This is a genomic window from Saccharopolyspora sp. NPDC002578 (assembly GCF_053592695.1).
In genome coordinates this window covers 57,672-114,680 of the sequence record NZ_JBSFWJ010000012.1, presented here as the reverse complement: position 1 = coordinate 114,680, position 57,009 = coordinate 57,672, and the positions used below count along the sequence as shown (strand labels likewise).

General features: G+C 68.0%; 52 protein-coding genes and 1 pseudogene (1 of these 53 cut by a window edge). 10 read left to right on the top strand and 43 right to left on the bottom strand.

Features of this window, described 5'->3' with window-relative positions:
* Window positions 1–112: 112 nt before the first annotated feature.
* The 5 genes and pseudogenes from ACWD38_RS08990 (at window position 113) to ACWD38_RS08970 (ending at window position 2,168) form a co-directional block, all read left to right on the top strand.
* The gene (locus ACWD38_RS08990; RefSeq protein WP_450123772.1) at window positions 113–907 is read left to right on the top strand and encodes an enoyl-CoA hydratase-related protein; all 795 of its coding nucleotides are present in this window, start codon (window positions 113–115) and stop codon (window positions 905–907) included.
* A gap of 28 nt (window positions 908–935) precedes the next feature.
* A complete protein-coding gene (locus ACWD38_RS08985; protein ID WP_450123771.1) occupies window positions 936–1,334 on the top strand; it encodes an acyl-CoA dehydrogenase family protein in 399 nt (132 codons plus the stop codon).
* Window positions 1,321–1,419: pseudogene (locus ACWD38_RS08980) on the top strand (hypothetical protein); the annotation flags it as partial. The gene ACWD38_RS08985 and the pseudogene ACWD38_RS08980, both read left to right, overlap by 14 nt.
* Before the next feature lie 46 nt (window positions 1,420–1,465).
* Window positions 1,466–1,822 carry an acyl-CoA dehydrogenase family protein gene (locus ACWD38_RS08975; protein WP_450123770.1) on the top strand — a complete coding sequence of 119 codons (357 nt, stop codon included), beginning with the start codon at window positions 1,466–1,468 and terminating at the stop codon, window positions 1,820–1,822.
* Window positions 1,823–1,850: 28 nt separating this feature from the next.
* Window positions 1,851–2,168 (top strand): acyl-CoA dehydrogenase family protein, encoded by a 318-nt coding sequence (locus ACWD38_RS08970; RefSeq protein ID WP_450123775.1) that lies wholly within the window; start codon window positions 1,851–1,853, stop codon window positions 2,166–2,168.
* Window positions 2,169–2,215: 47 nt separating this feature from the next.
* Here the strand turns inward: ACWD38_RS08970 and ACWD38_RS08965 are convergent, their stop codons facing one another.
* From ACWD38_RS08965 to ACWD38_RS08950, 4 genes are all read right to left on the bottom strand, one after another.
* Window positions 2,216–3,436 (bottom strand): acetyl-CoA hydrolase/transferase family protein, encoded by a 1,221-nt coding sequence (locus ACWD38_RS08965; RefSeq protein ID WP_450123769.1) that lies wholly within the window; start codon window positions 3,434–3,436, stop codon window positions 2,216–2,218.
* A gap of 252 nt (window positions 3,437–3,688) precedes the next feature.
* Complete coding sequence (locus ACWD38_RS08960) at window positions 3,689–4,747, bottom strand: acyl-CoA dehydrogenase family protein (RefSeq protein WP_450123768.1); 1,059 nt, start codon at window positions 4,745–4,747, stop codon at window positions 3,689–3,691.
* Window positions 4,748–4,931: 184 nt separating this feature from the next.
* Window positions 4,932–6,848, bottom strand: coding sequence for an AMP-binding protein (locus ACWD38_RS08955; protein ID WP_450123767.1), 1,917 nt, complete (start codon window positions 6,846–6,848; stop codon window positions 4,932–4,934).
* 1 nt (window position 6,849) lies between these two features.
* On the bottom strand, window positions 6,850–8,025 hold the full coding sequence (locus tag ACWD38_RS08950) for an acyl-CoA dehydrogenase family protein (protein WP_450123766.1): 1,176 nt from the start codon (window positions 8,023–8,025) through the stop codon (window positions 6,850–6,852).
* A 71-nt stretch (window positions 8,026–8,096) separates the two neighbouring features.
* Here ACWD38_RS08950 and ACWD38_RS08945 point away from each other — a divergent pair, with 71 nt between their 5' ends.
* Window positions 8,097–8,522 (top strand): FAS1-like dehydratase domain-containing protein, encoded by a 426-nt coding sequence (locus tag ACWD38_RS08945; RefSeq protein WP_450123765.1) that lies wholly within the window; start codon window positions 8,097–8,099, stop codon window positions 8,520–8,522.
* Window positions 8,519–8,917: a MaoC/PaaZ C-terminal domain-containing protein gene (locus ACWD38_RS08940; protein ID WP_450123764.1), complete on the top strand. Its 399-nt coding sequence runs from the start codon at window positions 8,519–8,521 to the stop codon at window positions 8,915–8,917. The genes ACWD38_RS08945 and ACWD38_RS08940 overlap by 4 nt, the downstream gene beginning before the upstream one ends.
* Before the next feature lie 17 nt (window positions 8,918–8,934).
* Here ACWD38_RS08940 and ACWD38_RS08935 read toward each other — a convergent pair whose 3' ends face one another.
* Window positions 8,935–10,068, bottom strand: coding sequence for a LuxR C-terminal-related transcriptional regulator (locus tag ACWD38_RS08935; protein WP_450123763.1), 1,134 nt, complete (start codon window positions 10,066–10,068; stop codon window positions 8,935–8,937).
* Window positions 10,069–10,159: 91 nt separating this feature from the next.
* Here ACWD38_RS08935 and ACWD38_RS08930 point away from each other — a divergent pair, with 91 nt between their 5' ends.
* Window positions 10,160–10,711: a TetR/AcrR family transcriptional regulator gene (locus tag ACWD38_RS08930; RefSeq protein WP_450123762.1), complete on the top strand. Its 552-nt coding sequence runs from the start codon at window positions 10,160–10,162 to the stop codon at window positions 10,709–10,711.
* Window positions 10,712–10,790: 79 nt separating this feature from the next.
* Here ACWD38_RS08930 and ACWD38_RS08925 read toward each other — a convergent pair whose 3' ends face one another.
* The 17 genes from ACWD38_RS08925 to ACWD38_RS08845 form a co-directional block, all read right to left on the bottom strand.
* Window positions 10,791–11,813, bottom strand: coding sequence for an LLM class flavin-dependent oxidoreductase (locus tag ACWD38_RS08925; RefSeq protein ID WP_450123761.1), 1,023 nt, complete (start codon window positions 11,811–11,813; stop codon window positions 10,791–10,793).
* Window positions 11,814–11,879: 66 nt separating this feature from the next.
* A complete protein-coding gene (locus ACWD38_RS08920; RefSeq protein WP_450123760.1) occupies window positions 11,880–12,944 on the bottom strand; it encodes a phosphotransferase family protein in 1,065 nt (354 codons plus the stop codon).
* A 7-nt stretch (window positions 12,945–12,951) separates the two neighbouring features.
* Entirely contained in the window at window positions 12,952–13,767 is an 816-nt protein-coding gene (locus tag ACWD38_RS08915) for an enoyl-CoA hydratase/isomerase family protein (protein ID WP_450123759.1), read from the bottom strand.
* 28 nt (window positions 13,768–13,795) lie between these two features.
* Window positions 13,796–14,605, bottom strand: coding sequence for an enoyl-CoA hydratase/isomerase family protein (locus tag ACWD38_RS08910; RefSeq protein WP_450123758.1), 810 nt, complete (start codon window positions 14,603–14,605; stop codon window positions 13,796–13,798).
* Between the two features lie 94 nt (window positions 14,606–14,699).
* Window positions 14,700–15,482: an enoyl-CoA hydratase/isomerase family protein gene (locus ACWD38_RS08905; protein ID WP_450123757.1), complete on the bottom strand. Its 783-nt coding sequence runs from the start codon at window positions 15,480–15,482 to the stop codon at window positions 14,700–14,702.
* A gap of 307 nt (window positions 15,483–15,789) precedes the next feature.
* Window positions 15,790–16,953 (bottom strand): acetyl-CoA C-acyltransferase, encoded by a 1,164-nt coding sequence (locus tag ACWD38_RS08900; RefSeq protein WP_450123756.1) that lies wholly within the window; start codon window positions 16,951–16,953, stop codon window positions 15,790–15,792.
* Window positions 16,954–16,988: 35 nt separating this feature from the next.
* Window positions 16,989–18,029 (bottom strand): LLM class flavin-dependent oxidoreductase, encoded by a 1,041-nt coding sequence (locus ACWD38_RS08895; RefSeq protein WP_450123755.1) that lies wholly within the window; start codon window positions 18,027–18,029, stop codon window positions 16,989–16,991.
* 124 nt (window positions 18,030–18,153) lie between these two features.
* On the bottom strand, window positions 18,154–18,939 hold the full coding sequence (locus ACWD38_RS08890) for an enoyl-CoA hydratase/isomerase family protein (protein WP_450123754.1): 786 nt from the start codon (window positions 18,937–18,939) through the stop codon (window positions 18,154–18,156).
* Window positions 18,940–19,013: 74 nt separating this feature from the next.
* On the bottom strand, window positions 19,014–19,901 hold the full coding sequence (menB, locus tag ACWD38_RS08885) for a 1,4-dihydroxy-2-naphthoyl-CoA synthase (RefSeq protein ID WP_450123753.1): 888 nt from the start codon (window positions 19,899–19,901) through the stop codon (window positions 19,014–19,016).
* Window positions 19,901–20,659 carry an SDR family NAD(P)-dependent oxidoreductase gene (locus ACWD38_RS08880; protein WP_450123752.1) on the bottom strand — a complete coding sequence of 253 codons (759 nt, stop codon included), beginning with the start codon at window positions 20,657–20,659 and terminating at the stop codon, window positions 19,901–19,903. Before ACWD38_RS08880 ends, menB begins: the two co-directional genes overlap by 1 nt.
* Window positions 20,660–21,049: 390 nt before the next feature.
* Window positions 21,050–22,183: an epoxide hydrolase family protein gene (locus ACWD38_RS08875; RefSeq protein WP_450123751.1), complete on the bottom strand. Its 1,134-nt coding sequence runs from the start codon at window positions 22,181–22,183 to the stop codon at window positions 21,050–21,052.
* Window positions 22,184–22,218: 35 nt separating this feature from the next.
* A complete protein-coding gene (locus ACWD38_RS08870) occupies window positions 22,219–22,731 on the bottom strand; it encodes a hypothetical protein (protein ID WP_450123750.1) in 513 nt (170 codons plus the stop codon).
* Between the two features lie 2 nt (window positions 22,732–22,733).
* Window positions 22,734–23,891 (bottom strand): phosphotransferase family protein, encoded by a 1,158-nt coding sequence (locus tag ACWD38_RS08865; protein ID WP_450123749.1) that lies wholly within the window; start codon window positions 23,889–23,891, stop codon window positions 22,734–22,736.
* 31 nt (window positions 23,892–23,922) lie between these two features.
* Complete coding sequence (locus ACWD38_RS08860; RefSeq protein ID WP_450123748.1) at window positions 23,923–24,735, bottom strand: SDR family NAD(P)-dependent oxidoreductase; 813 nt, start codon at window positions 24,733–24,735, stop codon at window positions 23,923–23,925.
* 86 nt (window positions 24,736–24,821) lie between these two features.
* Window positions 24,822–25,751, bottom strand: a complete 930-nt coding sequence (locus ACWD38_RS08855; RefSeq protein WP_450123747.1) for an acyl-CoA dehydratase activase — start codon at window positions 25,749–25,751, stop codon at window positions 24,822–24,824.
* A gap of 124 nt (window positions 25,752–25,875) precedes the next feature.
* Window positions 25,876–27,213: a 2-hydroxyacyl-CoA dehydratase subunit D gene (locus ACWD38_RS08850; RefSeq protein ID WP_243794907.1), complete on the bottom strand. Its 1,338-nt coding sequence runs from the start codon at window positions 27,211–27,213 to the stop codon at window positions 25,876–25,878.
* Between the two features lie 59 nt (window positions 27,214–27,272).
* Complete coding sequence (locus tag ACWD38_RS08845; RefSeq protein WP_450123746.1) at window positions 27,273–28,436, bottom strand: 2-hydroxyacyl-CoA dehydratase subunit D; 1,164 nt, start codon at window positions 28,434–28,436, stop codon at window positions 27,273–27,275.
* A gap of 351 nt (window positions 28,437–28,787) precedes the next feature.
* Between ACWD38_RS08845 and ACWD38_RS08840 the strand changes: the two genes are divergently transcribed.
* Complete coding sequence (locus ACWD38_RS08840; protein ID WP_243794905.1) at window positions 28,788–29,819, top strand: NAD(P)H-dependent flavin oxidoreductase; 1,032 nt, start codon at window positions 28,788–28,790, stop codon at window positions 29,817–29,819.
* A gap of 135 nt (window positions 29,820–29,954) precedes the next feature.
* Here the strand turns inward: ACWD38_RS08840 and fdxA are convergent, their stop codons facing one another.
* From fdxA to ACWD38_RS08735, 21 genes are all read right to left on the bottom strand, one after another.
* Window positions 29,955–30,281, bottom strand: coding sequence for a ferredoxin (gene fdxA / locus ACWD38_RS08835; protein WP_243794904.1), 327 nt, complete (start codon window positions 30,279–30,281; stop codon window positions 29,955–29,957).
* A gap of 107 nt (window positions 30,282–30,388) precedes the next feature.
* Window positions 30,389–31,543 carry a lytic transglycosylase domain-containing protein gene (locus ACWD38_RS08830; RefSeq protein WP_243794902.1) on the bottom strand — a complete coding sequence of 385 codons (1,155 nt, stop codon included), beginning with the start codon at window positions 31,541–31,543 and terminating at the stop codon, window positions 30,389–30,391.
* Between the two features lie 160 nt (window positions 31,544–31,703).
* Complete coding sequence (locus tag ACWD38_RS08825; protein ID WP_450123745.1) at window positions 31,704–32,786, bottom strand: 2-oxoacid:ferredoxin oxidoreductase subunit beta; 1,083 nt, start codon at window positions 32,784–32,786, stop codon at window positions 31,704–31,706.
* Window positions 32,783–34,639 carry a 2-oxoacid:acceptor oxidoreductase subunit alpha gene (locus ACWD38_RS08820; protein WP_450123744.1) on the bottom strand — a complete coding sequence of 619 codons (1,857 nt, stop codon included), beginning with the start codon at window positions 34,637–34,639 and terminating at the stop codon, window positions 32,783–32,785. Before ACWD38_RS08820 ends, ACWD38_RS08825 begins: the two co-directional genes overlap by 4 nt.
* Window positions 34,640–35,134: 495 nt before the next feature.
* Window positions 35,135–37,405: an ATP-binding protein gene (locus tag ACWD38_RS08815; protein ID WP_450123743.1), complete on the bottom strand. Its 2,271-nt coding sequence runs from the start codon at window positions 37,403–37,405 to the stop codon at window positions 35,135–35,137.
* 140 nt (window positions 37,406–37,545) lie between these two features.
* Entirely contained in the window at window positions 37,546–38,751 is a 1,206-nt protein-coding gene (locus ACWD38_RS08810; RefSeq protein WP_450123742.1) for an NAD(P)-dependent alcohol dehydrogenase, read from the bottom strand.
* A 521-nt stretch (window positions 38,752–39,272) separates the two neighbouring features.
* Complete coding sequence (locus ACWD38_RS08805) at window positions 39,273–39,800, bottom strand: hypothetical protein (RefSeq protein WP_243794894.1); 528 nt, start codon at window positions 39,798–39,800, stop codon at window positions 39,273–39,275.
* Between the two features lie 137 nt (window positions 39,801–39,937).
* The gene (locus ACWD38_RS08800) at window positions 39,938–41,029 is read right to left on the bottom strand and encodes a peptidyl-prolyl cis-trans isomerase (protein WP_450123741.1); all 1,092 of its coding nucleotides are present in this window, start codon (window positions 41,027–41,029) and stop codon (window positions 39,938–39,940) included.
* Complete coding sequence (locus ACWD38_RS08795; protein WP_450123740.1) at window positions 41,026–43,602, bottom strand: RND transporter; 2,577 nt, start codon at window positions 43,600–43,602, stop codon at window positions 41,026–41,028. The genes ACWD38_RS08800 and ACWD38_RS08795 overlap by 4 nt, the downstream gene beginning before the upstream one ends.
* 153 nt (window positions 43,603–43,755) lie before the next feature.
* Window positions 43,756–45,054 (bottom strand): MlaD family protein, encoded by a 1,299-nt coding sequence (locus ACWD38_RS08790; protein WP_450123739.1) that lies wholly within the window; start codon window positions 45,052–45,054, stop codon window positions 43,756–43,758.
* Window positions 45,054–46,205, bottom strand: a complete 1,152-nt coding sequence (locus ACWD38_RS08785) for an MlaD family protein (RefSeq protein WP_450123738.1) — start codon at window positions 46,203–46,205, stop codon at window positions 45,054–45,056. Before ACWD38_RS08785 ends, ACWD38_RS08790 begins: the two co-directional genes overlap by 1 nt.
* A gap of 111 nt (window positions 46,206–46,316) precedes the next feature.
* On the bottom strand, window positions 46,317–47,735 hold the full coding sequence (locus ACWD38_RS08780) for an MlaD family protein (RefSeq protein ID WP_450123737.1): 1,419 nt from the start codon (window positions 47,733–47,735) through the stop codon (window positions 46,317–46,319).
* Window positions 47,735–49,018, bottom strand: a complete 1,284-nt coding sequence (locus tag ACWD38_RS08775; RefSeq protein WP_450123736.1) for an MlaD family protein — start codon at window positions 49,016–49,018, stop codon at window positions 47,735–47,737. Before ACWD38_RS08775 ends, ACWD38_RS08780 begins: the two co-directional genes overlap by 1 nt.
* The gene (locus ACWD38_RS08770) at window positions 49,018–50,424 is read right to left on the bottom strand and encodes an MlaD family protein (RefSeq protein WP_450123735.1); all 1,407 of its coding nucleotides are present in this window, start codon (window positions 50,422–50,424) and stop codon (window positions 49,018–49,020) included. The genes ACWD38_RS08775 and ACWD38_RS08770 overlap by 1 nt, the downstream gene beginning before the upstream one ends.
* Window positions 50,421–51,623 (bottom strand): MlaD family protein, encoded by a 1,203-nt coding sequence (locus tag ACWD38_RS08765; protein WP_450123734.1) that lies wholly within the window; start codon window positions 51,621–51,623, stop codon window positions 50,421–50,423. Before ACWD38_RS08765 ends, ACWD38_RS08770 begins: the two co-directional genes overlap by 4 nt.
* Before the next feature lie 34 nt (window positions 51,624–51,657).
* Window positions 51,658–52,446: an ABC transporter ATP-binding protein gene (locus tag ACWD38_RS08760; protein ID WP_243795681.1), complete on the bottom strand. Its 789-nt coding sequence runs from the start codon at window positions 52,444–52,446 to the stop codon at window positions 51,658–51,660.
* Window positions 52,447–52,499: 53 nt separating this feature from the next.
* Window positions 52,500–53,360 (bottom strand): ABC transporter permease, encoded by an 861-nt coding sequence (locus ACWD38_RS08755; RefSeq protein WP_243794882.1) that lies wholly within the window; start codon window positions 53,358–53,360, stop codon window positions 52,500–52,502.
* Between the two features lie 10 nt (window positions 53,361–53,370).
* Window positions 53,371–54,216: an MlaE family ABC transporter permease gene (locus tag ACWD38_RS08750; RefSeq protein WP_450123733.1), complete on the bottom strand. Its 846-nt coding sequence runs from the start codon at window positions 54,214–54,216 to the stop codon at window positions 53,371–53,373.
* A 116-nt stretch (window positions 54,217–54,332) separates the two neighbouring features.
* Complete coding sequence (locus ACWD38_RS08745) at window positions 54,333–54,761, bottom strand: SCP2 sterol-binding domain-containing protein (protein ID WP_450123732.1); 429 nt, start codon at window positions 54,759–54,761, stop codon at window positions 54,333–54,335.
* Window positions 54,762–54,823: 62 nt separating this feature from the next.
* Window positions 54,824–55,018 carry a ferredoxin gene (locus tag ACWD38_RS08740; RefSeq protein ID WP_450123731.1) on the bottom strand — a complete coding sequence of 65 codons (195 nt, stop codon included), beginning with the start codon at window positions 55,016–55,018 and terminating at the stop codon, window positions 54,824–54,826.
* Complete coding sequence (locus ACWD38_RS08735) at window positions 55,018–56,154, bottom strand: cytochrome P450 (RefSeq protein WP_243794879.1); 1,137 nt, start codon at window positions 56,152–56,154, stop codon at window positions 55,018–55,020. The genes ACWD38_RS08740 and ACWD38_RS08735 overlap by 1 nt, the downstream gene beginning before the upstream one ends.
* Before the next feature lie 837 nt (window positions 56,155–56,991).
* On the opposite strand from ACWD38_RS08735, the gene ACWD38_RS08730 reads away from it, so the two are divergent.
* Window positions 56,992–57,009, top strand: partial view of a PaaX family transcriptional regulator gene (locus ACWD38_RS08730; RefSeq protein ID WP_450123730.1) — the 5' end (the start) only. The gene runs 864 nt beyond the window's last position; 18 of the gene's 882 nt are visible here — the first part of the coding sequence; its start codon is at window positions 56,992–56,994; its stop codon lies off the right edge, out of view.

Below are 57,009 nucleotides of genomic sequence, written 5' to 3'. Positions count from 1 at the left end.
ATGTCGTCACCTTGATAACGCACGTTATCGCGACCTACGGTCGGCGTACCGCAGCGCCCCGCACACGGGCCTTGCGCCCACCACCCTTCGAACGTGAAAGGTCGTCGCAACGATGCACGAGTTCACCGACGTGACGTACGAGATCGACAACGGGCTGGCCTGGATCACCATCAACCGTCCCGAACGGTACAACTCGTTCCGCGCGCAGACCGTCGACGAGCTGGTCAAGGCGTTCAAGCAGGCCTGGGCGAGCTCGGAGGTCGGAGCCATTTGCCTGACGGGCGCCGGAGAGAAGGCGTTCTGCGCGGGCGGCGACCAGAAGCAGCGCGCCGAGACCGGCGATTACGGCCCATCCGACTCCGGCCTGTTCGAGGTCGACGCGCTGCACCGGGTCATCCGCGACGTGCCCAAGCCGGTGATCGCCGCCGTGAACGGTTTCGCCATCGGCGGCGGGCACGTGCTGCACGTGCTGTGCGACCTCACGATCGCCGCGGACACCGCGGTGTTCGGCCAGAACGGGCCGCGCGTCGGGTCGTTCGACGCCGGCTTCGGCAGCGCCTACCTCGCGCGCGTGCTCGGTGAGAAGCGGGCTCGCGAAGTGTGGTTCCTGTGCCGCCGCTACAGCGCGGCGCAGGCCGAGAACTGGGGCCTGGTGAACAAGGTCGTGGCGCCCGCCGACCTGCACTCCGAAGTGCGCGCCTGGGCGGACGAGATCCTCGCGCTTTCGCCGACCACGCTCAAGGTCCTCAAGCAGTCCTTCAACACCGACACCGAGCACTTTGCCAGCGTCGGATCGCTGGCGTACTCCTACCTCAAAACGTTCGGGGAGTCCGACGAGGCCAAGGAAGGCGTCAACGCCTTCAACGAGAAGCGCAAGCCGGACTTCTCCCCTTACCGCGGGGCCTGATCAGGAACGACCGTTCACGTAGGCAGGAATGCGGCGCACCGATGAGCGGCGGCGGTTCGCCGAAGCGATCCGCGAGTTCTGCGCCGACGAATGCCACACCCCCCAGCAGCGGGATGCGCTCACCGACAGCGGCAAGCTGGCCGATCTCGGGTGGCTCGGCGTGTCCATTCCGGAGCAGTACGGCGGGGCCGATGCCGGAATGGTCGAGAAGTGCCTCGCCATGGAGGGGACCTCGCGCGGGTTGGCGCCGATCACCGCCTACTCCACCGGTCTCACCGCGGCGCAGACCTACCTCCGGTACGGCACCGAGCAGCAGGAGGAGGAGATCCTGGGCGGTCTGTGCCGCGGTCGTCTGGAGGCGATCGCGCTCTCCGCGCCCGGGGCCGGTTCCGATCTCGGCGCGGCTCAACGCGGTGTTCGACGGTGACGGCTACGTCATAAACGGGCAGAAGACCCGGACATCGGCCGCGCACGTGGCCGACCATCTGCTTGTGCTGGCGCGCACCTCGGTCGAGAGCCGGAAGCACGATGGGCTGACTCTGCTGATCGTGCGCACCGATGCCCCGGGGATTGGAGATCCGGGACATCAAGACGATGGAGGCCCGCACGGGCAACGACCTGTTCTCCACCGAGGTGCGGGTGCCCGCGACGACCCTCGTCGGAGAGGTCGGCAGGGCGTGGGATCACCTTATGCGCGGTCTCAGCGTGGAACGCTTGATCATCGCCGCCATGTCGCTGGGCGCGGCACAACGCTCTCTCGACGACGTGCTGGACTACGTCCGGCAGCGGGAGCAGTTCGGCCGCCCGATCAGAGGTTTCCAGGCGGTCCGCCACCGCTTGGTCGACCTGGCCACGGACATCGCCTGCTGCCGGGCGTTCGTTGTACGAGGTGGCCGAGCGCATCGGCGCCGGTGAAGAAGACCAGCCGGCCCGCGAGGGATCCATGGCGAAGCTCAAGTGCACCGAGGTGAGCAAGCGGACCGCGCTGGAGGCCATGCAGCTGATGGGCGGGTCCGGCTGCGCCCGGGAATTCGGCATGGAGGGGCAGGTTCGCGCGAGGCGCTCGCTCCGCCGATCTGCGGTGGCACCAATGAGATCCAGCGCGAGATCATCAGCAAGAGCCTCGGGCTCTGACTCGCTCCGGCCGAACGCCGAGGGCGCCGCCACCTCCACGGCTCTCCAGATCCGCGGGTGGCAGCGCCCTCGAAGTCGTTCACCGTTTCGGTGTCCGGTGCCCGAAATCCGCTCGCCGAACACGTGAGTCCGTCAAGACGAGGAAACGCCGGTCGCCGCTGGTGCGCTCCGACGTCACTGGATGGCCGCCCTGGACAGCGCGTCCCGGTGCTCGGGTCCGGCGATGGCGGTCAGCCTGCGTGTCCGCTCCGGCAGGTCGCACCCCCGCAGGTGTGCCGCGCCGTGCTCGGTGACCACGATGTCCACATCGGAGCGTCCCGTGGTGACCGGCCCGGTAGGAGTGGGAACGATCGTGGAGTTCTCCCCGGAAGTCGCCCTGAGCGTGATGATCGACCGCGCTCCGGTGAGCGCCGCCGCTCTGGAGAAGTCGACCTGCCCGCCGATCGCGCCGATGTAGTCCCCGCGCCGCCGCTCGGAGCCCACCTGGCCGGTGAGGTCGACCTCGATGGCGGAGTTGATCGACACGAGGGACCGCAGCCGGGACAGCGTCGCAGGCGAGTGCGTGTAGCTGGCCGGGCGGAACTCGACGGGCAGGTCTCCCAGCCGCTCGTAGAGCTCGGAGCTGCCGAGCGCGGCGCCGGTGACGATCAGCCCGGGGTCGATCTCCTTCTGCGCCCCGGTGAGCACGCCCTTCTCCACCAGGCTCAGCACGCCGTCGGAGATCATCCCGGTGTGGAAGCCGAGGTCCTGATGTCCGGCGAGGCGGTCGAGCACGGCGGCGGGCAGCGAGCCGACGCCCATCTGCAGGGTGTCGCCGTCCTCGATCAACTCGGCGACGTTCCGCGCGATCGCCTGTTCGACGTCGTCGGCCGGGCGAGCGGGTGCTTCGCCGACCGGGCGGTCGGTCTCGACCACGGCGGCGAACCGGCTCAGCGGCAGGCGCGCGGCCCCTGTCGTGACCGGCATCCTGCGGTTGATCTCGGCGATCAGCACCGGGGTGTGCGCGATCGCGTCCGCGATGTAGTCCACCCCGATTCCCAGCGAGCAAGTGCCCGCGGCGTCGGGCGGGGACACCTGGACGAATCCCACGTCAGCCGGCAACGCTCCCTCCGCGAACAACCGCGGCAGGGCGGAGTAGTGGCAGGGAACCACGTCGAGGCGCCCGGCCCTGCTGAGCCGGCGCAATTGGCCGAGGGCTCCGTAGGAGGACAGCGACACGCTGCTCGGAAGCTCGCGAACCAGCCGTTGGTCCCAGCTCAGCCCGCAGAACGCGCGCACGGGCCCGAGATCGTCGGCCTGATCGAGCAACGCGTGCACCAGCGGCGTCGGCTCCGCACCGGCCTGGCTCCACCAGACGCCGGTCCCTGGCCGGACGTGCGATGACAGGTCGATCACGGGAGCCCACCTGCCTCCTGCGGCCACGTCGTTCCTACGTTCCTGCATTCGGTCGGTTCCGAACCCAAAGCGAAAACTCCCGCCATCAAAGCGAAATCAGAACGAACCGCATCGACCCGGGCGAGCCAGTGTCCTTGCGGAATGGTCCTGATCTGTGTCTTGTCGGCGGCGGAACCGCCGAGCAACGATCACCGGGCCACCGGCAGATATTTCGCCACCCGCCCCGCTGCGCAAATCACCCTGCGAGGACTCCTAGGCGGCCGGCAGCAGTGGGAGGGCCGTGGCCAAGCGCTCGTTCCACGTCTTCGACGAGCCGAACAAGCGCGAGTTGAGCTTCGCACGCTTGTAGAACAGGTGGAGGTCGTGCTCCCACGTGTAGCCGATCGCACCGTGCGTGGTCAGCGCGCTGTCGGCCACGCCCTCGGCCGCCGGACACGTCTGGGATTTGGCTGCGGCGGCGTGCAGTGCGGCGTCTTCATGCCCCTGTTCCACTGACGCTGCCGCGTAGTAGACGAGCGAACGCGCGGATTCTACGGAGACCAGCATGCTGGCCGCGGCGTGCTTGACGGCCTGGAACGACCCGATCGGTACGCCGAACTGCTGCCGTTGCTTGCTGTAGTCCACCGCCATCGTCAGCATGCGCTCCGCGGCCCCGAGGCTGTCCGCCGCCACCAGGACGGCCGCACGCGATGCGGCCTCGGCGAGGATGCCGTCGGCGACCTCGATCGCGGCGTGCCGCGACAGGTCCGGAACGACGACGTCGGCGACCGAACGGCTGCGATCGAGCAGTTCGCGGTGCACGAGCTCCACGTCCGTCGCGTCCACCACGACCAGTGCGAGCCGCCCGTCCTCGCGGATCGGCACGACGAACCGCCGTGCCCTGTCCGCACCGAGCACGTTCGTCACGGTGCCTCCGCTGCGCGACACCGCACCACCGGCGTCCGGCGGGCGGTCCGCGTTCACCGCGAGCACGGCGAACTCACCCTCAACGAGGGATTTTGCCGCCAGGTCGGGCGCTCCGGCGAGCAGCGGCGCCGCCACCACTGCGGCTGACCAGGCCGCCGAGGGCGCCGCGCAACCGCCCAGCTGCTCGGCAGCGAGCGCCAGTTCGACCAGGCCGCCGCCTTGGCCGCCGCATTTCTCCGGTGAGCCGATGGCGAACCAGCCTTCCTCAGCGAACCGCCGCTCGAACGCAGAGGGGTCGCCGGAGTCCAGCCAGCCGCGCACGGCCTCCGCCGGGGCGAACCGTTCGAGCCACCCCTGGAAGGAGGACCTGAACAGCTCCTGGTCCTCGGTCAATGTCCACCGCATTCCCGCTCCTCCCGGAGTTCCACGGCGCTTCCCGCGGCTTCGCTACGACCATGTCCACCCAAATAGTACTTTAGGTCAGACCATTGGTCCATAAGTTGCCTCGAGGTACCAACGCATCTCGGCCTCTTGGACACAGGTGAGACGCCCAGGACGGGACTGCCGCCCCCGCCCCTCGCCGGTGACGTCAGTCCTCGATCGCCTTCCGGATCTCGTCGATCGCCTCGACGTTCTCGGCGCCGGAGAGGTCGCCGGGATCCTGGTCCAGCACCACGGCACGAATCGCGCGGCGGAGGATCTTCGCCGATCGGGTCTTGGGCAGCTGTCCGACCCGGTGCACCGCGCTGGGCGCGAACGGCTTTCCCAGCTCCTCGGCGACCATTTCCCGCAGTCGGCTCGAGACGTCCTCCTCGGACCCGGCGGCGGGCACCCAGAACGCCCGGACGGACTCGCCCTTCTTCGGATCGGGCACGCCGACCGCCGCGGCCTCCGACACCGCAGGGTGCGCGGTCAGCACCGCCTCCACCTCGGCAGGCGCGAGCCGCTTGCCCGCGATGTTCATGACGTCGTCGGAGCGTCCGCGGATGAACCACTGGCCGTCGTCAACCAGGGCGAAGTCGCCGTGCCGCCACATCCCCGGGAACGTCGACCAGTACTCCTCCAGGTAACGCGCGTCGTCCTTCCAGACTCCGCGCGTCATCGCCGGCCACGGCTGGCGGCAGACCAGCTCGCCCACCTGCCCGCGCACCGACCGGCCTGCGTCGTCGACCACGTCGACGTCCATCCCCAGCGACGGCCCGCCGAGCGAACAGCTCCGGATCGGCTCGACCGGGTAGGGCGACAGGAACGAACCACCGACCTCGGTGCCACCGGAGAAGTTGATGACCGGGACCCTCCCGCCGAAGACGGTCCCGGCCAGCCAGTCGTAGGAATCCGGGTCCCACGGCTCACCCGTGGATCCCAGAACGTGCACCGACGACAGGTCGAACCGCTCGTGCGCGGGCTCCGCGCCGGTGCGCAACGAACGGATCAGCGTCGGAGACACTCCGAGCATGCTCACCCGGTGCCGCTCGGCCAGCTGCCACAGTCGGTCGTTGCCCGGCACGTCAGGGGAACCTTCGTAGAGCAGCAGCGTCGCGCCGTTGGCATGCGTGCCGAAGATGGACAGCGGGCCCATGATCCAGCCCATGTCGGTCACCCAGCAGAACACCCCGCCCGGCCCGACGTCGAAGGCGTACGCCACCTCGCTGGCCGTTTTTACGAGGAACCCGGCATGGGTGTGCACAGCCCCCTTCGGGCGTCCGGTGGTACCGGAGGTGTAGGCCAGCAACAACGTCTCTGTCGGCCGCATAGCGGCCGCCGGGCCGACCTCTCCTGCGGAAAGTTCCGACCACCGCACATCGCGTTCGGTACTCGTTCCGGGTTCCGGATCGACATTGCCGACCAGCACGACGTGCCGCACCGTCGGACATGACTCCAGCGCGGAGTCGAGCAGCGGCTTCATCGCCACCTCACGCCCGCGCCGGATCGTGCCGTCGGCGACGATGACCACCTTCGCGTCGGCGTCCTGCAACCGAGCGGCGATCGCCGCCGGAGCGAAGCCGGAGAACAGCGGCACCAGGACCGCGCCCAGCCGAGCCACCGCGTAGCAGGCGATGACCGCTTCCGGGATCATGGGCAGGTAGAGGCCGACGGAGTCGCCGCGCCCCACGCCGAGCCCGCGCAGTCCGGCGGCTAGGCGGTCGACTTGCTCCGCCAGCTCCCCGAAGGTCAGCGTCCGGGTACTGCCGTCCTCGGCTTCGTGCACCACGGCCGCACGGTCCGGCGCCTCGCTCGCCCACCGGCCCAGGCAGGCATCCACGATGTTCAGCTCCCCGCCGGTGAACCAGTCGGGATGTTCGATCCCGGCGGTGATGTCCACGACCTCCGAATAGGCCCGGCGGAACGGCAGACCCAGGTCCCGCACCACCGCGTCCCAGTACCAACCGATGTCGGCCACCGACCGCGCGCGCAGCTCGTCGATGGAACCGATCCCGTGCGCTCGCGCGAACCGCGTGACGTTGGCGTTCTCGACGTAGTCGTCGCTGGGCTTCCAGGTGTACACGTCAGCTCCTCGGCATGCCGAGCATCCGCTCGGCGATGATGTTGCGCTGGATGAAGGTCGACCCGCCTGCGATCGCGGTTCCCCGGGCCTGGTTGGCAAGCCGCAACCAGCGGGACTCGGCGACCTGCTCGTCGTCCAGGCCGAACTGGCCGCCGAGCGAATCCAGGGAGAGCCGAAAATCGGCCAAGTCCTCCACGAGCGGGCAGAAGAACAGCTTGCCGATCGAAGCCACCGGACCGGGCGGGCCGCCCTCCGCTGCCTGCGTGATCACCCGTTGGCCGATGAGGTAGTGCGTCAGCGCTCGGCCGTAGAGGTCGGCCACCTGCTCGCGGACTCGCGGATCCGTCCCCAGTGGACGGTCGTCTTCGCCGGTCCGCTCGGCGATGTCGGCGATGATGTCGTCCACCGCGCGCTTCGTGTTGACACGACCGGTCGCGATCGCGACGCGCTCGTAGGACAGCGTGCTCATCGCCACGCGCCACCCTCCGTCGACGTCTCCGACGACCAGTTCGTCCGGCACGAAGACGTCGTCCAGGAACACCTCGTTGAACTCCGCCTCACCGAGCATGTGCTCCAACGGGCGCACTGTGACGCCCTCGCTGCTCATCGGAAGCAGGAAGTACGTGATTCCCTTGTGCCGCGGTCCACCGCCGGTGCGCGCCAGCAGGATCGCGTGCGTGGCGAGCTGGGCGCGACTGGTCCAGATCTTCTGCCCCTCGACGCGCCAGCCACCGTCGACTTTGGTGGCCTTGGTGCGCAGCGAAGCCAGATCCGACCCGGCGTCCGGTTCCGAGAACAGCTGGCACCAGATCTCCGCACCGGTGAGGATCGGGCGCAGGAAGCGCTCCTTCTGCGCATCGGTGCCGAAATCGATGATGGTCGGGCCGGCGAAGTCCTCACCGATGATGTTGAGACGTTCGGGCGCCCCTGCTCGGTCAGCTTCTTCGTTGAAGATCGCCCGCAGTTTCTCGTCGACACCACGGCCGCCGTACTCCGTCGGCCAGTACACGCCCGCGTATCCGGCGTCGAAGAGCATCCGCTGCCACTGGCGCCAGAACGGCGCTTTGCCTTCGAGGTCCGGCGGTTCCGGCCAGGGCAGCTGCGGCAGCGCGTCACCCAGCCACTTGCTGATCTCGCCCCGGAACCGGGCCTCCGCCGGAGAGTCTGCGAGCTCCATGAACGAACCCTTCATCTCGTGAATGGTCGAATGGTATTATAGGACAGACCAAAATAGGAAGGTGTTCGACGATGACGGCAGAGTCGCTGGACGAGGTCGCCTTCGACGTCGAGCGGGGGAAGATCCGCGAGTTCACCCGATCCACCGGCGCGACGGATCCGGTGCACACCGACCGCGATGCCGCGCGTCGAGCCGGGTTCGACGACGTGCCCGCTACGGCCACACACGTCGTGGTCGCCGGTCACCACCGGGACCAGCGCGCCTTCGTCGCCGAGCTCGGACTGGCCTTCGAACGCGTCGTGGTGGGCTCGGTGAAGTGGATCTACCACCGGCCGCTGCTGGCCGGGGACACCCTGCGCGGCGTGCGCCGAGTCGCCGAGGACGTCCACAAGAAGGGCATGCGCTTCGTGACGCTGGAGACCGAATACCTCGACGCCGGCGGGAAACCGGTGGTCGTGCTCCGCGAAACATTGATCGAGCGAGGAGATCCGCAGTGAGAGCACCCGTCGTGGTACGACCCGGCACGTCTCTCCCCGCACGGGAGGTCGGCCCGGTGACCCAGACCGACGTCGTGCGCTTCGCCGGGGCGGGCGGGGATTTCAACCCGCTGCACCACGATCCCGAGTTCGCCCGCGCCGCCGGATTCCCCGGCGTGCTGGCGATGGGACAGATGCACGCGGGCATGCTGGCTGCGTGGCTGACCGACTGGGCCGGGGTGGAGCACCTGCGCGAGTACGAAGTGCGGTTCGCCGCTCCCGTCTTCCTCGGCGACACGCTGCTGTTCTCCGGTGAAGTGCGCTCGGTGGACAACGAGATCGCCGAGTTGCAGCTCACCGCCACCCGCGGCGAGGACGCGGTGCTGCGCGCCCGCGCCGCGGTCGTCACCGGCTGACCCGGCGCCTATCCCCACTACATAGTCAGGCGCAGGTACTGCGAGATCGCCTCGGCGCGGTTCTCCGCACCCAGCTTGCGCAGGATCCGCTTGACGTGCGACTTGACCGTGCCGGTGGCGATCACCAGTTCCTCGGCGATCCGATTGTTCGTCGCGCCGGTGGCCATCAGTGCCAGCACTTCGAGCTCGCGGCCGGTCAGCGAGGGTTCCAGCGGAGGGCGTTCGGATCGACTGCCGCCGCCCCGTCGCCCGGCGTCGTTGCCACCGAGTTCGATCTCCGCCGACGCGAGCCCGTCGAGCACCTCCTCCACCGCCTGCAACGCCGAGCGCACCTGGTCACGCTGTTCCCGCAGCCTCGCCATCAGCACCGCGCGCTCGAAGATCCGACCGAAGCCGACCGCGAAGAACCACAGCACGTCGCGGTCGAGCTGAGTGACGGGCTCGGCCATGCGATCGGCGTGCAAGAAACCGATGACCCGGCCGGTCGGCATCACGGGCGCGGCGACATAGGAGTTCATCGCGGACGCGTCGAGCAGCGGGCGATACACCCGTGGATCTCCGGTGGGATCGGTGACGATCGCGGGCCCGCGCCGCCGGACCATCTCGCCCTCCAACGGCATGTCCGCCAGCGGGACCTCCGGGGTCACCCGCAGCCAGTCGCGGAACGTACGTTCCGCCTCCCGGTTGTCGATCGCGTGGGACTTGTGCGGCCGCCACGTCACGCCTTCGACACGGGAGAGCAGCACGCGGTCGAGCCCGCAGCCGCGCACCACCGCCTCGCACACCTGCCCCAGCAGCTGTTCCGGCTCCCCCACGTCGCGGAGCGGGCCGAGCTCCGACTCGACGGCGTCGAGCCGCCGGCTTCGTTCCCGCGCGAGGAGATCCCGGAGTTCGAACCGCAACGCGTGCACCTCGGCCAAGGTGGTCCCAACTCGAGATTCCGGCTGCCCGTCGGACATTTCCTCCGCGAGCTCCCCCACCACGACCACCAGCGCGGATTCCAAGCCCGCCGGGTCGTGGACGACTCCCCTGCGGCGCCCCGTCAGACCCTCGACCCCCTGTAGCAGCCGACGGCCGCGGTCGAGCAGTTCGGCCCGCTTGCGAGCATCTCCGCCACCACCGGTCTCCCCGTGCCGAAACTCCGCGCGCACGATCCCGTGCCCTCCGTCGGCGTCCGCTCCGATGCGGACGATGCCACTTCAGGATAACGATCGTTCACAGGATTGTGGTAGGTTCAGCCGGGTGGACAGGGACCGGAAGATCCTTGATACGGCGGCCGCGGTCTTCTTCGAGAAGGGGTTCCACGGTGCCAGCGTCGACGAGCTGGGAACGCGTGCCGGCCTGAGCGGTCCGGCGCTGTACCGGCACTTCTCCGGCAAGGACGAGATCCTGGCGACGCTGTTCAACGAGGCCCTCGACGAGCTGCTGAGCGCGACCGCACCGGTGCACGACGACCCGGAGCTGGACCTTGATCGGTTGATCCGGCACCACGTCTGCTTCGCCGTCGACCACCGGCACCTCGTCAACGTCTACCAGCGGGAGGACCGCTCCCTGGTCGACCCGTGGCAGCGACACTTCGCGCGCAGGCGGCGCCAGTACGTAGGGCGCTGGGAAACGACCATCGGGCGGTGCTTCCCGAACGCATCGCAGGCGAAGGTCGCCACCGGCACGCACGCTTGCCTCAGCGTGATCTTCTCGATCACCTACTGGCCGAAGGCCACGGCGCGGCAGCCCGATCTCGCGGACGTGGTGACCGGGTTCGTACGCGAAGGCTTGGCCACGCTCAATTCCTGACCGCACGTCGTGGAACTCGTGCGGCGCGACGGTCGACTCTGCCCGGTCGGCTGGGCCGCTTCACGCAACCGGTGGTGGCTCACCGCGGACGGTCGGCGAACGTTTCGATGATCGCCTCGGTGTTCTCCGCGACGCGCTCGGGCGCCAACGTGAAGCTGGGCGAGTACAGCGCCGCGTGGTCGTAGCGCTTCTCGATCGCGGGCAGGGTATCGCGCACTTCGTCGGCCGTGCCGCACACTGCCATCTCCGCGAGCATCCGATCCGAAACCGCGGCGATCATCGCTTCGTGGTCACGGTTGCGGAAGGCCTGCTGGATCGCGCTCGCCTCGGCGCCGAACCCGGATGCCGCCATCACCGGGCCGTACGACTTCGGTGCCACGTAGAACGCGATCTGAGCCGCCGCCTCGCGCCGCGCCTGCCGCACGTCGTCAGAGATCGAGCAGATGATCACACCCTTGAGCGCGACGTCCCGCGTCGAGCGGCCGGTCTTCTCCGCGCCGCGGACGATCGCCGGTCGGACGACGTCCGCCAAGTAGCGATCGGTCATGGTCGGGTGGCAGATCAGGCCGTCGGACACCCGTCCGGCGACCTCGACCATGCGGGAGTTCACGCCAGCGGTGTAGATGGGGATGTCCGCCCGCAACGGTGCGTCGATGGCGGCCGTGGGAGTGATGTCGACGGTGTAGAAGCGCCCCTCGTGCCGCACCGGCTCCTCGTGCAGCCGCCACAGCCTCCGGATCAGCGGGACGAGTTCTTCCATGCGGGTGGCAGGACCGTCGGGATCCGTGACCCCTTGCCAAGCCTGCATCATCTTGCGGGTTCCGGTGCCGAGTCCGAGCGTGAACCGGCCGCCGCTCATCTCGTCGAGGAACTTCGCGTCGTTGGCCAGCACCAGCGGAGACCGGCCGACCGCGTAGGCGATCGCCGAGCCGACACCGATCCGATCGGTGCTCGCGGCCATGGCCGCGACCGAGACCACCGCCGAGCGGTTCAGGAACTCCCCCGACCAGGCGGCGTCGAACCCGGCCGCTTCCGCGCGCGCGGCGACCGCCTGCGTGTTCCGCACGCCACCGGCCAGCACCGTGATCCCTCGCGTCGTCATCTTCGCCGCCTTTCGTCAACCGATTCCGGCGCCGTGCGTTCCGCCGTCTTGCCGGGCGGGCGCGGCTCAGCGCGTCTCCGCGATCTCTTCCTTGGTGGAGAAACGCGGGGGTTCGAGTCCCGCGGTGTCGTGCGCGGCTTCGAGGAAAGACCGCACCAGACCCGAATCGGCGTAGTACTGGTCCCCGACCCCCCGCACCGCCCGGCGGCGGCCGTACTCGTACAGCACCGCGAGCTTCCAGAGCGCCAGCGCGGTGTACCAGTCCAAACCGGACAGATCGCGGCCGGTGCGCCGCGCGTAGCGGTCTGCGAGTTCCTGTCGCGACGGGTAACCGTCCTCGCACATCGCCGTGCCGAACTCCGAGGTCGGCGTCAGAGGAACGCCGGGCTCCGGCACCGAAGCGAGGAAGTAGCCCACGTCGAAGAGCGGATCTCCGATGGTGGCCAGCTCCCAGTCCAGCACCGCGGCCACGCGGCCGGGTCCATCCGGTGCCAGCACGACGTTTCCGATGCGGAAGTCGTTGTGCACGATCGCATGATCTGACTCGGGCGGAGCGTGCCGGTCGAGCCAGGAGTAGATCACTTCGAAAAGCGGCGGCGGGCAGCCTCCCTCGTCGGCGACGAGGCGTCCCATGCGGTGAAGGTGGCGCTGGTTGAATCCTTCGGGTTTGCCGAGATCGCCGAGCCCCACCGCGCGCCGATCCACGGCGTGCAGATCGGCGAGCGTGTCGACCAGTGACTCGCCGACCTGCCTTCTCAGCTGCGGGGTGTCCAGCGGGTTCGGGGTCTCGGTGGTCACGACCGGCCCCTCTACAAGACTCATCACGTAGAAGGGCACATCGAGGACTTCACCTGCCTCCGCGGTGGCGAGCACGCCCGGCACCGGGACGCCGGTGGCGTCGAGCGCTCCGATGAGCCGTGCCTCACGCAGCATGTCGTGCGCGCCCGGCGGGACCGGCGGTGGCGGGGGCCGCCGGAGAACCACTTCGCGTGTGCCGTCCTGGACGAGGTAGGTCAGGTTCGAGTGCCCGTCACCGATGCGCTCGGCGCTCACCGGGCCGTCGCACAGCCCGCGAACTCGCAGGAATCGGGACAGTGCGTCGAGGGTTTCCGGAGTCCATCCCCAACTCATCCGACTCTCACCTCGCCGTGAACCGCGGTGCGCGCTCGGCCTTGAACGCCGCCAACGCCTCGGGCATGTCCTCGGTGCGGGTCAGCAATGCCTGTCCGCGGTTCTCCAGTTCGAGCGCCGCGGCATACGAGGTGATCTCCTGGTTTCGCTGGATGGCCCGCTTGGACATGCGGACGCCCGCAGGGGAGTTGGAAGCGATCATCCGGGCGGTCTCCATCGCCTCGCCGAACAGCTCCTCGCCGGCCACCACCCGGTTGACGAGGCCGATTCGGCCGGCCTCCTCAGCCTTGACGAGCCGCCCCGTGAAACCGATCTCGGCGGCCATGGCAGGCCCGACGAGGCGACTGAGGTTGTAGGAGGTGCCCAACTCCCCCATCGACAGCCCGACCTTCACGAAGGCCGCGCTGAACTTCGCGGTCGGCGCCGCGAGCCGGATGTCCGCGGCGAGCGCGAGCGCCAGGCCTCCCCCGGTCGCCGGCCCGTGCACTGCCGCGATCACGGGGAACGGCAGGTGCCGGATCGCCTGGATGCCGCCGGTGGCGGTCTCCTGGAACTTGAGGAATTCCCGGACTCCCATCCGGGTGATGACTTCGATCTCGTCGAGGTCGAACCCGGCGCAGAACGCGCGCTCGCCGGCGCCGGTGACGATCAGCGCGCGCACTCCGCTGTCGCGCAGCGCGTGCGCAGCCCTGCGGTAGTCCGTGAACATCTGCACGGTCTGCGAGTTCATCCGATCCGGACGGTTCACGCGAAGCACGGCGACGTCCTCACTCAGGAGCTCCAAGGTCAGCGTGTCGAGCTCCGGCACGTCCAAGGCGGCCATGATCACTCCTCCCTTCAAGACGTTTAGGTCAGCGGCCGGTGAAGACGGGCGCCCGCTTCTCCTTGAAGGCGGCCAGCGCTTCGGGCATGTCGCTACCTCGAGTCAGCAGCGCTTGACCGCGGTTCTCCAGCTCCAGCGCGGCGGCGTACGAAGAGACCTCCATGTTCGCCTGGAGGGCACGCTTCGACAGCTGCACGCCACCAGGGGAGTTGGCCACGATCGATTCGGCGAGCGTCACCGCGTCGTCCAGCACGTCGCCCTCGCTGACGCGGTTGATCAGATCGATCCGGGCGGCCTCCTCGGCGCGCACGATCCGGCCGGTGAAGCAGATCTCGCTCGCCGCGGCAGGTCCGATCAACCGGGTCAGCAGCCACGACGTGCCGAGGTCTCCGGCGGAGAGCCCGATTCGCACGAACGCCGCGTTGAACTTCGCGGTCGCCGAACCGAGCCGGATGTCGGCGGCGAGCGCGAGCGCTAGCCCGCCACCGGCGGCGGCGCCTTCGACGGCGGCGATCACCGGGGAGCGCATCGATCGGATGGCCAGCAGCGCGCGGACGGCGCGCTCCTGCTGGTCGAGCATGGCCATCGCTCCGAGCCCGGGGAGTTCGTCGGCGTCGGCGAGGTCGTAACCGGCGCAGAAGGTCGTTCCCGCCCCGGTCATGATCACGACTCGGCAATCGTCCTCGTCGTCGAGGCTGAGGGCGAGGTGTTCCATCTCGACGAACATGGTGTCGGTCATCGCGTTCGAGCGGTTCGGCCGGTTCAGCATGACCACGACTACGCCGGGAGACGGTTCGGCGAGCAGCAACGTCTCGTAAGCGGTGTTCAAGCATTTCATCGATTACCTCCAGGGACCGGGACCACATCGGTCCGCGATCGGCGGGATGTCCTGTCCCGGCAACGGCGGCGGATGTCGCGTCGTGGAGCCGCAGTCATCGCCGCGCCCAGACCGGCTCGCGCTTCTCGCGGAAGGCGCGCACTCCCTCCGCCAGGTCCTCGGTGGTGAAGGCGAGCGCGAGCTGCCCCTGGAGGTGGTCCAACGCCGCGCCGAGGGACAGGTCCCGGGTGCTGTTGACCGCGTCCTTGCCGAGCTTCATCAGCAGCGGGGATTTCGCCGCGATCCTGCGTGCCCAGTCGCGCACCGCCCCGTCGAACTCAGCGTCCGGCACGACTTTGTTGACGATGCCGAGTTCCCGGGCTTCCACTGCGCTGATCTTCTCGCCGAGCATCATCAGCTCGTTGGCCTTCATCCGGCCGACGTTGCGGTAGATCAGGGCTGAGATCATGAACGGGAAGGCCCCGACGTTGATCTCCGGGCAGCCGAATCGCACCGATTCTTTGGCCAGCACCAGATCGCACGCGAGCGCGAGCCCCAGAGCGCCGGCCAGCACGTCGCCGCCCGCCGCGCAAAGAACAGGCTTGCCGAGGCCGCCGATCAGTTCGAACAGGCGCGGGAACCGGTCGAGACCGGCGTACTTGGTCACCGCGGGGCGGTCATCGGCGAAGGCTTTTAGGTTGCCGCCGGCGGAGAACACGCGGTCGTGCGAGGAGGCGAGCACAACGACGCGGACGTCGTCGTCGGCCTTCGCCGCGTGCAACGCGTCCAGGAGCTCGTCCAGGAGCTCATCGCTGAGCGCGTTGCGCGTGTCCGGATCGTCCAGCGTCACCACGGCCACGCCGTGTTCGTCGGTCTCGTACCGGACCAGCTCGCCCATCATTGGACATCGCCTCCCTTAAGGTCTGACCTTTGGACCATACGACTGCGAAGGCGGTATCACAATCCCCCCGGATGCCAAGATCGAATCGGCACGCGGCGGCCGGGCCACGTTGTCCTGCCGCCGGCGGAACCGCTGAGCAACGACCACCAAAGCAGAGCGATCAGAAGCACGTTCTCGCCGGTTCCCTCGCGAGAACAGCGATTTCGCCGAGTGGAGCCATTTCGGAAATCGCTCCCGCGGGGAGGAAACCGCTGGGGTTCCGCTCCCTGACCCACCAAGCAAGACGAGTTCAAAGGCAGGGGCCTCAGCCCGGTATCCGCAGCAGCAGCGCGTCGCCCTGGCCGCCACCACCGCACAGCGCCGCAGCACCGATGCCGCCACCCCGCCTGCGCAATTCGTGCGCGAGCGAGAGGATCAGCCGGGCGCCGCTCATCCCGACCGGGTGCCCCAGCGCGATGGCACCGCCGTTGACGTTGACCCGCCCGGGATCGAGGCTCAACTCCCGAGTGGAGGCGATCGGAACCCCGGCGAACGCCTCGTTGATCTCCACCAGGTCGAGATCGGCCACCGAAACCGCGCCGTCCCGGCGCACCGCGTCCCGGATCGCGCCGGCGGGCTGCAACAGCAGTGAGGGATCCGGGCCGGCCACCGTGCCATAAGTGCCGAGTTCGGCCAGCCATTCGATCCCGTGCTCCACGGCGCGGCGCTTGCTCATCACCACGACCGCGCAGGCGCCGTCCGACAGCTGCGAGGACGACCCTGCCGTGATCGTCCCGTCGGCGGAGAACGCCGGACGCAGCCGCGCGAGCTTCTCGGCGGTCGTGCCGGGCCGGATTCCTTCGTCGTGCTCCACCGCGTCGCCGCGGGTGGCGACCGGGACGGCCTCGGCTGCCAGGTGCCCGATCGCAGCGGCGCGCGCGGCGCGGGCGTGCGACTCCGCGGCGTATTCGTCCTGCTCGGCGCGGGAGATGCCCTCCTGGTAGCGCTCGGTCGCGGCACCCATCGGAATCCCGTCGAAGGCGCAGGTCAGCGCGTCGTTCTCCAATGCGTCGGCGAGCTGCGCGTCGCCGAACTTCCGCCCCGCACGAAGTCTGGCCAGGTGCGGCGCATTCGACATCGACTCCATGCCGCCGGCCACCACCACCTCGCACTGACCCACGGCGATCAGCTGAGCGGCCTGTGCCACGGTCGCGAGTCCCGACAAGCAGAGCTTGTTCACGGTCGTCGCGGGAGCCGACATCGGTAGCCCCGCCGCGACGGCCGCGATGCGCGCCGGATTGGCGCCGTTTCCCGCCTGCACCACGTTTCCCAGCACGACTGAGTCCACTTCGGATGGTTCCACGCCCGCCCGGGACAGCGCCTCCCCGATCGCGACGGCACCGAGGTCGGTGGCCGTGCACGCACTCAGCCCACCGAGGAACCGCCCGATCGGCGTCCGGGCACCGGCGACCAGCACCGCGTCCTGCATGTCTCGCTCCTTCTCCCGCGGAATGGGTCGCTGAACTACGCGGCGCGGTGGCCGAGCGCTCCGCGCATCCCCTCGATGATCAGTCGGGTCGACTCCTCCGCGGACTCCGGGCTCAGCCCCCACGGCGGCACGACGAGGTTGACGTGGTCGAACCCGGCGGTGTGCCGTGCGACTTTCTCGGAGATCCGGTCCGGCGTGCAGGCCACCCCGATCGCGTCGATCGCCTCGTCCGGCACGGCCGCCACCAGCGCCTCGTCGTCGCCGCTGCGCGCGGCCTCCCTGATCTCCTGCTGCTGCGCGGACCAACCGTGCAACTCGAAGAACCGGTCGTACACGCGGGAAGGCGCATACTGCCCGATCGCGTAAGCCAGGCGCCGCCGCGCCACCTGCTCGTCTGCATCGACCGAGCACATCACGATGCCCATCAACGTGATCTCATCCGTCGACCGCTGCGCGTGCGCGGCTCCCTTCTCCAACGCCGGGCGGACGAACTCGTCGACGTACTTCCCGGTGAACATCGGATGCCCGACCAGACCGTCGGCGACCCGGCCCGCCGCCTGGACCATCCGCGGATTGACTCCGGCGGTCCAGATCGGCAACCGGTCCCGATACGGCGGCGGCACCTCGCTGGTCGGGCGCACGTGCACCGTGTAGAACCGGCCGTCGTGGTCCACCGGGCCTTCGTGCAGCCGCCACAGCTTGCGCAGCACCTCGACGAGCTCTTCCATCCGCACCGCCGGGCTCTCCCCGCTCACCCCGTGCCAGTGCTCCATCATCTTCGGCGTTCCGTTGCCCAGCCCCAATACGACCCGGCCGCCGGAGAGCTCCTCCAAGTCGCGCGCTTCCGCGGCCCACACCAGCGGCGACCGGCCGACGCCGTAGGCGATGTTGGACCCGATCCGGACCCGCTCGGTGGCCGCGGCCAGGGTCGCCATCGGCACCGTCGCGGACCGGTTGTACAGCTCCCCGGTCCACACCGCGTCAAACCCGGCATCCTCGGCCTGCACAGCGAGGTCCGCCGCACGACGGAAACGTTCCGGGCCGTACCCGGCGCTGAAAATGTTCACTCCGTACATGGCGGATTCCTCTTCCTGTTCCACATTTCCGCACGATCCTGCGAGCGGAGCTCGCCGCGCACGCGCCCCGGGGCCGAGCGCGGCGAGCCCGTTCGGCGCGCCCGCACGCGCCGGTCTACGGGGGTCAGGCGAATTTCGGCGGACGCTTGTCCAGGAAAGCCGCGATGCCTTCCCGTGCCTCGCCGTGCTCGAACAAACCTTGGATCTGAGCCACTTCGTAGGCCAGCCCGTCGGGCAACGGCCGGTCGAAGGAGGCGTCCACGGTGCGCACGACCGCCTGTTGCGCCGCGAGCGACGGGCCGCACAGCTGCTCTGCCAGCGTCAGCGCGTCCTGCTCTGCCGCACCCGCCACCGCGAGCCGGTCGATCAATCCGATCGCGTGCGCTTCGGCGGCCGGGACCTGCCGCGCGGTGAGCATGATGTCGAGCGCTCGGCCACGCCCGACCAGGCGCGGCAGCCGCTGGGTCCCACCTGCCCCGGGGATCAGGCCGAGCTTGACCTCCGGGAGCCCGAAGCGGGCGTCGGCGCCGCCCACTCGAAGCGTGCAGGCCATCGCGAGTTCAAGACCTCCGCCCAGTGCGACGCCGTCCACTGCGGCGACGCTGATCCGCTCTGGCGCGGCGAGCCGGTCCAGCGCCGCCCGCAGTGCGTCCCCGTATGCGGTGAACGACTTGGAATCCACTGAGGACATGTGTTTGATGTCCGCTCCGGCGGCGAAGAACCCCTGCACCGCCGAGGAGATGACGATGACCTTCACCGCCTCGTCCGCGTCCGCCTCGTCCAGCGCGGCGTTGATGCCGTCGATGATCGGCGGCCCGAGCGCATTCGCCGGGGCGCGGTTCAAGGTGATGTGCAAGACGGCATCCGCCACCTTGCGCCACACCACCGCCGATTCACTGGTTTCCGCCATCCCGAACCTCTTCCTAACCGGACGTCGCCCGTGCTCGACGAATTCAGTCCCTTGTGGACTTCACGATCCCTCGGTCAAGCCCGCCGCGGGAACCGTCCGAACTCCGGAGCACGCCGCTCCTTGAACGCCTCGCGCCCTTCCTTGGCCTCATCCGTGGCGTAGAACAGCAGGTTGGCGTCGTGGGCGAGTTGCTGGACGCCCGACAGGCCGTCTTCGGCCGCGTGGAAGCTGGACTTCATGAGCCGCAGCGCGAACGGCGAGAGCTGCAACATCTCGCGACACCAGCCGACGGTCTCGCGTTCCAGGTCGGCCAGCGGGACCACCGTGTTGATCAGGCCCATCTCGCGGGCGGTCGCGGCGTCGTACTGGCGGCAGAGGAACCAGATCTCCTTGGCCTGCTTGAAACCGACCAGCTGGGCCAGCAGGCCCGCGCCGAAACCGCCGTCGAACGATCCGACCTTCGGCCCCGTCTGGCCGAAGCGCGCGTTGTCGGCGGCGATGGTCAGGTCGCAGATCAGGTGCAGCACGTTGCCCCCGCCGATCGCATAACCGGCCACCATCGCGACGACCGGTTTCGGCAGCCGGCGGATCTGCACTTGCAGGTCCGTCACGTGGAACCTGCCGACGGCCTGTTCCACACCCGGTTCCGAGAGGTATCCGGTGTCGCCGCGGACCCGCTGATCGCCGCCGGAGCAGAAGGCCTCGGTTCCCTGGCCGGTCAGGATGATCACGCCGATCTCAGGATCCTCCCTGGCGTGCAGCAACGCCGCGGAGATCTCCACGAGGGTCTGCGGGCGGAACGCGTTGTGGACCTCCGGACGGCGAATCGTGATCTTCGCTATGCCGTCCTCGCTGCGTTCGTATCCGATGTCGTCGTATTCGTGCACCGCCGACCACAACACGTCGTCCTGCGCGCCCAATCCCTCGTCCTCCCGCCCCGTTCCGCCCGGCCCGTCCGTCATCACGCCATCGTCAGGCCGCCGCTGACCGACAGCGTCTGCCCGGTCACGTACCCGGCGGCGTCGGAGGCGAAGAAGGACACCGCCGCAGCGATGTCGTCCGGCGCCGCCAACCTGCGCATCGGCACTGCCTTGGTCATGCCGCCGATGACCTTCTCGGCGTCCTGCCCTGAGCTGTCCGCGAACTTCCGCAGGGCCGGGGTGTCGGTCGGCCCCGGGCACACGGTGTTGGCCGTGACCCCCTTGGACGCCACCTCCCGAGCGAGGGTCTTGGTGAAGGCGATGATCCCGCCCTTCGCCCCGGAGTACACCGACTCCAGCGACGATCCGACCCGACCGGCGTCCGAACCGATGTTGACCACCCGGCCCCAGCCGCGGTCGATCATGCCGGGCACAGCCTCCTTGATGACCCGCAGTGCGCCCTTGAAGTTCACGTCCAGAATCCGGTCCCAGAAGTCCTCGGTGGTGTCGACGAACTTCATGAAGTCGTCGAAGCCGGCGTTGTTCACCACGATCTCGACCGGACCGAACTCGTCGGTCGCGGCCTTGACCGCCGCCGCGACCGAACCCGAGTCGGTCACGTCGACCTCGACCGGGATCGCCTTGCCCCCGCCGCTGGTGATGGCCTCCGCCGTCTCCTTCGCGCGCACCACGTTGAGATCGGCCACGGCGACCCAGAATCCCTGCGCGCCCAGTGTTTTGGAGATCCCTTCACCGATCCCCTGCGCGCCACCGGTCACGAAGGCGACTCGATTGCTCATGGAGTTCTCCCGTCTTGATGTCGTGCACGTGCGATGGACGGGCCGTTGCCCGCGAGCGCCTACTGGACTTTTTTGCATACCATAATAAAGGACAGACCAAAAAGGAACCACATGGAAGCCCGGCCCCGTATCGAGCGCTGACGCCCCCTGTGAGCGGCTGCCTGGACGGGCGACTCGGGAGTGCCTTGCAGAATGATTTTGATCTTGTGAGCGCCGGATCCGGAACAACGGCCGGCTTGGCAGGCCGACCCCGGCGTGGCCTCGGCGGCTTCCTCACGAGGACAGCGATTTCCCCGAGCAGGGAGCTACTTCAGAAGTCGACCCCGCCGCGAGGAAACCGCCGAGATTCCGGTACCCGAGCGGCCACGCGTGTCACGCTGCAACCGCTCCTCAGCGAACGAGCCGGAAGAACTTCCGCAGCTCTCCGACGAAGATCTCCGGCTGCTCCAGCGAGGCGAAGTGCCCGCCGGCCGGCAGCTCGTTCCAGTACCGGATGTTGACCAACCGGGTCTCCGCGCGCGCCCGTGGTACCCGGATCATCTCCTTCGGGAAGATCGAGCAACCGGTCGGCACGGTGATCTGATCCCGCGGCAGGTCAGCGAGACTCTCCCAGTAGATCCGGGCCGCCGACGCCCCGGTGTTCGACAGCCAGTACAGCATCACGTTGTCCAGCAGAGCATCCCGGTCGACCGCGTTCTCCGGGTGCCCGGCGCAGTCGGTCCAGCCGTGGAACTTCTCCACGATCCAGGCGAGCTGGCCGACCGGGGAGTCGGCGAGGCCGTAACCGAGGGTCTGCGGTTTGGTCATCTGCTCGACGAAGTAGCCGGTGCCGCTGGTCCCGTAGTCGGCGCTGATCGCCGCGCCCTGCTTCTCGAAGTCGTTCATCGACTCCGGCGGGTCCGGCTCGGCAGCGAGGTCGACGTACGGGATCGGCAAGTGCACGCCGACGACCCGGTCCGGGGCCACCGCCGCGAGGCGCGAGGACACCACCGAGCCCCAATCCCCGCCGTGCGCACCGAAACGCGGGTAGCCGAGCCTGGTCATCAGCTGCGCCCACGCATCCGCGATGTGCTTCACTCCCCACCCGGTGGAGCTCGGCCGGCCGCTGAAGCCGAAGCCGGGCAGCGACGGGATCACGACGTGGAAGGCGTCGGCCGGGTCCGAAGGGTTGGTGAGCGGTTCGACCAGGTCCAGGAACTCCCGGACCGAGCCGGGCCAGCCGTGCGTGAGGATCAGCGGGAGCGCTCCCTCGTGCGGAGACCGCGCGTGCAGGAAGTGGATGTCCACACCGTCGATCTCGGTGCGGAACTGCTGCGCGGCGTTCAGCTTGTTCTCGCACTGGCGCCAGTCGTATCCGTCCGCCCAGTAGGCGGCCAGGCCCTGGATGTAGGACAGCGGGATGCCCTGCGACCAGTCCTCGACGGGCTGTTCACCGGGCCACCGAACGCGCTCCAGGCGAGCGCGGAGGTCGTCGAGGCGGTTTTGGTCTACCTGCAGTTCGAAGTTCTTGACCTGATCGTTCACGCTGCTCGTTCCCTTCCCGACATCGATGTCGGAGGTCAGTCGTGGCGGGCGGAGTCGAGGTTCGACCCGAGTGGTGCTGCGTTCTGCGGGAAGCCGGTCGATCGGTAGTAGGCGAGTTCGCGATCCCCTTGCGCGCGGGCCGCGTTCGCGAGCAGTGTCCGCGCGGCGCTGGGACCGGGGCCGTCGAGCAACGCCGAGGCCAGGCTCATGGCGTGCTCCTTGAGCCGACGGTTCTGTCCGGCGAGATCGGCCAGCGGCACGCTCGCCTCGTCGCGCGCCGGTCCAGGCTCGGCCAAGCAGGTATCGACCTGCGACCGATCACCACCGGTCAGCGCGCTCAGCGCGGCGAGCAGGGCGCGATACTCGTGGTTCTCCACGACCTGGTACCGGTATTCGTGTTCGTGCGTGTCGAGCAACCAGTCGAAGGTCGCGAGCATCAGATTCGCCTGTTCCCGCGCGAAATCAGCGTCGGCGGGCAGCGCGGGCAGGATGGTGTCGCAGAATCGGCGGCGCATCGAGCGCAGTTGCTGGGTGACGGTGGGAACCATGCTCAGTCCTTCGCCAGTATCCGGTTGAGCTCGCCGACGAAGTAGCCGCCGAGACCGGCGATGAAGTTGTACATGACGTCGAGCTCGGTCATCCGCGCGTCGGCGTTGCGCGGCCCGGTGCCGATCAGCGAGACCACCGCCCAGTACAGGTTGAGAACCAGGTAGTACTCCAGCCGATCCCGATCCACTGCGAGGCCGGAGATCCGCTCGTACTCGGCGATGAACGTGTCGGTGTGCACCAGGCCGGAGTTGAGGTAGCGGCCGGAGTCGTCCGGGTGGCCCCAGCCGGGCAGCATCGCGTAGGCGAGGTCCGAATGCCGGTCCCCGAGATGCCCCAGCTCCCAATCCAGGATCGCCGTGATGTCCCCGGATTCCTCGTCGAACAGGAAGTTCCCGTTCCGGTAGTCCCCGTGCAGCAAGGAGACGTGGTCGACGACCGGCCGGTTCTCGGCCAGCCACTGCCGGGCCAGCAGGACCGTCGGGTGGGGTTCGAGCGCGTCCTCGTCCCAGGACCGGTTCCACATCGCCAGTCGCCAGTCCACCGCGTCCGTGGTGTCCGGCCGCGGCAGGTCGAAGCCGCTCAGGTCGTACCCGGACCAATCGTGTGCGTGCAGCCTGGCCAGGTGCTGGACGAACTGCGGGGCGAGCAGCCGTCGCAATCGCGGACCGTACGCGGTTCCGAGTCCGGTCGCGTGCGGGACGTCCTCCGTCGGGGACGGGATGCCGCGCGCCCTGCCGCAGATCAACGCCGGTTCGCCGAAATCCTCCGGGTCAGTGGTCATCCAATGCGGCGCGGGCACCGGGATCGCACCGTGCGTCGCCTGCAGCAGCTGGAACTCGCGCTCCACCTCGGTGACGCAGATTCCCGACGGCGCCTTCACCCGCAGCACCAGCTCGTCGCTGCGATCACCGCGCAGGAGCCGGAACCGGTACGACTCGTTGGCACCTCCGCCGGAGAGCCGGGCGAAGTCCTGGACCGCGAACGGACTCTCCGTCCGGGCGGTGATGAAGCGCTCCAGCCGATCCCGCATCTCCTCGATGGGCCGATGCCCGCGGTGTTCTCCGGCTGCTCTGCGCCGCAACTTCTCGTCGAAGCGCCGAGCGAGGTTCCGCTCGACGGAATAGCGCGGTGGGTCGTCGGTGCGTGTTCGGGCTGTCATAGTCCGACCTCCTTGTCGGGCTACCGGGCTGTCAGGCCACGGAGATGCCGCCGTTGACGCTGATGACCTGGCCGGTGATCAGCCGGGACAGCGGCGAGGCGAGGAAGAGCACGAGGTTGGCCAGGTCTTCCGGTTCGGTGGCGCCGAGGTGCGCCTGCGAGGTGATGCGTTCGAAGATCTTCTTGCTGAACTCCTGGTCCATCGCCCGGTCGTAGGAGCCGGTGCCGACGATCAGCGACGGGGTGATGACGTTGACCCGCACTCCGTCCCGCTTGGCCTCCAGCGCGAGGGTCCGGGAGAACGTCGAGATCGCCCCCATCGCGGCGCCGATGCAGGTTTCCCCCGGCGTCGGCACCTTGGTCGCGTCCGAGGCGATGTTGATGATGGAACCGTTCCCCTGCTCCGCCATGAACGGAAGCACGGCGCGGCTCATCAGCAGCGGCCCCAGCGCTTGCTCGGTCAGGACCTTCGCGACCTGTTCCGTGGGCGTGTTCCGCAGCAGCGTCGGCTGGTACGGCGCCACCGTGGAGTTGACCAGCACGTCCAGCGCCCCCAGCCGCCGGTGCGCCTCCCGGGCGGCCTCCTCCGCAGCTGCGGGATCGTTGGCGTCGGTCGGCACGAATTCGAGCTCGGCGCCCGGAACGTTCTCCTGCACGTGGCCGACCGCCCGCTTGCCGCGCTCCTCGTTTCGCCCCAGGACCACCAGCCGGCGGCAGCCCGCCTGCGCGAAGGACACCGCTGTCGCCAAGCCCACGCCGGAGGTCCCGCCCGCGATAACCACCGCCGTCTCGGAGAAGTCGAACCCGTCAGCGGCTCGCAGCGCCTCGTGCGCCCGATCGGTCATGTCGTGATTCCTTCCATTTCGGCTTGGTGCGGCCCGGGATCATCGCGCCGCGGAGTTCGCGCTTCCGGAGCGGGGAGTGCAGGTGTTCAGACCGGCCGGATCGGGAGAATGGGGTGATCGGGCGTGGGGGCGACCGTCTCCGGCACTCCGCAGGTCGAGCAGGACGGGGTCGCCGCCCCGGAAGTGACCAGCGTTGCGCGCTCGTCCGCCTCGGAGTCAGGACTCCGCGTCCGGGAATCGGCGCGGTCCCGGGCCAGCAGCGCCGCGCCGTAGGCACCCGTGATCTGCGGCCACCTCGGCACCGTGATCGGCTCGCGCAGCGCCTCCTCCAAAAACCGCACCACCGCGGCGTTCTTGGCGACCCCGCCGGTCATCACGACCGGGCTCCGCTTACCCACCTGGGCCACGAGGCCCGCCATGCGCCCCGACACCGCCCGGTGCACCGACGCGGCGATGTCCTCCCGCCGCTCCCCCGCCGCCAGCAGCGAGATGAGCTCCGTCTCCGCGAAGGTCGCGCACATGCTGCTCACCTCGAGGTCCTTGTCGCCGTTCAGCGCCAACTCGGGGAGTTCGGTGATGTCGCACTCGATCGCGCGGGCCAGGACGTCGAAGAAGCGTCCGGTCCCGCTCGCGCAGCGGTCGTTCATCGCGAAGTTGTCCGCGATTCCGTCGTCGTCGACCTGGATCGCCTTGCTGTCCTGCCCGCCGATGTCGACCACGAGCCGCACTCCCGGACACATCGCGGCGACGCCGCGGGCGTGGCAGGTGATCTCGGTGAAGGTGCGACCGGACCCCGGGACCAGGCGGCGTCCGTAACCGGTCGAGATGGTCTGCGCGATATCGGATTCCGCGAGCCCGGCCGACTGCCGCGCCGCGTCGACCGAACGGCTCAGGCCCGCACGGCTCACCGCCCCCATCTGCACGACCTCGGAGGCGACGATCCCACCGAGGTCGTCGACGATCACCGTCTTGGCCGTCGTCGAACCCAGGTCAACACCCATGAAGTGCTCAGGCATCGTCGCCTCCGAGAAATCCGCGGATCAACCGATCACGAGTCCTTGCAGAATGGTTTTGCTCGTCGTCTTGTCAGCGGCGGAGCCGCTGAGCGACCCACTACGCAGACCGTTCTGAGAGCACTCCTCAGCCCGTGACGTCGCGACTGCGCCGCGAATCGATGCCCTCCAGCATCGCCACCAGCCGGCTCTCCAGAATCTCGTCCTTGTAGAACGACGCATCCGCGACGTCACCTTCGAAGAAGATGGACGGGATGCCGAGGTCGCGCTGGGCCGCCTTGGCGACCAGCTGCTGCGGGTTGGTGAAGGCGCGGCACGTGCGGGTGGAGTGGAACACGATCCCGTCCACCCCGTACTTCTCGCAGTCGCCTAGCACCAGGTTCTGGATCGTCTTCGTACCGTGGTTGGTCGGGCACAGCAGGTAGTGCTTGGCCATGCCCGGAATCGGGTTCTCCGGGTCGATCATGTGCGGTTCCTGCCAGAACGCGTGGTGGGTGTAGCGCCCGGCGATGACGGCGACGTCGTGGGCGGCGAACTTCTTGGCGAGCCAGCCCAGCTTGTTCCAGTTCATGATGCCGTCGAAGTAGAGCCGGTAGCGCTCGTTCTGCACACCGCTGATCCCCTCGGCGACGCGCCGCTCGACCTCCGCCTTGACCGCCGCGAAGAAGTCCACGAGCTCCTGGCTGGCCGGCAGGAAGTTGATGTGCGCGATGCTAGAGATCCAGTCCCAGAACGTCGCCGGGGCGGGGGTGAGCGCGCACAGCGCCATCGCCTCGCGGCGGAGTTCAGAAGCGCGCTTGATGTAGGCCATGTTCTGCCGCAGCGCGTCCCAGTCGAAGGGACGCCCGGTCTGGTGCTCGATGAAGTCGATCAGCTTGTAGAGCTGGTCCTCCACGTGCAGCGAGGTCTGCTCCCACTCTTCACCGACGAGGTAACCGGAATCCGGCTTGTTGCCCCACAGGAACGGCAAGGAGACGTTGAACATCGGCAGCTCTTTGCCGAACACCCGGAACGAGATGTCGTCCCACTGCTGACCGGTGCTGCACCCGGAGTAGGCGTTGACGAAGAAGTCGGGAGCGGGCAGCTTGCTGGCGAGCTGCTCCTGCTCGGGCATGCCCACGATCCCGGTCGCCTCGCCCTGGCGGCTCTTCTGGGTGAGCACCGCGCATCCCAGGTGGGTGCGGGAGTACGAGCAGAGCTCACCGAGGTAGCCGTACTCCTCGCCCGCCTGCTGGGCAGGCACCTCCAGGTGCTGCGCCGCCAGCCGCGCCGAGAAGGCCTCCCCGTGGCACCACACGAGGCCCGCCGCCTGGAAGATCGGGTTCAGCGCCTGGCCGTTGTACCAGACCACCTGGTCGCCGCGCTCACGTGCGTTGAAGACACCGTCCCAGTAGTCGGAGATCATCTTGCTACCGGCTTTGTTGACTTCCAGACGCCTGGTCTTGTCCATGACTGGAGTGCTCATGTGATCACTTCCTGCGATTGGGAGCGGCTGCACTTCGAGAGCGACAGCAAATTCAGATATCAGGAGCGGACGAGCTGGTTGCGGCGAATGCGTTCCACGAGCGCTTCCACGCGGGTCCGGACGTTCTCCTCCGGAGCACCCTCGTGCTCGGTCTCGATGAGCAGGTGCGGGACGCCCCGTTCGTCCAGAGCCTTGCGCAGCTCGGGGTAATAGAGCATGTGCGGCTCGCAGAACTTGACCAGCAGGACGATCACCCCCTGCGCCCCGCTCCGGTCGATCGAGTTCAGGAGGTAGTCCTCCCAGTCCGCCTCGTGCTGGACCAGCGTCGCGCAGGGGAGGTTGACGTCACGCTGCAGGTACCAGTCCCTGAGTGCGTCGACGGCATCAACGTCCTCGGGCACATCGGTCGAGATGTACCGCATGCCGGTGAACAGGTCGTCGTCCACGACAAGCGCACCGCAATCCTCGATCGCCCGAAGGAGTTCCGGTTTCGGGGCGTGGCTGAAATGGCCCGACAAGTACAGCCGGACCCGGTCATCGCGCGGCACTTCCGCGGCTTCCGCGATGACCCGCCGGAGCAGTCGAGTGTGCTCGGCCTTGTCCATGACCATGCTGGACTTGACCAGCACCTGCATCTGCTCGGCGGTGAACTGGGCGTTTCCCGACCTGCGAGCCTCGAAGATCTCCCGCAGCAGCCCGCGATTCTCGTTGAACACCGCGATGCTGTGGGCCAACGCCTCCGGCGTCACCGGAGCCCCGGCGAACTCGCCCATCTCATCCACGAAGGACCGCATCATCTTCCGGGCGTCCTCCGGGGTCCACGAATCGCCGAGCGAGGTCGGCAGGTGACCGAAGTACATCGGCTTCTCCGGCGACTCGAACCGCACCACGTCCACCGCGCCGAGCAGCTGGATGCAGTGGTCGGCCAGGAAGAACCCGTCGTAGATGTCGAGGTTCCCCTTGGCCGCGGAGTCCGCGATGTTGCGGGTGTAACCGCAGTAGAACTCGGCGAGCAGGTTGCGCCCGTGCGTGTCGGGTTCACGGTTCTCCTGGATCACCACCGGTAGCGCCCCTGCGGCGTGCGCGATCTCGCCCGGGAAGCTCATCGGGAAGGCCCCGACCACCTTGCCGCCGGTGCGCTCCTTCCATCGCACGACGTAGGCGTCCGGGTCCTCGGCAACCTCGGCGAGCGGGGCCAGCGCGGCCGCGAGTGTCTCCGACACGTGTTCACCTGCCTTCTCGGGCCTCCGCCTCGCGGGAGGCGGAGGCGAGCTGCGGGAACCGATCTCCCGTTCGTGCTTGCTCCACCATGTGTAGCCCTCATTATGGACACTTTGCAATACTCGGCGCCCAAAAATGTATAAGTTCCCGAGGCTCGCGTGACCCTCGACGAAACCCTCGACGTCATACAGACATGGACACTTCAGGCCCTCATCTGTAAATTCTCTGGCATCCCAAGCTCGTCCGGCCACGCGTCCGTCCGCATCTCGCACCGGCGTGCGGGCGCCACGGCGCGCGAACAGTCCCATCGCGCGGGCCGGCGCGGAGCCTTTCCACCGACCTTCGAGGAGCCGATGACCATGGGTCCGATCCGCAACCGGTACACCAGGCTGGCCGGCATCGAACATCCGATCGTGCAAGAGGGATTGGGGCCGTTCCGCACCCCCAAGCTCGCCGCGGCGGTGAGCAACGCAGGCGGTCTCGGGACCGTGAGCATGCCCGGCTTCCCGCGCGACCTCGCCGAAGGGGCCCGGGAGTTCCGCGCGCACATCGAGGAGTGCGCCGCGCTGACCGACAACCCCTTCGCGGTCAACGTGCCGGTCGGCGTGGACGGCGACGGGCAGGTCCTGGAATTCACCGACACCTACATCAAGACCGCGCTCCAGGCTCGCGAAGAGGACGACCGGATCGCCGAGCGGCTGACCGTGCTGACTACCTCCGCCGGATTCCCCGGCGCGTACGTTGCGCCGATCAAGGACGCGGGCATGCTGCACCAGCACAAGGTCGGTTCCACCGCCCAAGCCGTCAAAGCCGAGCAGGCCGGAGTCGACGCGATCATCGCCGCCGGTTTCGAGATGGGCGGGCACGCCCCGAGCAAGGGAGTGCACACGTACGTGCTCGTGCCCAGCGTGACCGCGGCCGTCGACGTACCCGTGGTGCTCTCCGGCGGAGCCAAGGACGGGCGGACCCTGGCGGCAGCGCTGTGCATGGGAGCCGACGCCGTCGCGATGGGCACCAGGTTCATCGCCTCGGAGGAGAACTCCGACTGGCACCCGTCCTACGCGCAGGCGCTCCTGACGGCCCGGGAGGGCGACGACATCGCCTTCACCGGCGTGTACGGGCCGTGCCGCGGGCTGCGCAATCGGGCGTCCCTGCGCCTCGCCGAGGATCACGGGGAGACCACCGATGCGGCTGAGCTCCTGCGGTGGAAGATCGAATCCATGCAGCGCGCGCAGACCGAGGGGGACGTGGAGGACGGGCTCGTCCTCGCCGGACAGGTCGCCGGCGCGATCCAGGACATGATCAAGGTCGCCGAGTTCGTCCCCGCCATGGCCGACGAGGCGGCCGCCGTGCTCGACCGCCTCGCCCCGGGATCGCACAGCTGAGGCACCGCCGGGGCGGACAGCGCTCGCCCGCCCCGGCACCGCCCGGGATTTCCGTTGGTGGCGCCGGAAATCCCAGCTGCTCCGCGCTGGATCGGGGCACCGCGCGGAGCCGCAGGGGTTCGTCATCGCAGCGGTTCAGTGGTCGGCCGCCCGAGCGGGCAGCTCGACGATCGGCTTGACATCGAGGTCCGTCTTGCCCACCTTCGAACCGCCGCCGGAAACCTCCGCCTCGACGAAGAAGTCCGCGTTGGCCTTGGTGTAGGCGCCCCACTCCTCCGGGACGTCGTCCTCGTAGTAGATGGCCTCCACCGGGCACACCGGCTCGCAGGCACCGCAGTCGACGCACTCATCGGGGTGGATGTAGAGCATCCGCCCGCCCTCGTAGATGCAATCCACCGGGCATTCGTCGATGCACGTCTTGTCGAGCACGTCCACGCACGGCTCGGCGATCACGTAGGTCACGATTGCGTCCTTTCGATTCCCGGCCGCTTGAGGACGACCGCGTACCACCTCGGATGACTCACTCGTGGCTGGCGCCGTGCGGAACCGTGCCCACCGGCGTAGTTCGCTCAGCGGTCTCCGCCGAGAAGGTCCTGCACGGGCAACTGCCCGACGACGTGCTCCACCGGCTGGAGGACCGGCGCGACAGCGTCGTTCACCGGCGGCGGGAGGAGCTGTTTCACCGGCTGCAGGACCCCCTTCCCGGGTGCGGGCGACGGCGCTGGGGCAGGGCCGTCATTCTGCGGCGGTTCGGGGTCTTCCGGCTGGGATTCCGGCGGCGGGGCCGGGTTCTGCGGCTGCTCCGCCGCAGGAGGCGGCTCAGCGGGCGGGGCCGCCGGTGCCGAGGGCTCGCTGCCGGGGTCGCTGGGCGATTCGAACGCGGCGAGGGTCAGCAGCTCGGACGAGGTGTGCTCATCGGGAACGCCGCCGCCTCCGCTCTCGTAGGCCCGCATCCAGCTGAGCACCAGGTTGACGTAATCCTGCGAGTGGTTGTAGCTGAAGATCGCGGCGCGCAGGTCCTCCGAGGTCGTCAGGTCACGACCTCCCCCGCACAGGTAGCGGGCAGCCGCCAGCGAGGCGTCGTGGACGTTCTGCGGGTCCTTCGATCCGTCGTGATTGCCGTCCGCGGCCCACCGCGCCCACGAGGACGGGATGAACTGCATCGAGCCGGCGGCGCGCGCTGATTGCCCACCGTGCTGGATCGAAGCCGTCCCGTTCGTCCCGTCCAGCGCCGGGCCGTAGATCGGGTGAATCAGGTCGCCCTCGGGGGTCACGTCGCCGCCGCGGGCATGCCCGGACTCGACCTTGCCGATGCCGGCCAGCAGCGACCAGGCGATTCCGCAGCCCGGGTCGTCCCGCTGCTGGGCGTCGACCGCGCGCAGGTAGGAGTCGAGCACCGTCGCGGGAATGCCGTATTTCGGGGTGGCCGGGGCCGCGCGGGCTTCGAGCGCGCGGGGGCCCTCGCCCGGTCGCTCGGGCACGGCGGCGGGCTGTGCAGCCAAAAGTGGCTCGGGCACCGCCGTGTTCCGGGGCGGCGGCGTGCCGTGCGCGGCGTTCGAACCGCTCGCTTCGACGTCCGCCTCGCTCGCCCAGGGTGTTTGATCGGCCGCCCCGAGCGCCAGCATTCCGGCCAGCGCGGCCGCCTGGTAGCACCGCATCCGGCGCTGCGCGCCGAATCCGTGCGCGGATATGCCACGTCGCCGCGGCCCACGGTTGCGAACCATGATCACAGACCTCCGATTTCCGGGTGCGATGCGAGGAAAGGGGACCGCCGCGGCCGCTCCGCGGGCGCGGTCGATCAATCGCCGGGAACGCCCTCGGACTGCGTGGCCGCTCCGGGATGGGTTCGAGCTCTGATCTGCGGCTGGGGACTTCACCCCGCCGTCACGGGGAGACCGTCCAGGTGTCGGTTCCGTTCAACAGGGACTGGAGATCGGCGCGTTCGCAGCCCCCTGCCGCCTGCACCTGCTCGCGGACGAGGTCGTCGTACGAGGGGCGCCGCACCCGCCGGAAGATTCCGGTGACGGCGTAGCCCAGGTCGTGATCGGTCAGGCGGGACAGCCCGAACGCCTGCGTCGGGTCGTCCGCTGCCGGGTCGTGCCGCAGGACGGCGTCCGCGCCGGTATCGGCGACGCCGCGGACGGCGAGTGCCCCGGTGGCGGAATCGCGCACCACGCCGAACTCCCCCGCTCCGTCGGCGGCTTTGGGGCCGAACCGCACCGGTTCGCCGTCGCGGAGCGGGATGATGCGGCGTTCCGACTCCACCTTGTCGGTGAGCACGTCGAACGCGCCGTCGTTGAAGACCGGGCAGTTCTGGTAGATCTCGACCAGCGAGGCCCCGCGGTGATCGGCCGCGGCCTGAAGCACGTCGGTGAGCATCGTGCGGTCGGAGTCGATCGTCCGCGCCACGAAGGTGGCTTCAGCGCCCAGCGCCAGCGAAATCGGGTTGAACGGGTGGTCCACCGACCCCACGGGCGTCGACTTCGTGACCTTTCCCGGCTCCGAGGTCGGCGAGTACTGACCCTTCGTCAGACCGTAGATCCGATTGTTGAACAGCAGGATCGTCATGTTCACGTTGCGCCGCAGCGCATGGATCAGGTGATTGCCGCCGATGGAGAGCGCGTCCCCGTCCCCGGTGACCACCCAGATCGACAGGTCCGGACGGGACAGCGCCAGCCCGGTGGCGATCGTCGGCGCGCGGCCGTGGATCGAATGCATCCCGTAGGTGTTCATGTAGTACGGGAATCGCGACGAGCACCCGATTCCCGAGATGAACACGATGTTCTCGCGCTTGAGCCCCAGCGTCGGCAGGAACGACTGCACCGCGTTGAGCACAACGTAATCGCCGCAGCCCGGGCACCAGCGGACCTCCTGGTCGGACTTGTAGTCCTTGGCCTTCTGCGGTTCGGCGCTGCCGGGAACGTCGTGCTGCCCGCCGACGAGCGGCAGGCCTAGGTCCGTGGTCATGCTCGCACTCCCTCTAGGAATTCGCGGAGGACACCCTCGAGCTCCTCGGCCTGGAACGGCAGTCCGGCGACCTTGGTGTAGCCGTCGCAATCGATGAGGTACCTGGCTCGGATCAGGGTGGCCAGTTGACCGAGGTTCATCTCCGGGATCAGCACGCGCTCGTAGCGGTGCAGCAGCAAACCCAGATTGGCCGGAAACGGATTCAGATGGCGCAGGTGGGCGTGCGCCACGTCGTGGCCGAGGCCGCGGATTCGCCGCACGGCAGCACTGATCGGACCGCGCGTCGACCCCCAGCCCAGGACCAGCGCGGTGGCACGGACGCCGGGATCGTCGACCTCGACGTCCGGCACGTCGATCCCGTCCACTTTGGCTTGGCGGAGCCGGACCATCTTGTCGTGGTTGTCCGGGTCGTAGGAGATCCCGCCCGTCACGTCCTCCTTCTCCAGCCCGCCGATCCGGTGCTGCAGGCCGGGCGTGCCGGGCACCGCCCATGGCCGGGCCAGCGTGTCCGGATCTCGCAGGTACGGCCAGAACTCCCCTGATCCGTCCGTGGCATTGCTCGTGACCGCGAACGGAGTTCGCAGATCGGGCAGCTCGGCCACGTCCGGGATCAGCCACGGCTCGGAGCCGTTGGCGATGTAGCCGTCCGACAGCAGCACCACCGGGGTCCGGTACTTCAGCGCGATGCGCGAGGCCTCCAGCACCGCGGCGAAGCAGTCCGCCGGCGAGTCCGGCGCCAGCACGACGACCGGCGACTCCCCGTTCCGGCCGTACATGGCCTGCAGCAGGTCGGCCTGCTCGGTCTTGGTGGGCAGGCCGGTGGACGGGCCGCCTCGCTGGATTCCCAGCACCACCAGCGGAAGCTCGGTCATCACCGCGAGGCCGATCATCTCCGACTTCAGCGCCAGCCCCGGCCCGGACGTCGAGGTCATGCCGAGACCGCCGCCGAAGGCGTGCCCGACCGCGGCCCCGACCCCGGCGATCTCGTCTTCCGCTTGGAAGGTCGTGATGCCGAAGTTCTTGTGCTTGGCCAGTTCGTGCAGGATGTCCGAAGCAGGAGTGATGGGATAGGTGCCCAGCAGGACCGGCAGCTCGGAGCACCGCGAGGCGGCCACGATCCCGTACGCGAGCGCGGTGTTGCCGGTGATCTGCCGGTAGGCGCCGGGGGCGAGCTTGGCGGGTGCGACTTCGTAGCTGACAGCGAACGCCTCGGTCGTCTCGCCGTAGTTCCACCCCGCCCGGAACGCCTGCACGTTGGCCTCGGCGATGTCCGGCTTCTTGGCGAACTTCTCCCGGAGGAACCGCTCGGTTCCCTCGCCGGGCCGGTTGTACATCCAGGACAGCAGGCCGAGCGCGAACATGTTCTTGGAACGCTCGGCCTCCTTCTTCGACAGGCCGGATTCCGCGAGCGCACCGCGGGTCAAGGTGCCCATCGCCACTTGGTGCACCGCGAAGGACTCCAGCGACTCGTCGCCCAGCGGGTCGGCGTCGTATCCGACCTTGGTCAGGTTCCGCTTGGTGAACTCGTCGGAGTTGACGATCAGCGTCCCGCCCGCCGGAAGATCGGCGATGTTGGCCTTCAGCGCGGCCGGGTTCATCGCCACCAGGACGTCCGGCCGGTCGCCGGGCGTGGCGATGTCGCTGTCGGCGAAGTGCAGCTGGAACGACGACACACCGGGCAACGTGCCGTGCGGAGCCCGGATCTCCGCCGGGAAGTTGGGCAGCGTGGCGAAGTCGTTGCCGAACAACGCCGTCTCCGAGGTGAACCGATCGCCGGTGAGCTGCATCCCGTCGCCGGAATCGCCCGCGAACCGGATCACCACCCGGTTCAGCTGCTCGACCGAAGTGCGCACGCCAACCTCCTTGTGAGCCGGAACGACCCGGGCGCGGTGCTCTGCGGCGCACCTTGCCGGCGCCGAACGATCGGCCCGGCGCCGGCAGGCTCCCCGCGCATCCGCGCCAACACCCATGCCCACCGGCTCGAACCGGGTCCGAGCCGGTGGGCACCAACAGAAAACATACTACGTCGCGATGCACTCACAATCAATCCATGTATCAAATAACCCCGCAAAACTGCCTTGCCAGGCGTTGGACCGCAACAAGTCACCGGCCGCCGACACCCCCAGTCGGACTCATCCCCGTTTCATATCATCGTTTGTGCAAGTCAAAGCGTACGCCGAAAGCTTCCTAAGTCCACTTAGGACGAACTTGATGCGCTCAACGTTCCACGACAACAGGAAGCACTACACCCATTAACATCATGTTCCAAATAACGTCGACATCGACAGTCAAGGCTCCGCCTGGGTTCCTGGCAGCCACGCTCGGGCCGGACGCGGAGCGGCGACTGCCTAACCGAGGTCCCGGCTGGTGAACCAGATGGCCACCTGGGTGCGGGACTTGACGCCCATCTTGCCGAGCACGTTCTCGACGTGACCCTCGACCGTGCGCTGGGAGATCACCAGCCGGTCGGCGATCTCCCGGTTCGTGAGGCCTTTCGCGAGCAACCGCGCGACCTCGCGCTCGCGACGAGTCAGGTTCGGGATGCCGGAGCCCACCTTCTCCCGGTGATCGATCCTGGCCAGCGCCATGGCATCGGTGATCTTCAGCTGCTCACCGCGCCGCGCACCCTCCTCGAACGCGCTGTCACCGAGCTCGCCGCGTACCCGTGCCTCGTAGCGGTCGTGGGTGTCCACCAACGCCTGCGAGCCGAACAGCGGATCGCCGACCGTGGCCCACGCCGTCCGGCTGACGCCGAACAGCTGCGCCGCCCGCCCCGCGTCTCCTTCCTCGACGGCGACCCATGCCAGCAGCTCGAAAGCCGCCGAGATGCCCAGCCGATCGTTCAACGCGCTCTTCACGTCCAGCGACCCCTGCAACGCTTCCGCCGCCATCGCGTACTCGCCGCGGGTCCACCTGGCGAGGCCGGACACCCACAACCCCCACGAGAGCGCCCACCTCTCCCCGTGCGCCTCGCTGGTGACCCGGCATTCCTCGCAGAGCTCGATGGCGCGATCGGTGGTCCCGAGCAGGCAGGACACGAAGGCGAGCTGCGCCACGCCCAGCACGGTAAGCGCGTCGACGATCCCGGCACCGCGGTGGAACTCGACCGCCTCCACCAGCAACGGCTCCGCGCGCTCGAGATTGCCGGTGAACTGCTCGGACGATCCCCGGAACTGGAAGGTCAACGCGCGCGCACGTTCGTCTCCGAGCGTCTCGGCCAGCTCCATGCACTCGTCGAAGCAGGTCCTGGCCGCGGCATGGTCGCCTTGGGTCATGGCTGCGTAACCGGTGACCCATAGGGCCTTCGCCCGCGCGGCGGTGAGTCCCGGATCGGCCGTCATGGCCCGTCCCAGCCAATAGCGGCCGTCCTGCAAGTGGCCGCAGGCGTTCCAGTAGAAGCACAGGGCGCCCACCATGTGCATCCCCACGGCTTCTTCGCCGGACGTGGTCAGGCAGAAGTCAAGCGCCGCCCACAAGTTGCCCTGCTCGCGCTGCAACCTGTCCCACCAGTAGAACTGGTCGGGACCGAACCAGTTCTCGTCGAGCCGTTCGGCGAGCCGGAGGTAGTAGTCGCGATGCCGCCGCAGGAGGGTGCGCTCCGCGCCCGCGGCGGCCAGTTTTTCCCTGCCGTACGCCCGAATCGTCTCCAACATCCGGTATCGGACCTCCGATCCGGCCCCCTCCCGGAGCACGATCGACTTGTCCACCAGGTCCGCCAGCAGTTCGAGCACGTCATCGGCGGCCATGGTGTCGTCGGTGCACACGGCTTCGGCCGCTTCGAGATCGAAGCCGCCCGCGAAGATCGCCAGCCTGGCCCACAACGCCCGCTCCTGCTCGGTGCACAGGTCGAAGCTCCAGTCGACGGCGGCGCGCAGCGTCTGGTGCCGCGCTGGGCCGCCCCGGTTGCCGGAGCTCAGCAACCGGTACCGGTCGCGGAGCCGCTCGAAGATCTGCTCCACCGACATGGACCGCATCCGCACCGCCGCCAGCTCGATCGCCAGCGGTAACCCGTCCAATCCCTGACACAGCTTGGAAACCGCCTGCTTGGAGGCGGAATCGAGGCGGAAGTCGGGCAGCACCGTGCGCGCGCGTTCCTCGAACAAGTCGAGCGCCTCGTGCCCGTACACGTAGCCGCCGCGCGACGGCGCCAGGTTCGCCAGGTCCGGGATGGACATCGGTGGCACGGGCCAGCTGCACTCGCCGAGGAGCCCGAGCACTTCCCGACTGGTGGCGAGCACAACGACCCGGTTGTCCTCGCGCACCAGCTTCGCGACCAGCACCGCGCAGGCGCCGAGGAGATGCTCGCAGTTGTCCATGATGAGCAACAACCGCCGCTCGCCGAGGAATTCGAGCAGTGCCTCCTCACGGGACCGCGTCGACTGGTCCGGGACACCGAGCGCCTCCGCGACGACGTGCGGGACCAGCGCCGGCTCGCTGACCTTCGCGAGCTCCACCAGCCAGACACCGTCGGGAAATTCCTGCCGCATCCGGTCCGCCACGCGCACCGCCAAGCGCGTCTTGCCGACACCACCGACACCGGTGAGCGTGACCAGCCGAGATTCACCGAGCAACCGCGTGATCTCGGCCAGCTCCCGCTTGCGACCGACGAAACTGGTCAAGCCATCGCCGAGCTCCCTGACCTGAGCACACACTCCGTGATGTCCCCTTCCCCGGCGCGTCGCTGCGCAGAGCAGGGTCAGTGTAGTAGAAGCGGATAGGCCAGTCGGAGGTCTTTTCGTGGCCACTCACCACGCTGCCATCAGGCGATCTTCGGCCATCCGGCCGTTATCGCATCCGCCATCCGGACCTGTCTATTGTGCTTTTCCTGGCCAGCAGCGGACATTCCCCGGGCGGGCAGCGAACACGGCTTCAGCACCGCCTTGAGGCATTTGCCCACTTCAAGATCTTCGACGGCCTTGTTGATGTCCATCAGGGAATAGGTGTCGATCAACCGATCCACCGGGAACCGGCCCTGCCCGTGGAGTTCCAGCAGTTGCGGGATCAATTCGTCGGGCCGGCTGTCGCCCCAGGTCACTCCGGTCACGGTCCGCCCGGGAAGCAGCAGGTTGGTCATGTCGATCGACAGTTCGGCACCCGCGGGGCCGAGACCGAGGATCGCGCAGGTGCCGAGCGGCGCAAGGCTGTAGACCGCTTGCCGCGCGACCTCCGGTACCGCAGTGGTCTCCACGGTGTAGGCGACTCCGCCATCGGTGATCGTCTGAATGGCACTGACCGGGTTGACCCGGCCGGCGTCGATGAGGTGCGTCGCGCCGAGTTCCCTGGCGAGGTCGAGCCGGTCCGGCTGCACGTCGACCGCGATGATCGTGGCGCAACCGACCAGCCTCGCGGCCATCACGGCGGCCATGCCGACCGCGCCCACGCCGAACACCGCGATGGCCGACCCGGCCTCCGGGCGCAGCCGGTTGATCACGGCTCCGGCACCCGTCTGGATCCCGCAGCCGATCGGTCCGGCCATCTCCAGGTCGGTGTCGTCGGCGACGCGCACGATGCTGCGTTCGCTGGCGATGGCGTGCGTGGCGAAGGAGGACTGGCTGATGAAGAAACCGTGCATCTCACCGTGCTCGACATCGCAGTGCAGGGCGTTGGTCCCGTCCGGCCTGCTTCCGCTGACGTTTCGCTCCAGCAGCTCGACGCAATAGGCGGGGTGGCCGCTCTCGCAGTAGCGACAGCGGCCGCAGGACCCGAAGGTCATGACCACCTTGTCGCCGGGCCGCACCTTGGTGACGTCGGCCCCGACCCGCGCTACCACGCCGGCCCCTTCGTGTCCGAGCACCGCAGGCAGCGGAATCCGCATCCACTGGTCGCGGAGCGAAATGTCGGTCCGGCACAGCCCTACGGCGTGCACCTCGACGAGAACCTCGTCCGGCCGCGGTGAATCCAGCTCAAGTTCTTCGAGCATGAACGGCTGACCCTCGTCCCTGGCGACAGCAGCTGTAACGCGCATCCCGGCCTCCTTGGAGATTCTCGCGCGGGCGGTCGGGCGGCCACCCGGACGGATTCGAGTGCTGCTAACCGACCAGGGCGTTCGGGCCGAACACGTGCGTTGGCCGCGCTGGCCACCGAACCGCTCGCGGGGGTCGGCAACCGCTCGTCCTGGACGAAGTCGTGGAACCAGTGCCGCCGGCACAACTCATGGACGAGCGGTGTTCCAGCCTCATGACCGGCCCCTTTGCCTTGGTCTCGCGCTCTGGAAACACCACGTTAACCATCCCGGTATGGTGGGGGTCACGGGTATAACTACGTGGTTTTTCCGACCAAGTCCGGGAGTGGCTGAACGTCCTTCCCCGCTCGCCGCAGGCGAGTGCTCGTGTCAACCCGCCTTCAGTGGCGCTGCATTCCGTGGGCGCGACATCCCCGCGTCGCTTCGGCCGGCCGCGCAGCGAAAAACGGCCGCTGGACACGGCCGTCTTCCGCAACTGCTTGTGTCGGAGGGCACCCGGAACCAGGGGCGTTCCGGAGTGAATCTCAGTGCTGTTCAGACAGCAGCGCGGCCGCTCCGATCTCGACGCAGACAGAGCACGCCGTGAAGTCTTCTTCCCGCGCCTCGACCAGCGTCAGCCGCTGCACCCGCATTCCCCGCACCAGACGGCATTCGCCGGAGTGGAACCGGGCGCGACCGTGCACCACGCCCACCATCGCGTCGTCATCGAGTCGCTGCCCGGTCGATCTCGCCACGAAGATCTCGCGGGCCGGCTCGGCCGCCGAGTCCGGTCCGGTCGCTCCCCCGGACCGGACTGCGACGGTGTCGGCGGCATCGCCGGACACCTCCGATGAATCCTCCGCGGAATCCGGAAAATCGCCATGATCAGCGGATTCACCATCGCCGCCGGCTTCCTGCCCGCCGAGACGCCTGCGTCGCCACATCGAAGCCACCACCAGCACCAGGCCGGCGGCCGACAACGCTAGCGCGACGTACACCAGCACGATCTGCTCCAACAGCCATCCGGCGACGAGGCAACCACCCGATACCACGGCCAGCACGAGAGCCAGCATGTCGTTCCTCCTTCTGCAGTGACGTCTTGCCGTTAGGAGTCCGTTCAGAACGATTCATCTGTGTCTTCTCAGTGGCGTAGCCGCTGAGGTTCCGCCGCCCGGCCCGCCACGCGAATCAATCTGGAAGGACTCGGTGGTTACTCGCCTTGCGCCGCTCTGGCCGGTGACGCGTCCGGGTTCGCGGGCAGGTATTCGGGCGCGTACGTGACATCGGCGTCCTTGATCCGCTGGGTCAGGAATCCGTCCCACACCCCGAGTTTCGCGTCGTTGTCCAGCTTGCCCTTGATGGCGTCCCGGACCTGCTCGAAGGCGACGGGCTTCGAGGGACGCACTTCGCCGACCTTGCCGACGTTCCAGCCCTGCTCGGTCTGCACCGGACCGAACACCGCGCCGGCCGGTGCCGAGAAGGCGGCTTTCGCGTATCCGGGTTCGAGCTGGTCGGGCTGCACGTCACCGAGCGAGCCGCCTTTGTCCTTGGTGCTGCCGTCGATGGAGAACTGCGCGGCCAGGCCGCCGAAGTCGCCGCCCGCGTTCGCCTGCTCAGCGATCTGCTGGGCCTGAGCCTGATCCGGCACGACGATGTTGGCGACGCCGCGCTGCTCGGGAGTGACCATCTGCGCGCGGTTCTTGTCGTAGTAGCGCTGCGCGTCCGCGTCGGTGACCGGTTCGACCGACTCGGTCACCTTGCCGAACAGCCGGGCGCTGGCCTGCTGACGCTTGATCTCGTCGAGGACGTTCTGCTCGGAGATCCCTCGCGCCCCGAGCTCCTGGATGAAGGCACGGCGGTCACCACCACCGTTCTCCTTGATCATCTTGTCGAGTTGGTCGCTCGCGGCCTTGTCCGCGATGACGATGCCGTGTTCGACGGCGGCTCGGTCCACCACGCCGCTGACCACCAGTGCTTTCGCCACCGAACGGTTGAACTTGTCAACTCCCGCCGGGTCCGGCGGCCGCTGCAACCCGTAGAGGAACTCCATCAAACCGACCCGTTGCTGGAGCTGCTGCTTGGTGACCACGGCACCGGACGAGCGGAAGGCCGCGTCCGCTGGCAGCGCCTCCGCCGCGTGCATGACGGTCTTCGCGCCGGATCCGCCGACGACCACAAGAAGCATCGCGACGACGACACCCGCTCGATATCCGGTGAGGCGAAACGCCGAACGCCTGCCCAGGTGCTCGGCGAAGCGGCCGATGGCGCCCCTGTTCAGCCAGGTGGGCATGCGGGTCTTCATGAACGAACCTCCGAGAGTTCCGTATCGGCAACGCGGACTTCGGGAGCGGGCTCCTGCTTCCCAGCGCCCGACGGCGTCAGCCGCACGACGGCGAGCGCCGCCAGGTACGACAGCAGCACCGTGACTGCCAGCGTGATCCCGAAGTCACGGAGCAGGGCGATCGTTGAGGGGACGAGGGCCAGGTAGCCGACCACCGAGGTGACGCACGCCCACGCGACCACCCGCCGCAACACAGCCGATCGTTCCCGCTGGTCATCGGCGAGCAGCACGGTGAACTCGCACGCGGTCACCGTGGCCAGCGAGCCCAGTGCGATCGTCAGCGGGCTCAGCGGTTCACCGACCAGCCACATGCCGGCCACGGTCCACCCGGTCGCCATCGCGGCGGCCACCATCGCGCGCAGCGCATCCCGCCGGTGACCTCGCAGTCCCACGAGCAGCACCGCACCGGCAGCCGCGATCCCCACCAGGTTGTCCAGGTAGCGGTGCTGCGAGATCTGCTCGTAGGCGCGGGCCGCGGACACCGGCAGCCCGACGACGTCGACCTGCGTTGCGCCCGGCGACGGCGGTAGCGCCGCGCGCATCTCGTCGAGCAACCTCGTCTGGTTGCCCAGGTCCTGGAACTTCAGCCCGAAGGTCAGCACTGCCTGATCCCCCTCGGAGCTGAACACCGCGCTGGTCAGGTATGGCGGCAACAACTGCAACCCGGCCGAGATCTGCTCCGGGGTCGGATGGTCACCGAGGAAGCTCAGCAGGTCGGGTGCGGTGAGGATCGGCCGGACCTGGTCGCCGTAACGGGACACGGCCACGTCCTGCGCCCGGTACATCCAGTCCAGAGCTTCCGGGCTCCGCACGTCCATGCCCCGCAGCACGATGCTGACCTCACCGGAAGAACCCAGGACCTGCTCGGCGTACCGAGCGTTCTCCAGTTCGGGCAGCCCGCGGGCCGCATCCTCTGGATTGGCCTGGACGTCGAGCGTCGCCAGTGACGCCCAGCCCACCGCCGCGACCGCCACCAGGCTGCCGAGCGCGGTCCAGCGCAAGCCGGGGCGTCGCGAACCGACCGCCGACGAACGCTGCGGCGCCTCGGGTTTCGGGTCGGGCTCAACGTCCGGACCCGGCTGGGCCTTGCCGCCGACCAGCAGGGTGACTCCGACCGTGAACACCACGCCGAGCGCCAAGGCCAAACCGAGTTGCCGGACGAACGGCAACGGCGACGCGGCCAACGAGGCGAATGCGACCGCGCTCGCGGCCGAGACGACCAGCACCCGCCGCCGGTTCCCGGACGCGGCGAGGTACAGCGAGAACGAGCTGCCGATGCCCATCAGCAGCGGCAGCAACGCGGCAGCGCCGAAGGAGATGGGCACACCGGACAGGCCGAACACCGCCAAGGTCAGCGCGCTGCCGATGACCGCCGCCAGCAGCGGCCACAGCTTGCGGAACAGACTGGAACCGGGCGAGGCCAGCAGGAAGCGCAGCAGGATCACCAGTGCGGCCAAGCCCGCCAACAGCGGAATCTCGGCCGTGACCGCACTGGTCAGTGAGGAGGTGATGGCCGGCACTCCGGTCACGGTCGTCTTTGTCGTGTCGAGCCCAGAGCCTCCGACCGCGTCCCGCACTCCCTCGACAAGGCGCTTCGTACCGGCCTCGTCCAGGTCCTGGCGCGGCCGGACCAGCACGGCGACGCTGTTCTCCTTCGGCACCACGAAGTGCCAGCGCGCCCGCGGCCTTCCCTCCTCATCGAAGATGACGTTCTTGACGAAGTTCGGGTTCTTGGTGGTCGGCAGGCCACCGGGCAGCCCCTTGACCAACAGCGTTCCGTATCGCCGGTCGAACTCGGCCGTGGCCGCATCACCGGCCCCGCTGACCGACGACTCGGATTCCCCGCGCGCACGGGCCGCGGCCTCGGCGCGGGCGCGCAAACCGTCCCGGGTGCCGCTGAGGGTCGCGAGCAGGTTCTGCGAGGAGATCGCGAGCTGGTTCATCACCGTGCCAGGGCCATAAACGGTTGCCACATCCGGCATCCGCGACAGATTCCCCTCGAGCTTCATGAGCTTCTCTAGTTGCTTGTCGCCGGTGAGCAGGTGCCCTGGTTCTTCTGACTCCAGGACGACGGCCACGGGATTCCCGCCGAACGACCGGGCGTGTTCCTCGAGGCGTTGCACGCTGGGATCTCCACTGGGCAGGAACGACTCCACAGTGGTCTCGACGCGCAGCTTCAGCAATCCGGCCACGGTGCTGCCGGCGATTCCGAGAATGACCAGGCACACCAACAGTTTTCGCGTGGCGGTCCGCCTTCCGCCGACCGCGGACCTAGCGGGGGCCCGCCGGATCACTTCGAGGAGACTCCGGATCTGTGCCCGGATTGCCTGCAACAACCGCATCGCTCCCGACCCACCCCTTCCCGTCGCGTCGATCTCTCGTGACGCGGGACACAGTACCTCGGTGAACCCACCAAGAACAACATTGACAGGTACCAAGTTTCCAGACTTGTAGCATCTCCCTTCGTGTCCGAAATCTCGCGAGAGCGAACCGAGAGACAGCTCCTGAACAGCGCTTATGAGCTGATCAGCCACACCAGAACAGGGACCTCGCTGGCTGCGATGACAACATGAACGCACCCGACGTAAAATCTTCCACTGTGGACGAAGATGGAGAACCTCCGGAGACGGCGGGGTACGACACCCACACCGCCCCCGGAGGTCGCGGAGATCAACCCGTCCCGGCCGTCAGTTCGGCCACTGGTGCAGCTTGGTGAAGTCGCGTCCTTCGGGCGAGACGCTCTGTCCAGGAGCGGGATACGGGTTGCTGTTCGTCAGCACCTTGGGCAGCGGTACCGGCACACCCTTGACGATGGCCTCATTGCCCTCATCGGGCAGCAGCCGGAAGAAGTGAATCCCGGCCTCGTCCGTGTACTGGAAGATCGATCCGAAGTTGGCGAAGAACGCGCCCAGCTCCGGGCCGTATGGCTTCAGGTACGACAGCATCGGGTTGAGGTTGGTCATGGCGGTACGTGCCTGGGGCACGAGCGTGCTCACGTCCTGTGCCGTCGCCGGAACGCGGTCCAACGTGGCCGGTGCCCGGTCCAGCGTGCTGGTCAGATCGGGCAGCAACCCGCGCAGATCCTCGGTGGTCTGCGGGAGTTGCTCCAGGGAGGCGTTGAGGTGCGGTGCGGCCTCCTTGAGATCCGCGGCAACCGGCCCGACCGAGGTGGACAGCTCCTTGAGCTTGCCCGTTGCCTGCTGCGTACTCGACAGCACCCCGGGCAGCTTGCGCACCGTCGCGGCCAAGTTCTCCTGTTGCCCGCTGGTGGCCGAGGTCAGCTGCTGGGCGTTGTGCACCAGCGAGGCGATCTGCCCCTGCCCGGTGTCGAGCGCGTCCAGCACGGTCGTGGTCTGCTGCGCCAGCACCTTCAGATCCTCCGACTGCGCCGAGATGGCATCCACCGCGGTGTAGCCCTCGCGCCCCACCTGGCCGAGACCGGTCATGGCCCCGTCCACGTCCTCCTTCGTACCGGTGGTTCCCTCGCCCGCGGTTCGGATCACACCGCTGAGCGCCTCCCGGGTCTTCGGGTCGAGGCTGTCGACGACATCGCGCAGTTGCACGCCCCGTTCGACTGCCTCGGGAACGATCCTGCTGCCGTTCGGCATCGCCTTTCCGCGGCCATCAACGATATCGATGTAGGACTCACCGGCGATGGACTTCGCCCCGATCCGCATATTGACCTGGGCGCCTTCGTGCAACGGCGCGGCGTCCTCGTCCACGTGCACCACGACCAGCGCCTTGCCACTGCCGTTGTGCTCGACGCTGTCGATACCGCCAATGGTGACGCCGGCGATCTTCACGTCGCCGACGGGAATCGCGTTGTCCACATCGTCCACTTCGAAGGAAACCGTGTAGGCCTTCGAGCTCCCCAGCGGATTGGGCGTACCCGCCTTGTCCAGCAGGTATCCCATGTAGATCATCGAGAGGACGAAGAAGACGCCCAGCACGACGAGTTTGCCCGAGGTGCCTTGGAAGATCTTCATCAGTCGCCCCCTGTGTTTCCGCCGTGCGTACCAGGCAGCACGCCCGCATCCGGCAGCGGAACCGCCACGTGGCCCCGGATGAACCCGCCATTGGCATCCGACAGGCTGAATGCCCCGTTGGTGTTGAAGATGAATGCCTGCAGATCATTGAGGTAGGACACGATGAGCTCGGAGTCCGGCCCCAGATCGCGGGCTACAGGCTGAAGGTCGCCCAACGCCGTGTGCGCCTGGCCGACCATCGGTCGGAGATCTTGGACGATCGGTCGCGCGGCGGACACGACGGGCCGTGCCGCCCGCACCGTGCGTCCCAGGTTGTCGACGGTGCCACTGACCTTGCGCAGCACTTCCGGCAGCCGGTCCGACGCGGCGTTGAGGTTGTCCAGCGTCGGGTTCAGCTGACCGGTCAGCCCGTTGACACCGTTCATCGCGCGCTTGAGCTCGCCGGTCGTATCCGGCAACTGCCCGACCGCGGACTGGACATCCGCGTTGTGCTCGGACAGCACCGACAGCGTCTGCTCGCTGGCGTCCATCAGTTCCGTGAGCCGACCGTCGTTGTGGCCGACCGCCCGGCTGATCTGGGACAGCGCGGTCACCAACTCGGCGATGTTCTCGCGGCGCGTCTGCAGGTTCTGCAGGACGGGCTTGAACCGCAGCAAGGTGGCATCTGCGGCGTTGAGGCCGGCGGGCAGGTTCTGCGGCGCGTTCGCCAGCGCCACATCGGAGGTGGACAGCAGGTTGGTCACCGCGTTCCTGCTGCGTTCGTCGAGGTGGTTGAGCACCTCGTCTGGCTGCCTCGGCCGCTCGGTCTGGTTCAACGGGATGACGCCGTTCGGCGGCAGTTTCGGTGCCGGTGGGCCGCCCGGGTTGACCTCCACGTACATCTCGTTGAGCGGGTTGGTCGGGCGCAGCACCAAGCGCGCGTTGCGGTAGACCTCGTATCCGGGCTCCAGCGACAACGTCAGCCGCGCCTTGCCGTTCCGCGTTACCTCGCTGTCGGTCACCTGTCCGACCTCGACGCCGGCGATGCGCACCTTGGGCTGTTGGTTCGGGCTCACCGCAGGTACCTGCTCGAACTCGGCCGCCATCTCGTACCGCTCCTGCCAGGGCGGGAGGAACCGCTGATTGGTCAGGATCATCGACGAGCTGACCACCCCACAGACGATCACCACCGTCAGTGCGAGCAGGTTGCGCCCCAGGCCGGGAACCGTTCGGATCCGCTCCCAGATCCTGCTGAACGAGAGCTTTTTTGTCACGGGAGGCTCCTAATTCCCTTGAGGCTGGGGCGCGCCGGGCTTGGGCAGGAACTGGTCCTGCCCCGGGGAAGTCGCCGGTACCGGTGTGAAGTCGTCGCCGGAGTCGTCCGGCGGCGGCAACACCTTCAGTCCACCGGGCAACAGCCCCAGCGACTGCAGGAACTCCGCAGTGCCCGGGTCCTTACCGCCCACGGTGGAAACTCCGGCACCGAGCGCAAGCCCGAGCATCCGGCCGTTCTTGTTGCCGTACTGCGACAGGTTCGCGGTGTGCGCGGCGAGGTACCCGACCTCTTCGTAGAGCTTGTGGCCGGTACCTCCGTTGCCTTCGTAGGCTCCCGTGCCCTTCCACGGCGACATCACCGCGTTCGCGATCGGCCCGTTGATCCGGTCCAGCACCGGGCCGCGCACCAGATCGAGCGTCGAGGTGGCTCGGTCCGCGGTCGGCACCAACTGGTCGACCACCGGCTGCGCGTCCTGCAGCAACGGCCGGAGTTCGGCCACCATCGGCCGGGCCTCGCGCAGGACCGGATCGGCCTTGGCCAGCACGGGCCCCAGCTCCTGCACGGCCGGCCTGGCGTTGCCCGCGGTGTCCGTCAGCCGGTTCAGGCTCCCGTGCAGGTCGTCGAGTCCCCTACGGGTACTGGTCAGGGTCTCGGGAAGAGCGGCGATCGAGTCCGCCAGCGGCCGCCGCACCGTGGACAGCGTCGCGCTGACGTCGCCGAGCGAATCGATGGTGTGCCCGAGCTGTCCGTCGCGCTCGGTCAGCGTTCCGGCGATCGCTGCTACGTCCGGCACGATGCCGTACAGGTCCTCGCCCGGGCGAGTACCCCGCGCACTGGAGAGGACGTCGCCTGCTGGCCCGAGGGTCTGCGGCGCGTGTTCGAGGACGTTGCCCAGGTTCTCACCGGCACCGGCGCGCAGTGACTCGTCAGTCAGCCGTGACGTGTTCCGGATGCTGTCCTGGGCTCGCCCGGGGATCGCGGCGAGGATCTTGTCGAGTTCGATGGGCACGCTGGTGCGGTCCGCCGGGATGGGTTCACCGCCGTACCGCCCGTGCGCATCGCCTTGCTGAAGCTCGATGTAGTAGGCGCCGCCGAGCAACGTCGTCGGCCGGATGATCGCTGACGGAGCGCTGCCCAGCCTGTCCGTCGTATCACCCCAGACCTTCATCGATACCAGCGCTTTTCCGCCCGCGTCCTGCTCCACATCGGTCACCGTGCCGACGACGACACCGGCCATCTTCACGTCCGACTTGGCCGGCACCAATCGGTATTGGCGGTCGAACTCGGCCTGGACCTCGTCGCCGGAAGCCAGCGTCGTGCTGATCCGCTCCTTTTGGTAGACGCCGAACAGCACCACCAGAACCGCCACCAGCAGGACAGCCCCGATGACCAAGGGTGAGGCGAACCTTCGCTTCTTCGCGGACATCACTGGCCACCTCCGGTCAGAATGTTCGGCAGCAGTCCGGTTCGCTGCTTGTAGACCTCACCTGGCGCCGGATACGGGTCCTGCCCTTGCAGCGGGTCCTTGATGAGGCCACCGTCTGCGATGGCCGGGTGCGCAGCGACCCCGACGCGCGCACCGTGCACGCCCGGCGCGACCGAAGTGGACACCATGCTCTCGATGTTCCGGAAGAAGGCGACGACTTCGGGGCTGTACTGCGCCAGCGTGTTCACCGGCGGAGCAGCGTCGCTCAAGGCGCGAGACAACGGGGAGACCAGCGGACGGGCGTCCGCCACGGTCTGAGTCAGGTCCTCGACCGCGGGCTCGGCCTTGTCCGCCACGCCGGGAACCATGTTCAACGGCTCCGGCCCCTCGCGTAGCACCCCGCGCACGTCGGGGGTCGCCGATCCCAGCGCCGAGGCGCCGGGCCGGATGTCCGACACCGCGGAGTGGACGTCGCTCAGCGGCTCGTCCAGCGAATTGAGGGCGGCACGGGTGTCGCTCAGCGTCGCGGGCAACGCTCTGAGGCTGTCTTGTAGCGGCGCTCCATCGTCCACGGCCGCGGCCCCGGCCGTGTCACCGATCTCCCGGACAAGACCCGCCAGCTCCCGCTCCCGGCCGTGCAGCGAGCCCACCAGATCGTCGGCGCGGTTCAGCAGCCCGGGCAGATCCGTCTGCGGATCGCTCAGCGCTCCGGACGTGTTGCCGAGTCCCCGCAGGATTCCCGGAGCCTTGCCCGCGATGTCGTTGAGATCCTGACCGTGTCCCGCGCCGCCACTACCGACCTCGCGCAGGGTGCTGGTCAGCGCGTCACGTGTCATCGGATCGAGCGCGTCCAGCACGTTGTCGAGGTCGGCCGAACCCACGTTGCGTTCCGCCGGGATGGCCCGATCACCGAGTCGGCCGCTTCCTTGATGCCCGCGGTCGATCTCCACGAACTTCTTGGCCAGCGCCGACTGGTCCCAGACCTGGGCCTTGGCGTCCTCGTAGACCGGCACGTTCCCGTCCAGTTCCAAGGTCGCGACGGCATGTCCGTTCTCGTAGCTCAGGTCAGACACTTCGCCGATCCGGGTGCTGTTCTCCCGGACGTCGTTGCCCACCTTCAGCGAGGCGCCGACCTCGTCGAACTCGGCCCGGACCGTCGTCACCGGCGCTCCGGGCAGACCCGAGCTGGCCGTGACGCCGATGAACACGAACCCACCCAGGACGACCACGCCTCCCAGACCGGCCAGGAACGACCGCGTCGTCGATCGTGACACCGCTGCCATCAGCGTCCTCCTAGAAGTTGGTCGACCAGAGCGGTCTCCTGCGAGAGGTCCAGCCCTGTCGCGCTGCCGTCACCATCGGGTGCCGGAGCACCCGGCTTCGAGCCGCCGTCCTCCGGAGGCCCCGTGGGCCCCGGCAGGCTCGGCAAACCTGGAAGTGGCGGGGGCACACCGGGAACTCCCGGGATCGGCAGTTCCGGCACCGGGCTCGGGGTGGGCGGGCTAGGCGGTCCGAGTCCCACACCGGGGTACTGGATCAAGCTCTGCGGCGTCGTCACGACGAACGCGCGGAAGTAGTTGCCCAGGCCGTCCCGGCCGTTGGTGGACATCGCCCAGTACTTGATGAAGTCCAGCGCCGTGCCCATCGCCGGTGTGAGATCGCCGACGAGCCGATGCGCGGAGGAGCTCACCCCCGGCAGTTGTTCCACACCGGGTTTGAGGTCCCGGACCGCCGGCGCGGCCTGGTCGAGCAACGCCTTGCCCTTGTCCAGCACCGGCGGCAGGGAACCCAGCGCGGGATCCGCGGCATCGGCGAACTTGTCGAGCTCATCGGTGATCTGCGTCAGGTCGTCGGTGACCGGCCGGATGTCGCGCAGGACCGGTGTGCCCTGCTCGGCGACCCCGGACACTTCGGAGAGCACCTTCCTGGCCTCTTCCAGAGTTCCGGGAAGCTGGGTCAACGAATCCTTTGTGGCCTGTCGCTGGGCGGCCACCGACGCCAGCAACTGCTTGCCGGACTCCACCGCCTTGTCGAGGTTCCCGCCGTTCTGCTCGGCCAGCGCCTTGGCGACCGGGCTCGTGCGATCCACGAGCTGTCCGAGCACCTCGTTCTGCTGCTCCAGCACGGACCCCAGCTGCTGAGTGTCCTGCAACGCCGGGGCCAGCGCCTTGAGTGCTTCGTCGATGTTGGGGCCCTGCCCTGCCGTGCCCTCGCCCAAGGTGGTGACCAGGGCGGCGAGCGCGGTACTGGAAGGGTCGTCGACCGAGTTCAGCACCTCGTCGAGGTCGACAGCGCGAGTGGTCCGGTCCGCACGGATCACCAGCGGGTCCGTCAGCTCGGGAGCGCTGTCCGACCCCCGGTTCAGGTCGATGAACCGCTCGCCGAGCAGCGTCACCGGCCGGATCTTCGCGCTCGCGTCGCTGTGCAAGGGCAGCACGGAACGGTCGAGGCGCATCTTGACCGCGGCTTGACCTCCGCGCAGGGTCACGGATTCGATCTGGCCGACTTCAACACCACTGAGCCGGATGAGGTTCCCCGGGATCAGCGGGCTGGCGTTGGCGAACATCACCGTCAGCGAGACGTCCTTGTCCTCACCTAACCGCGCCGTGGTGACCCCGGTGGCCACCACGGCGGCCACCGCGGCGAGCGCCAGTCCGATCCGCAGTCCCGCGTTCTTGAAGATTCTCATCGGGGTGCACTCCCATTCGCGTCGACCCAGGCTTCACCGGACGCCATGCCCGGCGCGGGACGCGAGTTCGGCCCGCCCTTGAGACCCACGTTCACGCCGGGGTTGTCGTCGAGCACGCTCGTGCTGACCTGCACCGCCCCGTGGAAGTAGTGGCCCTGGGAGTCGTAGTTCGCGAACGCCGCGCTCCAGTTGCTCAGCCAGCCCATGAGGTCCGGGGTGTAGGGCCGGAGGAACTGCACGGCCGGGTTGAGCTGGTCCAGCGCCTGCGTCACCCCGGGCACCGTGCCGTGGGTGCTGTCCAGCAGGTCAGGTGTTCGCTGCAACAACTCGTCGGCCGAGTTCAACGTCGGACGAAGATCGCTGATCGCCGGCCGCAGATCCCGCAGCAGCGGGCTCAGGTTCTGGGACACCGACTTCAGTTGCTGGGTGGCCGGCCGCAGATCCTGCAACAGCGGCGCAGTCTCGTCGACCGCCTCCGGAACACCGTCCATCGTCCGCTTGGCCGAGTCCAATGTAGACGGAAGTTCGCCCAATGCCTGCTTCAGCTGCTGTTGCTCGGCGGACATCGTGCCGGTGGCCGCGGTCAGATCGCGCACGATCTTCTCGAGCTCCGCCTGCCTGCCCGCCAGCGGCTCCATCATCGTCCGCAGGTCCCGGATCAGCCGCTGGATCGCAGGGCCGTCCTGTCCGACGGCCTTCAGGACCTCGCCGAGTTCCTGGACCGCGGGGCCGGCCGCGTTGAGCGTCGCCCGGATGTCCTGCGGATGATCTTTGAGCTGCTGATCCAGCTGTTGCACCGTGGACTTCACGTGTTCGCGGGTGGGCTCATCGAGCGCGGCCAGCACCTGCTCCAACTCGACCTGCTCGGAGCCGGCTTGCACGAGGCCGCCGGTAGGAATCTCGGTATTGCCCTCCGGCCCGGGAACCAGCCTGATCACGCGCTCGCCCAGCAGGCCCCGCCATTCGATCTGCGCCTTGGTTCCGGCATGCAACGGTGCGTACTCGTCGTCGACCGATACCGTCACCATCGCCTTGCCGTCCCGGGCCTCCAGCCCGGCGACGCTGCCGATCGTCTTTCCATCGACCTCGACCCGCGATCCCTCCAGCAGGTTCGCCGCGTTCGGCATGGCCAGCTGGAGCTCGTAGTCCTCGCCGCCCGCAGCCCAGGCGACCCCGCCGAAGGCGAGGGCCGCGACCACGACGGCGGCTCCCCATCTCACCACTCGGCGCATCTCAATCCATTCCCAATGGGCCGACCGAGTCCCCGGCGAGGAATTGCCGCACGAACGGATCGTCCGAAGAGAACGCTTCCGCCGCCGGGCCGTAGTACACGACACGCCCCTGCCAGATCAGGCCGACGTAATCACTCACCTTCTTCGCCGTCCTGATGTCGTGGGTGACCACGACGTAGGTGCCGCGATCCTCACTGTGGATCTTGAGAATCACGTCGTTGAGCAAGCTGGTACGGACCGGGTCGAGACCCGAGTCCGGCTCGTCGAACAGTACGATCTCCGGATTCAGCACCAGCGCCCTGGCGAAGCCGGCGCGCTTCTTCATCCCGCCCGAGATCTCGTTGGGAAACTTCTTCCACGCCGCTTCCAGACCGACCTCTTTGAGCCGGTAGTTGACGATCTCGCCGACATCCTTCTCGGACATGTCGGTGTGCTTGCGAAGCGGGAACGCCACATTGTCGTACACGTTCATGGAGCCGAACAGCGCCCCGTCCTGGAAAAGAACGCCGAAGCGCTTGCGCAGCTTGGCGCGTTCCCGCTCCTCGATTCGCCAGATGTCCTGCCCGAACACGCTGACCGTTCCGGAATCCGGTTCCAGCAGGCCCACCATGTGCTTGAGCAGAACGCTCTTCCCGGTACCCGAGGGGCCGAGGATCGTGGTGATCGCGCGCGGTTTGAAGTCCAGGCTCAGACCGTTCATGACCTGGAAGGAACCGAAGGACTTGTACACGTCGCGGACCGATGCGACCTGTCCGTCGTCGTTCGCTTCGGCACTCACCGCGGGCGACATGACTTCGGTGTCTTGTACATCCATGAAGGACTCCTCAACTCAGCCACGTTGCCCTAATTGGCAATCGGCGTCTGAAGCGTGGTGCCGAAAAAGAACTGGTACAGGATTGCGGCCGCGGCGCTGACGATGATCATGTTGACCATCATCGACTTCGCCGTGTTGACCCCGACTCCAACCGGACCCCCGGAGGAGGTGTAGCCGTAGTAGCAGCCGACCAAAGTGATCAACGTGGCCAGGATCATCGCCCAGATCAGCGCGTACAGGAGGTCAATAGGCGCCTGGAACGACCAGAAGATGTTGGAGTACGCACCGGGAGAAGTGGTGTCGAGCATCAGTTGGGTGACCACCCAGGAACCGACGAATTGAACTCCCATGGCGGTCAGGAACAAGAACGGGGCCGTGATCCACATGGCCCAGAGCCTGGTACCGGCCAGGTAGGCGCGAGAATGGATGCCCATCACTTCCAGCGCATCGATCTCGTCGCTGATGCGCATCGAGCCGATCTCCGCGACGTACCCGCAGCCGACCTTCGCCGCGAGAATCCAGCCCCACATCGAAGTGCCGTCGGCTTTCAAATCGCCGATGGCGTTGAAGACCCCGACGTAGTCCGACGCGCCGAACTGGTCGAGGATGTAACTGCCCTGCAGTCCGGTCTCCCCGCCGATCGCGAATGCCATGAACCAGATGACCAGGCTGCTCGACCGGATGAGAATCGCCGACTGACGAATCACCTCGGACAGGTAGAGCCCGATCGCGAGTGGCATCTCCACCAGTACCCGGGCGCTGAACGAGGCGATGTTCCCGACCGTGGTGAACGTCGTGAAGAACAAGATGGGCGGACGTTTCCGCTGTTGTTCCGACCCGCGCCAGCGCAGAACGTTGCGCGGGGCCGGCTGCGCGCTTTGGATGGCCATCCGGGATTCCTTATCTCAGCATCATCAGGTTGGGGTTCAGCCCCTGAGCAATGGCGTTGAAGAAGAAGTTGAACACCCACACCAGCGCGAACGAGATGACGACCGCCTGGTTGACGGCACGCCCGACGCCCTCCGGACCGCCGCCGGCGTTGAGCCCCTTGTAGCTGCAGACGACGGCGATCATCATCCCGCTCAGCAGCGTTTTCAGCTCCGCGCCCCACACGTCGGCGGCGTAGAGGTTGTGGATCATGCCGTCCATGTAGGCACCCGAAGTGGTGTCCCCCAGCGCGCCCACCGCCAGCAGGCCGAGGAAGATGCCGACGAACGAGGCGAGGAAGTTCAGCAGGGCACACAGGATCGCGGTCGAGATCACCCGTGGGATCACCAGCATCCGGATGGGATCGAGCCCGAGAACCTTGAGCGCGTCGAGTTCTTCCCTGGCCTTGCGGGCACCCAGGTCCGAGGTGATGGAGGTGCCGATGACACCGGCCACCACCATCCCGACCATCCACGTGGCGATCTCGCGGATGTCGGCCATCACCCAGAACGACCCCATCCGGTTCGCCGCGCCGAGCAGCACCAGCAACCCGACGCCCATGACGCAGATGAGGAAGCCGAAGCCCGCCATGGAGAAGGTCGCAGGCCAGAAGCAGAGCTTCAGCGCGGCGTACATCTCGTCGACGGTGTCCTTCCAGTACCCGCGCGGGTAGCGGACAGCGCTGTAGACGACCTTGCCGAGGAGCTGGCACATCTGGCCGATCTCCAGCACGACGTTGCGCACCGGCGCGGGGACCAACCCGACGGCCCGGTCCGCCGCCCGCGGCCGCGACTTCTCGTCATTGTCCACAGTGGTCATTCGTGCTCCCTGGTAATCGCCGCAGGAAACCCCGAGCCACGACCGACCGCACCCGGAAGGGCGTGCTGGTCCGTGGCGCGGGCGCGTGGCTGCACACGGCGGATCGGTGCGCTCATCTACTTCACCGCGTCGACCAGATCTTCGCGCCCGGCGTCGCGCAAGATCTTCTCGTAGGTGGCGAAAAGCGGCTTGGTGTGCGGCACGATCTTCATCACGGCCGACACCTTGCCCTTGTTGCGGATCTGACCCTTGGCCATCGCCAGCGCGACGTTGATCTTGCCGAGCCAGAAGCGATGCGCGACATCGGCTTCCATGTCGAGTTCAGCGTCGATCGGGCTGGTGACCTTGTTGGCGTCGTTCTCGCCGAGCTGCACAACGCCCTCGCCGAAATCGATCACGATCGTCGACTCGGGATCGGTCTGGTTCAGCTTGAGCACCGAGCCCACCTTGCGGAGCTTCGGACCGAGCTCGGGGTCCTCCATGCTCACCTGGAAGATGCGTCCGACGTACTGGTAGACCTCGGATTCGTCCTTGAACACGCCCATGATTGGCATCCCTGCTTCGGTTGCGGCAGTCAGTTCGGGGGATGGGGGGAACCGGGGACTGATCAGTCCTCGTGGAGCGAGATCGCCCGTTCCGGGCAGACGTCCACCGCCTTGCGGGCGTCCTCAGCCAAGTCCGGTCCCACCTCGTCGACGAGGACGAAGGAGACCCCCTCGTCGTCCACGTCGAACAGGTCCGGCGCGCGCGCGACGCACCGCGCGTGACCCGAGCACTTGCCGGGGTCGATCGAAAGGCGCATCAGACGGCACTCCAGGATTCGAAGGTCACCGGCAGTTTCTTCACGCCCCAGGTGTTGCCCGTGTGCCACACCGCTTCCTGCCCCGGAGTCACGTCGTAGCGCGGCACCCGCTTCAGGAACTCCTGCAAGAAGACCCGCAGCTCCAGCCGAGCGAGGTGGGCGCCAAGGCAGCGGTGGATGCCCGAGCCGAAGCCGAGGTGACGGTTGGGCGACCGGTCCAGCACCAGCTCGTCCGGGTTCTCGAACTCCTCGGGATCGTGGTTCGCGGATGGCCACAGCAGCAGCAGCCGGTCGCCCTCCTCGAAGTCCTGCCCCAGGAAGGTGCACTTCTCCGTGACGTTGCGGGCGACACCCGGCTGCGGCGGCATGAAGCGGACCAGCTCTTCGATGGCGAGGTCCAGCTTGTCGGGATCGTCGACGATGTTCTCGAACCGGGTGCGCAGCTCGGGCTGTTCGGCGAACATCAGCAGCAGCCGGCTCAGCACGCTCGCCGTGGTGTCGAACCCGGCCGGTACCAGCACCAGACAGAACCCGAAGATCTCGTCGTCGTCCAGGCGCTCGCCCTCGATCTCGGCCTGAGCCAGATCACTGATCAGGTCACTGCCGTACCCATTGACCCGGAGGTTCTCCAGCATCTCGGCGAAGTACTTCTGGCAGTGCAGGCCCGCTTCCAGCGCGCGCTCCGTGTTGTCGTCGTCGCTGAGCGCGGGGTCGGGCTGCAACAGGACGAGGAACTGGTCCTTGAGCATGTCCCAGTCCTTCTCCGGGACACCCAGGTACAACTCCAGAATCGCCCGCAGCGGCAGCGGCACGGCGACTTCCTTGGCCAGGTCCACCTCGGAGGTGCCGCTGAAACCGTCGATGATGCTGGTGATCATCTCGCGCATCTGCGGTTCGACGTTCGCCACCGACTTCGGGCTGAACTGCCGCCCGACCAGAGCCCGGTAGTTGCGGTGGCGCGGCGGGTCGGCCTCGATCGGGATCATCGGGGTCGGGTTGCCGAACGGCGGAATCGTCACCGGGAACGACGAGAAGGACTCCGGCTGGTGCGACGCTTCGTAGACGTCCTTGTAACGCGACAGTGCGTAGAAGCCCCCGTGCTCCGAACTGTGCGCGACAGGGCAGGACTTCCGCATCTCCTCGAAGAGCTCCTGCGAATGCTCCTGGCTTTCCGTGCTGTGCAGGCTGAATCGTCCGATCAGCTCGTGGAGCCGACTTTCGTCCAGTTCCTTCGCCTGCTTCCTGACACTGTCTGGAGAACTCAAGATGACCGCCCTCTTCCGTGGTGGTGGTGCGATCGCGCTCGGACAGCCGATGGCTGCCGACGCGCGGCGAAGACGGGCGACGCGGTGGTCGCCGATCGCTCCGATGACGGACAGGAGGTGCACACGCCGAGCCGGGTGTCCGCGGCCGGCGACTCCGGGTCAGGCCCCCGAGAGACACCTCACATGTGACACACATGGGAAGGTAATCTCTTTTGATGTACATCGTCAAGGTTCGTGTCGCATATTCGAGACATCAGATTCGGCTGCACGAGCCTCTTCGGCTCCGCGCGCCCACGGCCCCCATCGCCAGGATTCCACCGCAGTCCACCCAGCGCCGCGTCGCTCCACAACTGCGCCACTCCACCAAGAGCGCAACATCCTTCGGCTTGATCACTCCGACGAGCCCGCGACACGACATAGTCGACATAGTTGGCCGTTCAGGCGCGTCTGGTGTAGTTCTAAAGGGGTGTCACCAGTTCAGGCCGAGACTCCCCAGCAACGCGCCTGCCGGCGCGGCCGCGCGCACAGCGACCACGGCGCACCCCGCCACCCGTGCCGACTAAAGTGGTCAACGGCAGGGTCGTTTGCTCCCCGTCCGGCCGAGACAGCTCCTGCCACCTGCAAACTCGCCGACCGGCGGCCCGCGCGACCGGCGCCCCGACGGCCCGAACGACACTCCGGTCGGCCGCGACCGCGGAAGGACCCGTGATGGTGCAACCGAGTCGA

Bases quoted from the DNA above. Each gene is read 5' to 3' on its own strand.
- ACWD38_RS08805 (WP_243794894.1), bottom strand. From the start codon at position 39,800: ATGCTGGCTCTCGTGCTGGCCGTGGTATCGGGTGGTTGCCTCGTCGCC.
- ACWD38_RS08970 (WP_450123775.1), top strand. From the start codon at position 1,851: ATGGCGAAGCTCAAGTGCACCGAGGTGAGCAAGCGGACCGCGCTGGAG.
- ACWD38_RS08860 (WP_450123748.1), bottom strand. From the start codon at position 24,735: ATGACCGATCGGGCGCACGAGGCGCTGCGAGCCGCTGACGGGTTCGAC.
- ACWD38_RS08890 (WP_450123754.1), bottom strand. From the start codon at position 18,939: ATGGCGGAAACCAGTGAATCGGCGGTGGTGTGGCGCAAGGTGGCGGAT.
- ACWD38_RS08880 (WP_450123752.1), bottom strand. From the start codon at position 20,659: ATGAGCAATCGAGTCGCCTTCGTGACCGGTGGCGCGCAGGGGATCGGT.
- ACWD38_RS08780 (WP_450123737.1), bottom strand. From the start codon at position 47,735: ATGTCCGCGAAGAAGCGAAGGTTCGCCTCACCCTTGGTCATCGGGGCT.
- ACWD38_RS08850 (WP_243794907.1), bottom strand. From the start codon at position 27,213: ATGAGCACTCCAGTCATGGACAAGACCAGGCGTCTGGAAGTCAACAAA.
- ACWD38_RS08775 (WP_450123736.1), bottom strand. From the start codon at position 49,018: ATGGCAGCGGTGTCACGATCGACGACGCGGTCGTTCCTGGCCGGTCTG.
- ACWD38_RS08855 (WP_450123747.1), bottom strand. From the start codon at position 25,751: ATGCCTGAGCACTTCATGGGTGTTGACCTGGGTTCGACGACGGCCAAG.
- ACWD38_RS08925 (WP_450123761.1), bottom strand. From the start codon at position 11,813: ATGACGACGCGAGGGATCACGGTGCTGGCCGGTGGCGTGCGGAACACG.
- ACWD38_RS08755 (WP_243794882.1), bottom strand. From the start codon at position 53,360: ATGGCCATCCAAAGCGCGCAGCCGGCCCCGCGCAACGTTCTGCGCTGG.
- ACWD38_RS08770 (WP_450123735.1), bottom strand. From the start codon at position 50,424: ATGAGAATCTTCAAGAACGCGGGACTGCGGATCGGACTGGCGCTCGCC.
- ACWD38_RS08870 (WP_450123750.1), bottom strand. From the start codon at position 22,731: ATGGTTCCCACCGTCACCCAGCAACTGCGCTCGATGCGCCGCCGATTC.
- ACWD38_RS08990 (WP_450123772.1), top strand. From the start codon at position 113: ATGCACGAGTTCACCGACGTGACGTACGAGATCGACAACGGGCTGGCC.
- ACWD38_RS08760 (WP_243795681.1), bottom strand. From the start codon at position 52,446: ATGTCGCCCGCGGTGAGTGCCGAAGCGAACGACGACGGACAGGTCGCA.
- ACWD38_RS08895 (WP_450123755.1), bottom strand. From the start codon at position 18,029: ATGTACGGAGTGAACATTTTCAGCGCCGGGTACGGCCCGGAACGTTTC.
- ACWD38_RS08950 (WP_450123766.1), bottom strand. From the start codon at position 8,025: ATGGAGCTCGCAGACTCTCCGGCGGAGGCCCGGTTCCGGGGCGAGATC.
- ACWD38_RS08800 (WP_450123741.1), bottom strand. From the start codon at position 41,029: ATGAAGACCCGCATGCCCACCTGGCTGAACAGGGGCGCCATCGGCCGC.
- ACWD38_RS08840 (WP_243794905.1), top strand. From the start codon at position 28,788: ATGACCATGGGTCCGATCCGCAACCGGTACACCAGGCTGGCCGGCATC.
- ACWD38_RS08750 (WP_450123733.1), bottom strand. From the start codon at position 54,216: ATGACCACTGTGGACAATGACGAGAAGTCGCGGCCGCGGGCGGCGGAC.
- ACWD38_RS08825 (WP_450123745.1), bottom strand. From the start codon at position 32,786: ATGACCACGGACCTAGGCCTGCCGCTCGTCGGCGGGCAGCACGACGTT.
- menB (WP_450123753.1), bottom strand. From the start codon at position 19,901: ATGACGGACGGGCCGGGCGGAACGGGGCGGGAGGACGAGGGATTGGGC.
- ACWD38_RS08975 (WP_450123770.1), top strand. From the start codon at position 1,466: ATGCCCCGGGGATTGGAGATCCGGGACATCAAGACGATGGAGGCCCGC.
- ACWD38_RS08905 (WP_450123757.1), bottom strand. From the start codon at position 15,482: ATGGGCGAGCTGGTCCGGTACGAGACCGACGAACACGGCGTGGCCGTG.
- ACWD38_RS08830 (WP_243794902.1), bottom strand. From the start codon at position 31,543: ATGGTTCGCAACCGTGGGCCGCGGCGACGTGGCATATCCGCGCACGGA.
- ACWD38_RS08985 (WP_450123771.1), top strand. From the start codon at position 936: ATGCGGCGCACCGATGAGCGGCGGCGGTTCGCCGAAGCGATCCGCGAG.
- ACWD38_RS08745 (WP_450123732.1), bottom strand. From the start codon at position 54,761: ATGGGCGTGTTCAAGGACGAATCCGAGGTCTACCAGTACGTCGGACGC.
- ACWD38_RS08900 (WP_450123756.1), bottom strand. From the start codon at position 16,953: ATGCAGGACGCGGTGCTGGTCGCCGGTGCCCGGACGCCGATCGGGCGG.
- ACWD38_RS08945 (WP_450123765.1), top strand. From the start codon at position 8,097: ATGACGGCAGAGTCGCTGGACGAGGTCGCCTTCGACGTCGAGCGGGGG.
- ACWD38_RS08920 (WP_450123760.1), bottom strand. From the start codon at position 12,944: ATGAGTTGGGGATGGACTCCGGAAACCCTCGACGCACTGTCCCGATTC.
- ACWD38_RS08740 (WP_450123731.1), bottom strand. From the start codon at position 55,018: ATGCGCCTTTCGATCGACCCCGGCAAGTGCTCGGGTCACGCGCGGTGC.
- ACWD38_RS08810 (WP_450123742.1), bottom strand. From the start codon at position 38,751: ATGCGCGTTACAGCTGCTGTCGCCAGGGACGAGGGTCAGCCGTTCATG.
- ACWD38_RS08915 (WP_450123759.1), bottom strand. From the start codon at position 13,767: ATGGCCGCCTTGGACGTGCCGGAGCTCGACACGCTGACCTTGGAGCTC.
- ACWD38_RS08790 (WP_450123739.1), bottom strand. From the start codon at position 45,054: ATGAAGATCTTCCAAGGCACCTCGGGCAAACTCGTCGTGCTGGGCGTC.
- ACWD38_RS08735 (WP_243794879.1), bottom strand. From the start codon at position 56,154: ATGCGGAAGTCCTGCCCTGTCGCGCACAGTTCGGAGCACGGGGGCTTC.
- ACWD38_RS08960 (WP_450123768.1), bottom strand. From the start codon at position 4,747: ATGCGGTGGACATTGACCGAGGACCAGGAGCTGTTCAGGTCCTCCTTC.
- ACWD38_RS08910 (WP_450123758.1), bottom strand. From the start codon at position 14,605: ATGAAATGCTTGAACACCGCTTACGAGACGTTGCTGCTCGCCGAACCG.
- ACWD38_RS08865 (WP_450123749.1), bottom strand. From the start codon at position 23,891: ATGACAGCCCGAACACGCACCGACGACCCACCGCGCTATTCCGTCGAG.